53 protein-coding genes (2 of these 53 cut by a window edge) are annotated in these 57,671 nt (G+C 46.3%); 17 read left to right on the top strand and 36 right to left on the bottom strand.

Annotation, left to right across the window (positions count from 1 at the left end; all coding sequences use genetic code 11):
- The 3 genes from nfuA to cysQ form a co-directional block, all read left to right on the top strand.
- A protein-coding gene (gene nfuA / locus DPF91_RS16960) for a Fe-S biogenesis protein NfuA (RefSeq protein ID WP_117235631.1) crosses the window boundary here: on the top strand, nt 1-189 show its 3' end. It extends 399 nt beyond the left edge of the window; the window shows 189 of its 588 coding nt (coding positions 400-588); its start codon lies off the left edge, out of view; the stop codon is at nt 187-189.
- 208 nt (nt 190-397) lie between these two features.
- Nucleotides 398-958, top strand: a complete 561-nt coding sequence (gene nudE, locus DPF91_RS16955) for an ADP compounds hydrolase NudE (RefSeq protein ID WP_117235630.1) — start codon at nt 398-400, stop codon at nt 956-958.
- A gap of 82 nt (nt 959-1,040) precedes the next feature.
- Nucleotides 1,041-1,868, top strand: coding sequence for a 3'(2'),5'-bisphosphate nucleotidase CysQ (cysQ, locus tag DPF91_RS16950; RefSeq protein WP_117235629.1), 828 nt, complete (start codon nt 1,041-1,043; stop codon nt 1,866-1,868).
- 83 nt (nt 1,869-1,951) lie between these two features.
- Here cysQ and DPF91_RS16945 read toward each other — a convergent pair whose 3' ends face one another.
- The 12 genes from DPF91_RS16945 to gspC form a co-directional block, all read right to left on the bottom strand.
- A complete protein-coding gene (locus DPF91_RS16945; protein ID WP_117235628.1) occupies nt 1,952-2,728 on the bottom strand; it encodes a type II secretion system protein N in 777 nt (258 codons plus the stop codon).
- 31 nt (nt 2,729-2,759) lie between these two features.
- Nucleotides 2,760-3,263 (bottom strand): type II secretion system protein M, encoded by a 504-nt coding sequence (locus DPF91_RS16940; RefSeq protein ID WP_117235627.1) that lies wholly within the window; start codon nt 3,261-3,263, stop codon nt 2,760-2,762.
- 2 nt (nt 3,264-3,265) lie between these two features.
- Nucleotides 3,266-4,495, bottom strand: a complete 1,230-nt coding sequence (gspL, locus tag DPF91_RS16935) for a type II secretion system protein GspL (RefSeq protein ID WP_117235626.1) — start codon at nt 4,493-4,495, stop codon at nt 3,266-3,268.
- Nucleotides 4,467-5,501 carry a type II secretion system minor pseudopilin GspK gene (gene gspK / locus DPF91_RS16930; protein WP_117235625.1) on the bottom strand — a complete coding sequence of 345 codons (1,035 nt, stop codon included), beginning with the start codon at nt 5,499-5,501 and terminating at the stop codon, nt 4,467-4,469. Before gspK ends, gspL begins: the two co-directional genes overlap by 29 nt.
- Nucleotides 5,494-6,141 carry a type II secretion system minor pseudopilin GspJ gene (gspJ, locus tag DPF91_RS16925; RefSeq protein ID WP_117235624.1) on the bottom strand — a complete coding sequence of 216 codons (648 nt, stop codon included), beginning with the start codon at nt 6,139-6,141 and terminating at the stop codon, nt 5,494-5,496. Before gspJ ends, gspK begins: the two co-directional genes overlap by 8 nt.
- Entirely contained in the window at nt 6,128-6,499 is a 372-nt protein-coding gene (gspI, locus tag DPF91_RS16920; RefSeq protein ID WP_241033848.1) for a type II secretion system minor pseudopilin GspI, read from the bottom strand. The genes gspJ and gspI overlap by 14 nt, the downstream gene beginning before the upstream one ends.
- Nucleotides 6,496-7,113 (bottom strand): type II secretion system minor pseudopilin GspH, encoded by a 618-nt coding sequence (gspH, locus tag DPF91_RS16915; protein ID WP_117235623.1) that lies wholly within the window; start codon nt 7,111-7,113, stop codon nt 6,496-6,498. The genes gspI and gspH overlap by 4 nt, the downstream gene beginning before the upstream one ends.
- Before the next feature lie 23 nt (nt 7,114-7,136).
- Nucleotides 7,137-7,580 (bottom strand): type II secretion system major pseudopilin GspG, encoded by a 444-nt coding sequence (gene gspG / locus DPF91_RS16910; protein WP_117235622.1) that lies wholly within the window; start codon nt 7,578-7,580, stop codon nt 7,137-7,139.
- 160 nt (nt 7,581-7,740) lie between these two features.
- A complete protein-coding gene (gspF, locus tag DPF91_RS16905; RefSeq protein WP_117235621.1) occupies nt 7,741-8,961 on the bottom strand; it encodes a type II secretion system inner membrane protein GspF in 1,221 nt (406 codons plus the stop codon).
- Complete coding sequence (gene gspE / locus DPF91_RS16900; protein WP_277392958.1) at nt 8,961-10,445, bottom strand: type II secretion system ATPase GspE; 1,485 nt, start codon at nt 10,443-10,445, stop codon at nt 8,961-8,963. Before gspE ends, gspF begins: the two co-directional genes overlap by 1 nt.
- An 8-nt stretch (nt 10,446-10,453) precedes the next feature.
- Complete coding sequence (gene gspD, locus DPF91_RS16895) at nt 10,454-12,496, bottom strand: type II secretion system secretin GspD (RefSeq protein ID WP_117235693.1); 2,043 nt, start codon at nt 12,494-12,496, stop codon at nt 10,454-10,456.
- A 97-nt stretch (nt 12,497-12,593) separates the two neighbouring features.
- Nucleotides 12,594-13,517 carry a type II secretion system protein GspC gene (gene gspC, locus DPF91_RS16890; RefSeq protein WP_117235692.1) on the bottom strand — a complete coding sequence of 308 codons (924 nt, stop codon included), beginning with the start codon at nt 13,515-13,517 and terminating at the stop codon, nt 12,594-12,596.
- Nucleotides 13,518-13,693: 176 nt separating this feature from the next.
- Here gspC and hslR point away from each other — a divergent pair, with 176 nt between their 5' ends.
- From hslR to DPF91_RS16870, 4 genes are all read left to right on the top strand, one after another.
- Entirely contained in the window at nt 13,694-14,080 is a 387-nt protein-coding gene (hslR, locus tag DPF91_RS16885; RefSeq protein ID WP_117235619.1) for a ribosome-associated heat shock protein Hsp15, read from the top strand.
- Between the two features lie 14 nt (nt 14,081-14,094).
- Nucleotides 14,095-14,991, top strand: a complete 897-nt coding sequence (gene hslO / locus DPF91_RS16880; protein WP_117235618.1) for an Hsp33 family molecular chaperone HslO — start codon at nt 14,095-14,097, stop codon at nt 14,989-14,991.
- A gap of 333 nt (nt 14,992-15,324) precedes the next feature.
- A complete protein-coding gene (gene pckA / locus DPF91_RS16875; protein ID WP_117235617.1) occupies nt 15,325-16,953 on the top strand; it encodes a phosphoenolpyruvate carboxykinase (ATP) in 1,629 nt (542 codons plus the stop codon).
- Between the two features lie 192 nt (nt 16,954-17,145).
- The gene (locus DPF91_RS16870) at nt 17,146-19,017 is read left to right on the top strand and encodes an AsmA family protein (RefSeq protein ID WP_117235616.1); all 1,872 of its coding nucleotides are present in this window, start codon (nt 17,146-17,148) and stop codon (nt 19,015-19,017) included.
- A 337-nt stretch (nt 19,018-19,354) separates the two neighbouring features.
- Here the strand turns inward: DPF91_RS16870 and DPF91_RS16860 are convergent, their stop codons facing one another.
- The 3 genes from DPF91_RS16860 to DPF91_RS16850 all read right to left on the bottom strand — a co-directional run bounded on the left by DPF91_RS16860 (nt 19,355) and on the right by DPF91_RS16850 (nt 21,696).
- Complete coding sequence (locus tag DPF91_RS16860; protein WP_117235615.1) at nt 19,355-20,272, bottom strand: bifunctional GNAT family N-acetyltransferase/hotdog fold thioesterase; 918 nt, start codon at nt 20,270-20,272, stop codon at nt 19,355-19,357.
- Nucleotides 20,273-20,345: 73 nt separating this feature from the next.
- Nucleotides 20,346-20,780, bottom strand: coding sequence for a D-aminoacyl-tRNA deacylase (gene dtd, locus DPF91_RS16855; protein WP_117235614.1), 435 nt, complete (start codon nt 20,778-20,780; stop codon nt 20,346-20,348).
- Nucleotides 20,752-21,696, bottom strand: a complete 945-nt coding sequence (locus tag DPF91_RS16850; protein WP_206355581.1) for a virulence factor BrkB family protein — start codon at nt 21,694-21,696, stop codon at nt 20,752-20,754. The genes dtd and DPF91_RS16850 overlap by 29 nt, the downstream gene beginning before the upstream one ends.
- Nucleotides 21,697-21,803: 107 nt before the next feature.
- Here DPF91_RS16850 and DPF91_RS16845 point away from each other — a divergent pair, with 107 nt between their 5' ends.
- A complete protein-coding gene (locus DPF91_RS16845) occupies nt 21,804-22,373 on the top strand; it encodes a DUF2959 domain-containing protein (protein WP_420855614.1) in 570 nt (189 codons plus the stop codon).
- 13 nt (nt 22,374-22,386) lie between these two features.
- The gene (locus tag DPF91_RS16840) at nt 22,387-22,926 is read left to right on the top strand and encodes an AAA family ATPase (protein ID WP_117235611.1); all 540 of its coding nucleotides are present in this window, start codon (nt 22,387-22,389) and stop codon (nt 22,924-22,926) included.
- Nucleotides 22,927-23,208: 282 nt separating this feature from the next.
- On the opposite strand, the gene typA is transcribed toward DPF91_RS16840, so the two are convergent.
- On the bottom strand, nt 23,209-25,038 hold the full coding sequence (typA, locus tag DPF91_RS16835; RefSeq protein ID WP_117235610.1) for a translational GTPase TypA: 1,830 nt from the start codon (nt 25,036-25,038) through the stop codon (nt 23,209-23,211).
- A 495-nt stretch (nt 25,039-25,533) separates the two neighbouring features.
- Between typA and glnA the strand changes: the two genes are divergently transcribed.
- The 5 genes from glnA to gepA all read left to right on the top strand — a co-directional run bounded on the left by glnA (nt 25,534) and on the right by gepA (nt 33,066).
- Complete coding sequence (glnA, locus tag DPF91_RS16830) at nt 25,534-26,943, top strand: glutamate--ammonia ligase (protein ID WP_117235609.1); 1,410 nt, start codon at nt 25,534-25,536, stop codon at nt 26,941-26,943.
- Nucleotides 26,944-27,108: 165 nt separating this feature from the next.
- Nucleotides 27,109-27,651, top strand: a complete 543-nt coding sequence (locus DPF91_RS16825) for an Ig-like domain-containing protein (RefSeq protein ID WP_117235608.1) — start codon at nt 27,109-27,111, stop codon at nt 27,649-27,651.
- A 144-nt stretch (nt 27,652-27,795) separates the two neighbouring features.
- Complete coding sequence (gene glnL / locus DPF91_RS16820; RefSeq protein ID WP_420855613.1) at nt 27,796-28,830, top strand: nitrogen regulation protein NR(II); 1,035 nt, start codon at nt 27,796-27,798, stop codon at nt 28,828-28,830.
- 83 nt (nt 28,831-28,913) lie between these two features.
- A complete protein-coding gene (glnG, locus tag DPF91_RS16815; protein WP_117235606.1) occupies nt 28,914-30,317 on the top strand; it encodes a nitrogen regulation protein NR(I) in 1,404 nt (467 codons plus the stop codon).
- 214 nt (nt 30,318-30,531) lie between these two features.
- Nucleotides 30,532-33,066 (top strand): phosphodiesterase GepA, encoded by a 2,535-nt coding sequence (gene gepA, locus DPF91_RS16810; protein ID WP_117235605.1) that lies wholly within the window; start codon nt 30,532-30,534, stop codon nt 33,064-33,066.
- Between the two features lie 118 nt (nt 33,067-33,184).
- Here the strand turns inward: gepA and hemN are convergent, their stop codons facing one another.
- The 5 genes from hemN to DPF91_RS16785 form a co-directional block, all read right to left on the bottom strand.
- Complete coding sequence (gene hemN, locus DPF91_RS16805; protein WP_117235604.1) at nt 33,185-34,558, bottom strand: oxygen-independent coproporphyrinogen III oxidase; 1,374 nt, start codon at nt 34,556-34,558, stop codon at nt 33,185-33,187.
- Nucleotides 34,559-34,699: 141 nt separating this feature from the next.
- Nucleotides 34,700-35,188, bottom strand: a complete 489-nt coding sequence (locus DPF91_RS16800; RefSeq protein WP_117235603.1) for a DUF2489 domain-containing protein — start codon at nt 35,186-35,188, stop codon at nt 34,700-34,702.
- 8 nt (nt 35,189-35,196) lie between these two features.
- The gene (gene yihI, locus DPF91_RS16795) at nt 35,197-35,754 is read right to left on the bottom strand and encodes a Der GTPase-activating protein YihI (protein ID WP_117235602.1); all 558 of its coding nucleotides are present in this window, start codon (nt 35,752-35,754) and stop codon (nt 35,197-35,199) included.
- The gene (locus DPF91_RS16790; RefSeq protein WP_164684220.1) at nt 35,754-36,392 is read right to left on the bottom strand and encodes a class I SAM-dependent methyltransferase; all 639 of its coding nucleotides are present in this window, start codon (nt 36,390-36,392) and stop codon (nt 35,754-35,756) included. Before DPF91_RS16790 ends, yihI begins: the two co-directional genes overlap by 1 nt.
- 482 nt (nt 36,393-36,874) lie before the next feature.
- Entirely contained in the window at nt 36,875-37,492 is a 618-nt protein-coding gene (locus DPF91_RS16785) for a c-type cytochrome (RefSeq protein ID WP_117235600.1), read from the bottom strand.
- Nucleotides 37,493-37,641: 149 nt separating this feature from the next.
- Between DPF91_RS16785 and yihA the strand changes: the two genes are divergently transcribed.
- Nucleotides 37,642-38,301: a ribosome biogenesis GTP-binding protein YihA/YsxC gene (gene yihA / locus DPF91_RS16780; protein ID WP_117235599.1), complete on the top strand. Its 660-nt coding sequence runs from the start codon at nt 37,642-37,644 to the stop codon at nt 38,299-38,301.
- Nucleotides 38,302-38,912: 611 nt separating this feature from the next.
- On the opposite strand, the gene spfP is transcribed toward yihA, so the two are convergent.
- The 3 genes from spfP to hemB all read right to left on the bottom strand — a co-directional run bounded on the left by spfP (nt 38,913) and on the right by hemB (nt 43,695).
- Nucleotides 38,913-38,960 carry a small protein SpfP gene (spfP, locus tag DPF91_RS22445; RefSeq protein ID WP_438356636.1) on the bottom strand — a complete coding sequence of 16 codons (48 nt, stop codon included), beginning with the start codon at nt 38,958-38,960 and terminating at the stop codon, nt 38,913-38,915.
- A 193-nt stretch (nt 38,961-39,153) separates the two neighbouring features.
- Complete coding sequence (polA, locus tag DPF91_RS16775) at nt 39,154-41,964, bottom strand: DNA polymerase I (RefSeq protein WP_117235598.1); 2,811 nt, start codon at nt 41,962-41,964, stop codon at nt 39,154-39,156.
- A 684-nt stretch (nt 41,965-42,648) separates the two neighbouring features.
- Nucleotides 42,649-43,695 (bottom strand): porphobilinogen synthase, encoded by a 1,047-nt coding sequence (gene hemB / locus DPF91_RS16770; RefSeq protein ID WP_117235597.1) that lies wholly within the window; start codon nt 43,693-43,695, stop codon nt 42,649-42,651.
- Nucleotides 43,696-43,875: 180 nt separating this feature from the next.
- Here hemB and DPF91_RS16765 point away from each other — a divergent pair, with 180 nt between their 5' ends.
- Nucleotides 43,876-44,637 carry a TatD family hydrolase gene (locus DPF91_RS16765; protein ID WP_117235596.1) on the top strand — a complete coding sequence of 254 codons (762 nt, stop codon included), beginning with the start codon at nt 43,876-43,878 and terminating at the stop codon, nt 44,635-44,637.
- A gap of 89 nt (nt 44,638-44,726) precedes the next feature.
- On the opposite strand, the gene tatC is transcribed toward DPF91_RS16765, so the two are convergent.
- From tatC to rmuC, 7 genes are read right to left on the bottom strand one after another with little or no spacing between them, the layout of a single operon-like run.
- Nucleotides 44,727-45,476 carry a twin-arginine translocase subunit TatC gene (gene tatC / locus DPF91_RS16760; RefSeq protein ID WP_117235595.1) on the bottom strand — a complete coding sequence of 250 codons (750 nt, stop codon included), beginning with the start codon at nt 45,474-45,476 and terminating at the stop codon, nt 44,727-44,729.
- A 57-nt stretch (nt 45,477-45,533) separates the two neighbouring features.
- Complete coding sequence (gene tatB / locus DPF91_RS16755) at nt 45,534-45,974, bottom strand: Sec-independent protein translocase protein TatB (protein ID WP_117235594.1); 441 nt, start codon at nt 45,972-45,974, stop codon at nt 45,534-45,536.
- A 3-nt stretch (nt 45,975-45,977) separates the two neighbouring features.
- Nucleotides 45,978-46,226, bottom strand: a complete 249-nt coding sequence (tatA, locus tag DPF91_RS16750; RefSeq protein WP_117235593.1) for a Sec-independent protein translocase subunit TatA — start codon at nt 46,224-46,226, stop codon at nt 45,978-45,980.
- A gap of 53 nt (nt 46,227-46,279) precedes the next feature.
- The gene (ubiB, locus tag DPF91_RS16745; protein ID WP_117235592.1) at nt 46,280-47,914 is read right to left on the bottom strand and encodes a ubiquinone biosynthesis regulatory protein kinase UbiB; all 1,635 of its coding nucleotides are present in this window, start codon (nt 47,912-47,914) and stop codon (nt 46,280-46,282) included.
- On the bottom strand, nt 47,911-48,531 hold the full coding sequence (locus tag DPF91_RS16740) for a ubiquinone biosynthesis accessory factor UbiJ (protein ID WP_117235591.1): 621 nt from the start codon (nt 48,529-48,531) through the stop codon (nt 47,911-47,913). The genes ubiB and DPF91_RS16740 overlap by 4 nt, the downstream gene beginning before the upstream one ends.
- A gap of 29 nt (nt 48,532-48,560) precedes the next feature.
- Nucleotides 48,561-49,346 (bottom strand): bifunctional demethylmenaquinone methyltransferase/2-methoxy-6-polyprenyl-1,4-benzoquinol methylase UbiE, encoded by a 786-nt coding sequence (gene ubiE, locus DPF91_RS16735; protein ID WP_117235590.1) that lies wholly within the window; start codon nt 49,344-49,346, stop codon nt 48,561-48,563.
- 47 nt (nt 49,347-49,393) lie between these two features.
- Nucleotides 49,394-50,920, bottom strand: a complete 1,527-nt coding sequence (gene rmuC, locus DPF91_RS16730) for a DNA recombination protein RmuC (RefSeq protein ID WP_117235589.1) — start codon at nt 50,918-50,920, stop codon at nt 49,394-49,396.
- Nucleotides 50,921-51,055: 135 nt separating this feature from the next.
- Between rmuC and DPF91_RS16725 the strand changes: the two genes are divergently transcribed.
- A complete protein-coding gene (locus DPF91_RS16725; protein ID WP_117235588.1) occupies nt 51,056-51,940 on the top strand; it encodes a DMT family transporter in 885 nt (294 codons plus the stop codon).
- Between the two features lie 71 nt (nt 51,941-52,011).
- On the opposite strand, the gene DPF91_RS16720 is transcribed toward DPF91_RS16725, so the two are convergent.
- The 5 genes from DPF91_RS16720 to DPF91_RS16700 form a co-directional block, all read right to left on the bottom strand.
- Nucleotides 52,012-53,094 (bottom strand): glycerol dehydrogenase, encoded by a 1,083-nt coding sequence (locus DPF91_RS16720; RefSeq protein WP_117235587.1) that lies wholly within the window; start codon nt 53,092-53,094, stop codon nt 52,012-52,014.
- A 102-nt stretch (nt 53,095-53,196) separates the two neighbouring features.
- A complete protein-coding gene (locus DPF91_RS16715; RefSeq protein ID WP_117235586.1) occupies nt 53,197-54,819 on the bottom strand; it encodes a dihydroxyacetone kinase subunit DhaK in 1,623 nt (540 codons plus the stop codon).
- A gap of 129 nt (nt 54,820-54,948) precedes the next feature.
- On the bottom strand, nt 54,949-56,133 hold the full coding sequence (gene uxuA, locus DPF91_RS16710) for a mannonate dehydratase (protein WP_117235585.1): 1,185 nt from the start codon (nt 56,131-56,133) through the stop codon (nt 54,949-54,951).
- Between the two features lie 106 nt (nt 56,134-56,239).
- Nucleotides 56,240-56,992 carry an FCD domain-containing protein gene (locus DPF91_RS16705; protein WP_117235584.1) on the bottom strand — a complete coding sequence of 251 codons (753 nt, stop codon included), beginning with the start codon at nt 56,990-56,992 and terminating at the stop codon, nt 56,240-56,242.
- 86 nt (nt 56,993-57,078) lie between these two features.
- On the bottom strand, nt 57,079-57,671 hold the 3' end of the coding sequence (locus DPF91_RS16700) for a glycoside hydrolase family 2 protein (RefSeq protein ID WP_117235583.1). Its footprint extends 1,201 nt past the window's final position; 593 of the gene's 1,794 nt are visible here — the last part of the coding sequence; its start codon lies off the right edge, out of view; the stop codon is at nt 57,079-57,081.

The raw sequence follows: 57,671 nt of genomic DNA, 5'->3' as shown, positions 1-57,671 counted from the left end.
AACCTCGTTGAAATCACTGATGACGGCATCGCTATCGTCGCATTCGGTGGTGGTTGTAACGGTTGCTCAATGGTAGACGTAACACTGAAAGAAGGTATCGAGAAAGAACTTCTACAGCAGTTCGACGGTGAGCTAACAGCGGTACGCGATGCAACCGAGCACGACCGTGGTGAGCACTCGTACTACTAGAAACTAGAAACTAGAAACTAGAAACTAGAAACTAGAAACTAGAAACTAGAAACTAGAAACTAGAAACTAGAAACTACTAAAACAGGATTGGTGTGAGAACATCAATCCTTTTTGTTTTTTAGGCTCCATAAAAATTCGTCTCTAGGATCTGCCGGTCATTTCCCCTATATTAATAACCACGCAATCAAACGCTAAGGAGCGAGCGAACATGACGAAAAGGATTAAGCCAACCATTTTGGCTACTGAAACCGTCGCTCAATCAAGATTATTTGCTGTGGAATCGATGGACCTACGTTTTTCAAACGGAGTCGAACGTACCTACGAACGCATGAAGCCAAGCAATCGCCATGCAGTGATGATGGTGCCGGTGACGGCATCGGGTGACCTACTCTTAGTTCGTGAATACGCTGCAGGCACAGAGAGCTACGAGCTTGGATTTCCAAAAGGTCTTATCGATCCTGGAGAGAGCCCAGAACAAGCAGCTGACCGAGAACTAAAAGAAGAGATTGGTTTGGGTTGTAAGCAACTTACCCCTCTCAAGCAGGTAATTTTGGCGCCTTCCTACTTTTCCAGCAAAATGACCTTATTTCTCGCTCAAGATCTCTATGAAGAGAAACTTGAAGGCGATGAACCAGAACCGCTAGAAGTCGTACGTTGGCCGTTAGCACAAGCAGAAGAGCTGCTGTACCACCTCGATTTTAGTGAAGCACGGAGTATCACGGCTTTGATGATGGCACTTCGTCATCCAGCACTGAGCAATCAGTTATAAAGAAATCAGCTGTAAAAAGTCAGCAATAAAAAATGGCTCTACACCGGGCCAGCTCTACCGAAGAAATGAAAGGATTATCTGAATGGCTACCTCGCAAGATCTTTCGCACCTACTTCCTAATGTCATTGAAGTTGCTCGCGCTGCGGGTCAGCTCATTTTAGATATCTATGAAAACAAGCAGTACGAAGCCTTCACCAAAAGTGATGAGACACCTGTCACCAGCGCCGATCTTGCTGCGCACAAGTTTATCGTCGAGCGCTTAAGCAACTTAACACCAGATATCCCTGTACTCTCTGAGGAGGCAGCCGATATCAGTCTAGAGAAACGCGCTCAGTGGAGTCGTTACTGGTTGGTTGACCCGCTAGACGGTACGCAGGAGTTCATCGCTCGCAGCGGCGACTTCGCCACTATTATTGCTTTGGTTGAAAACAATGAGCCGATCATGGGCGTGGTTTATGGTCCTGTTTCTGGCGTGACCTACTACGCCTATAAAGGTAAAGGGGCGTGGAAGATCCCTGATATGAACGAGAGCGTGCGTATCAAGACCCACAAACATGAACATCAGAGTCAATCCATCGCCATGGCGATCAGCCGCCGCCAAGATATCAACTCTATCACCACCCGCTTAAGTTCCGCTTGGAACTATGAGCTTGTTCCACTTGGCTCTGCTGCACTCAAAGCCTGCCTTGTGGCTGAGGGTGCCGTGGATTGTTACCTACGATTAGGCCCAACGGGAGAGTGGGATACGGCCGCAACTCAATGCATCACCCAAGAGGCTGGTGGTCGCATTCTTAGCACCCAACTAGAACCCCTGTCATACAACGAACGCGAAACCCTAGAGAATCCGAACTTCATTGTACTTGGTGATGAGAATTTACCGTGGGACGAGATTTTGCAGAATAAGGGATAGAAGATCTGAGGTCGCTTCGCTACGAGAACGGACTTCGTCCTAGAGAGCTCGGATATTTCTAGTTCCTAGCATCAACCTAGGAACTAGAGCTTACCACTAAAATTAAACTCATACTGCCCATTACCATTTGGGTTACCCAACCACTTGAGCTGCGATTGCATGGCGCTTGGAAACTCTGATTTTGGTTTGAACCAGGCGCTGGTTTGGTAACTGCCATTCGGGGTTAGGCTTGCGGTAAATTCGCTTTCAGTTTGACTGTTATTCTGCCCGCCTGCTGCGCTTAGTACGCCCTCTTCACAGCGAAGATCAGCGATAACTGGACCAAATTCTAACTCACCAACAGGGGTACCCAGTTTGTTGGCGACCCATGCTAGGTTACCCTCGCCAGAAGCACACTGCATTGCTGAATCAAATTGAGCCGATTTTACTGATAGTTCGATCTGGCCTTCAATATCCAGAGGGACGGGGACAGGAAGACGTGATTCAATGTGACTCGCAGGCAAAGATAAGGTTGTATTCTGCACAGAAAGGCCTGAGAGCCCATAACCAGCGTTGCCTCGCCCTCGCAGTGCTAACTCACTGCCACGGCCAAACCTAAGAGCGTATTCCGCGTTGCCCGTAAACAATTGAGACCACTCAAAACTCCAATTGATCTCTCCAAGGTGAAGACGACCCGTTTGGCGAGAGTTCCACTCAACCGAAGAAGCCTTGCCCTGCCATACAGTCCCTTCCACGCCTGCGAGTTTCAGCTCTCTTGGCATAGGTAGCTGAGAAAGCACAAAAGACATCGGCAGGTAATAGAAAAAACCGGCAGTGAAGACCAACACAAAGCTGATGATGTATAGGCTGATTCGTTTCATGGACCAAGCTCTTTATTTTTTAACTGATTGGTTAGCGACTGAACTGAAGGCGATTAACTTCAATCACCCCTGGCTTATCTGTCTCTTCAATGTCGAGAAACGCTACGGAAATACCCTGCTTTTCTTGCAAGAAGGTTAACCAATTTATCAACTGATCAAAGCTTAATGGCTGCACCCACACCTGCAACATCTCACCACGAGGCTGTACACGAATAAGCTCAACGCGATACTGACTGGCAGTACGGCTAATCACCTGGTTTAGCGGCTGGTTGGAGGTAGCAACAGTACTGCCTGAACCACGCTGAGCCACTATACTGTCAGCCTTACCTTGTACCCAGCTCAATAATTGACGCTCTGATACCAAGCGAGCCTCTGCCTGTGCAGCTCTTGTATTCAAGGGTTGAATCAACCCCCAGTAGACTGCGACAAACGCAGTCACTACAGCTGCGGCTATCACTAAACGTTGTTCACGTTGCGAGATGGATTGCCACCAGCTTGACGCTTTCTCTTTCCATGGAGCGATGATGCTACTCATTATTATTCCTTCTCCGTTAAGACAAAGCTGCCCACGACCTGGGTGCCACTACGATTTAGTTGACCTTGTTCAACCGAGAATTGCTTAGCTAGGTTTTCTCTCGCCACTTCAAAGCTTTGGAAGTCTTTGCTCTTGCCTTGCAAGCGGACTTCACGACGATTACCGTCAAACTTAAGGCTTTGAATGGACATATCCGGAACCTTACCTAATCCCTCAGGTAGACGCTCAACCCAAGACAGGAAGGACGAGCTATTGCCAGAGCCACTCACACGCGCCTCTTCGTCATTCATCTGGCGCTTTAAATAACTCACTGTTGGAATCCGTTCTTTACCAACCATCACCGAGCGGAAGATACGTTCACTCTCGGCGCGATAAGCTGCAGCTTGGGTTTCGGCTTGCGATACTTGCACCACTTTAAGCGAAGTGATGACTGCAACAAGAAATACCGCGGCAACTGCCACTTTCTGCCACACTTTCCAATGCTTAAGCATTGATGATTTAGGCTTATAACTGCCAGTTAGAAGGTTTGCTTTTTGCCCTTCGCTTGTCATTGCGCCAAGTGAAAGCAGCACCATCGGCATCTGTGACAAGTCACTCTCCCAGTTTGATACATCTAACTCATCACCATTTGGGAGTTCAGTAAAGCTCACCACCTGCGCCTGTTCTGCAAGTATCGCTTGCCAATCTTCTGAGCTCGCGAGTAGCGATAACCAATCACTATCAACACTCAGGGTTTGATGCTCACTGCCACGAATTAACCATTGGTCACCTAACTGCAAGGCTGCCACCTTATTCTCAAGTACTGGCAGTGCCAATACGTCAGGAATAACCGCTTTAACTGAAATACCGTGTTGCTTAAATTCTTCTAACCAATCATCAAGTAATGTGCGCTCAATGCCACAAACTGTGGCCACACCTTGAGATTTACTCAAGATTGAAAAGTGCATCTTTTCAATATCTTGTGCTAGGTCATCCTCGAGCATATTTGGCAGTATCTGAGCCAAATTGCGACTACCACCAGCCGGAATCGTTACTTGGTTTAGAGTAACGTCTTGCCCATCAATCAATACCGTCACTGGACGCTGGCGAGCGTAATCGACCAGCTCATAGAGCTTGGACAATGCACTCAACTCACCGCTAGCGATGATCTCTTGTTGCTGGGTGGACCATACTAGCCAATTCACTGGCCTACTTGGATTACTACTAATTCGAACGGTCAGAAATTCGCTCACCGATTCCTCCAAAACGACGCCTTAGCACCGTTAAATTTTCTCTATCTTCACTATGAAGCAAGCTACGGATTCTCACCAACGAGTCTCCAACCTCAATCTTTGCATCAAGCTCAAAATAAGCACTGTCCACTGCTAGGTATGGCTGCGCTTGATCTCTCACTCCACTGCCTAGGGAGGCAATGCTTGCCTCTTGTAGAAATTCTTCTACGCTCTCCCAGCCGTCAAATGGACGACCAGCAATAATATCTTTGGCATTATCAACGCTCAGTTCTGGGGTAAATAATGCACTTAAAATTGGGGCTTGGTGTTCCGCCAACGTATTCACATTGATGGCTAAATCGGTAGACGGCAGCGCACATATTAAAGGTCTTAACTTGGTCATGACCTCACCCGACACCTGATAGATAGCTCTCAGCTCACTCTCATCCGCCAACATTTGGTTTGCAGTCATATACGCAGGTGAGAACGACTCATAGGTTGCATCTTCAACCCCAGTGCTGCTCTGCACCGTATTGTTTTCATCGGTAAATTCCCATAGGGAGTCAGCGATAACCTCGGCTTGAAATGGCTCGACATCCACCTCTTCAAGCATGACACGAAATAGCTCGACAACCTCGGGCCGACTGCTATTGCCTGTTGTGGTTAGGTTGCCCGACAATGCATTCAAGTTGAAGCAAGCCTGTGCATCGTCAATGCGGCCAATCGCAGTACCATAATCCAACGGATAAACCTGCTCCTCTATAGCCCACACCTGACTCATATTGATGGTATCTGCGTCTTCATAACTTTCTCTGATACCGACTTTTGCTAACGCCTCAACCCCCATTGCATACCAATAAGCCTGTTGGTAGTTCACCTGATGCGTTGCACGAGTAAACTGGCTAAACAAGCGCTCTGACATGGTGGCGGCAATCGCCGCCATGATAGCAAGCAGTAACAGTACCACTAACAAAGCGGCGCCCGTTTGCTTGCGTACATTGAGTACTCGAGAGTAAAGCCTACCCATTGTCATTTTCCGAGTCACTCGAACCTAGCGATCCCGCGGGTGTCAGGAAGATCCGCTCGATCACTTGATAATCTTCGAGATCCAATGACACTTTAACGGCTTCTGGCAGCACAAGGTCACCGTTCCACTCATTACTCCAGCTGCCATCAAGGTAAAAACTCATATCAAAGTCATTCACATCGGTTAACAACGGCATAGTCAGAGGCTCTTGCCCTACCGGTGTATCCGAATAGCGCCACCACACTCGCTCTAAAACCGTCCCTTTAAGACGATAGCCAACCTTAGTCACCTCTCCACGAGGAAAGCGCTGCTCCGGGTTGTGCCAGCCAGTGCGCGTAAACATCACGCCTTTGGCATCAGAATCAAGCAGATAGTCTTGCCACATCAAAAGCTGCTCAGAAGGCTCTTCGCCGTTATTGCGAGACGTCCTAAGGGCCATTTGACGAAAGTCGCTGTCCATAAACACAAACGCTCGTTGTAACTCCGCAATACGCTCGGTGCGCTCAGATGAGATTTCATTGGAACGCTGAACCTGATTCACCACCTGATAGGCGCCGACACTCAATGCAGCAAAGATGGCAACAGCAACGAGAACCTCTACCAGAGTAAAACCACTTTGCTGGCGATTACTTTTCGACATAACTGCGCACCGTAATCACTGGGTCTTCTCCTTTCTCCGCCGCTACGCTGACATCAAAGGCGCTCAACAAGCCATCTTGAGTTGGGATTGGTGTGACAGTCCAAAACCATTCCTGCCCAACCAGCTCTTCACTGCCAGAAGAGGCTGTCGTCGCAGAAGTAGAGCCCAACATCACCTCAGCCATTTGGTTATCTAACACCATGGCCGCAAACATCTTTTCTTCAAGGTAGCTCAGGGTATTCAGGTGCTGGCTCACCGAGCGAATAACCGCGATCGATGCCGTGGCAAAGATGGCCAAAGCAACCAGCACTTCAAGTAGGGTCATGCCATAAACTGAACGCTTTATGCTGCCCCTCATTGTTCTAGTTCCTGAGGTGATAGCAACTTCAGTTGGTGGCTCTCACTCATCTGCAAACGCCACTCTGTTTCATCGGTTGTGCTGCCTTTGGGATAAATGCCTAACTGGAATGGCGTCGCCTCTCCGCTTGAAAGCAGTAACAATTGTGGCGTTGGGTAACGTTTTTTATCTTCAAACTCAGCAAACATCTCTTCATCAAACAAAGAGCCCGGCTTAAATAGCCTATCTTCTTGCTGCCAGGCATCACCGCCAACGGCAAAACTTAACGTCAAATCGTCTGGAAGCTGAGCAGTGCTATCTGTTTCATTTCTCGCAAGGCGCGGTAATTCGAGTGGTTGCCAACCGTCACTGGTCAGCTTAAGAAACTGATAGCGAGCATTAGTATCATCGACATACAGACCAAAATCTCGGCCACTCAGTATCGCCTCTTCACCCACCAGCAAGATGCGTTGATATAGCGCCTGTGCCTGCTGTTTAGCTCGATCATCACTACCACTAGGTAAAGTGGTGATCACCGCAACAGAGCTCAATGCCAAGATGACCAAAACCAGCAAGATCTCAATCAGAGTGAAGCCTTGCTGGTGGACACGTGAGTAAAGCACTCTCGCCGTCATGGATGAGAAACGTTAAGTGCTAATTATTGAAAGTCTTGAAGGTTCCAGTTACCGATATCGGCATTTGCACCCTCACCACCCTCTTGGCCATCTGCACCAAGCGTAAAGATATCTACTGCACCGTTATCACCAGGGCTGATGTATTGGTAGTCGTTACCCCATGGGTCAACAGGTAGACGCGTAATGTAACCACCATTTCGGTAACGACGTGGCTCAGGGTTGCTTGGTTTATTCACCAAAGCATCAAGACCCTGATCCGTTGTTGGAAATACACCATTATCCAGTTTGTATTCCATCAATGCGTTCTCGATAGATGAGATATGCGACGTCGCAATCTTTTGGTCAGCACTCTCTTTACTACCAATCAGGTTGGGTACAACGACACTGGCCAACAGGCCAAGAATCACAACCACCACCATGATTTCAATGAGGGTAAAGCCTGACTGTTTCTTCATTTTGTTTTTCATTTTTCTCTCCAAAAACTTATATACAATCGTCATCTTCGAGCGCGAGTCGACGAATGCATCGGGGATCTCTTTAAGGGATCCTACTAAAATCGTGTACGCATTTAGTCGATTCCCTATCTCGTTAGCTCCTTACTGAGGGAATGACTTTTATTTCAATCCGTTATCTACTCATTAAGTTGTTCATATCCAAAATTGGCATCAGAGTCGCCATCACGATAAACAGCACCATTCCAGCCATTAGGGCAATAAGAATCGGTGTGAACAGACTTAGGGATATGTTGACCAAAGACTCGAAGCTTTTATCTTGGTTATCTGCTGCCCTTGAAAGCATCGACTCCAACTCACCGCTCTGCTCACCACTGGCAATCATATGCAGCATCATTGGTGGAAACAGCTTGGTTTGATCAAGCGCGCTTCTCAAGCTTGCACCCTCGCGAACATTCTCTGCAGCATTGGTGACCTGCTGTTTCACAAATTGATTACTCATGACATCCACTGCGACCTTCATCCCCTCTAAGATAGGGATTGCAGAGGAGGTACAGATAGATAAGGTTCGCGCGAATCGAGAGGTGTTCAAACCACGAGATATCTTGCCCACAAAAGGAAGGTGAACAACACGCCTATCCCAACTCAAGCGAGCACTAGGCTGACGCAGGATAATCTTCGCGATGTAGAACAAAGCAATCACTACCAGCGCTACTATGACACCGTAGTTCTGCACAAATTCACTCGCAGCCAACAACAACTGAGTGGATTGCGGGAGCTCTTGCCCCATCTGAATAAACTGACCGACAATCTTTGGCACAACAGCGGCCAATAGAAAGGCAACAATGCCGAGTGCGAAGACCACCAGCACAATTGGATAGATCATCGCTTGTTGGAGCTTGGAGCGCATTGCTTGGCGATTTTCTGCATAATCTGCCAGTCGCTCAAGTACCGAATCAAGGTGACCCGACTTCTCACCGGCTGCCACCATAGAGCGAAACAGGTCATCAAAAACCAATGGGTACTCTGCCAAGCTATCAGCAAGGGTATAACCCTCAATTACCTTGGCTCGAACCGAAGCGAGCATGGTGCGAATTCGCGGTTTTTCTGACTGTTCAGAGACCGCTCTCAAACACTCTTCCAATGGCATGCCCGACTGAACTAAAGTCGCTAACTGGCGAGTTAACAGCGCCAAGTCAGGGGTACTAATACCACGTTGAAAGGTCATTGTAGATGAACGCGCTTTCTTGGCCTTCACCTGGGTCTCTATCACCTCAACCGGGATCAAGTCTTGGTCTTTTAAGCGCTGTCTTGCTTGGCGTGCAGAATCGGCTTCTATCACCCCTTTCTTATTGCGACCACGCTTATCGAGCGCTTTATATTCAAACGCCGCCATTACGCTTCCCTTGTGACACGCATGACTTCTTCAAGCGAGGTAATACCATTAATCACTTTGGCCAGACCGTCACCTTGAATCGCCGGTGTCGTCGCACGAATCGCTCGCTCAATCGCTTGTTCACCAGCTTCACTGTGGATCAGCTCTTGCACCGACTCATCAACGCGCAGTAATTCATGGATCCCCGTTCGACCACGATAGCCTTTGTGATTACAACGCTCACACCCACAAGGCTTGTACAGCGTTAGAGGCTCTTCATCGGTGAGACCAAACAGTTTCTTCTGCGTCGCATCCGCTTGGTAAGGTTGCTTACAATCTTGGCATAGGGTACGCACCAATCGCTGAGCAAGCACACCTAACAAAGATGAAGAGATCAAGAAGGGCTCAACGCCCATGTCTCTCAAACGCGTAATGGCACCTACCGCGGTGTTGGTGTGCAGCGTTGAAAGCACTAAGTGACCGGTTAAAGATGCTTGTACCGCGATCGATGCGGTCTCTAGGTCACGGATTTCCCCCACCATCACTACGTCAGGGTCTTGACGCAAGATCGCACGCAAACCACGCGCAAAGGTCATATCGACCTTAGGGTTCACCTGAGTTTGCCCGATGCCATCGATATCGAATTCGATTGGGTCTTCAACCGTCAGGATATTCCGTTCGTTACTGTTGAGCTCCTGTAAGCCTGCATACAGAGTTGTCGACTTACCTGATCCCGTAGGTCCCGTTACCAAGATAATGCCGTGTGGCCGCTTGATCAGTTCACGGAAGCCATTGTGGTTGCTGTCGGTCATACCCAAGCTATGAAGGTCTAATCGCGTCGCGTTTTTATCGAGTAGACGCATTACCACCCGCTCACCGTGTGAAGATGGCATCGTTGACACACGAACATCTACGGCACGACCACCAATACGCAGTGAAATACGGCCATCTTGAGGAACACGCTTTTCTGCAATATCGAGCTTAGCCATAACCTTTACACGCGAAACCAGCAGCGGAGCCAGCTTACGGCTTGGGGCTAACACCTCACGCAATACACCGTCGACACGGAAGCGAATCGACAGCACCTTCTCAAAGGTTTCAATATGAATATCTGAGGCGGCTTCTTTGATTGCTTCACCAAGCATCGCATTGATCAGTTTGATGATCGGTGCATCATCTTCTGACTCTAACAGGTCTTCATCTTGCGGCAGTTCATCGGCAAGTGAGAAGAAGTCATCATTATCAGCACCAATGTCTTCCATCAACTGACGCGCTTCAGAAGAGTCACGCTGATAGGCCTGAGTAAGTTTAACCTCAAACTCTTGAGCCGAAATCTCTTGCGGGCGAAATGCGGTACGAGCAATACGCTTGGCTTCACCAAGCGCACTCATGTTGATAGGTGCCACGTAAAGCAGCGTTAACGCATCATCCGCAGAGTGGTGGTCGAAGACCACCTTAAAGCGGTTGGCAAAACTAAATGGGAGACGAGGAACAGTCTGCACGATATCGTCTCCTAGTTTGCTGATTGTTGAGCCTGTTGGGCATTAATCTGGTCAAGGAACACTTGGATCTCAGGTGGATGCGTGATGCCCTTACCAAACTCAGGCAATACCGGTACGTTTTCATCCGCTAGAAGTTTTAAACCTTGCTCTTGCTTATAAAGCTGCTCGGCACGGATAAAGTTGTACTTGCGCTGAGTAATACCGTCAGCCGAGAATCCATCGCGAATAATGGTTGGCTTGATGAACACCATGAGATTCTTTTTCTCAACCTGAGTACTGGTTGACTTAAATAGGTGACCAATCACTGGAATATCACCAAGCAGAGGTACCTTAGATTCACTCTCTAGTGCACGCTCATCGATCAAACCACCCAGTACAAGCATTTGGCCATCTTGCACCATCACAGAGGTATTCAACTGACGCTTGGCAAAACGTACATCCACCGCGCCATTAGCCCCTAGTACGTTCGAGACTTCTTGTTCGATCTGTAGTTGAACCGAATCACCCTCGTTGACTTGAGGCACGACTTTCAGCTTGATGCCCACCTCTTTACGATCAACGGTTTGGAATGGGTTGTCGTTGTTTGAGCCCGCCGCAGAGCCTGTGATCACCGGAACTTCTTCACCGACAATGAACGATGCTTCACCGTTATCCATTACGGTAATGCTTGGCGAAGATAGAATATTCGAGTTGGAATCGGTCGACACTGCCGTAATTAATGCCGTCCAATCACCCATAATCACACTCACTGCCGCACCGTTAACACCCGCTAGTGCAGATGCCAATGTTGAGTAGTCACCTTGCTCTGTTGTGGTTTCATTACGAAGAAAGTTTCCATCTGAATCATAAACAGCAGTAGTTGTAGAGGTGTCCTCGGCTTCTTCTAAGCCGACCATCACTTCACCAATACCAACACCGGTGTTGCCATACTGAATCACAGCACCGGTATCTAGCGAGCCCCACTGAACGCCGAGGTTGACACCATCGCCTTCAGCCATCTCCACGATCAAAGCTTCAATCAATACCTGAGCACGACGAATATCGAGCTGAGCAATAACATCTTGCAGCGCATTCATAATATCTGGCGGCGCAGTCAGTACCAATGAGTTGGTTCCTACGTGAGCCGTGATCATCACCTCGCCACGTTTGGCGCTTGAAGCACTATTGCCACTCTGCTTTTCTGCTTGTAGGTTATCTGATACGCCTTTCAGTACATCAACCAGCTCTTCTGCTTTGGCATACTTGAGGTAAACCACCTGGTTGTTACCTTTAGTTGCCATCTCAACATCCAGCTGCTCAATCAAGCGACGTAGACGCTTGCGCACCTGTAGATCACCTGAGATAAGAATCGAGTTAGTACGTTCATCCGCAACGAACTTAGGTTGTAGGAAAGCGGGTGTGTTCTTTTGGTCAGTCGTCTTATTCAACGCATCAACGATACGCACCATCTCAGAAGCAGAAGCATTTTTCAGGTCAACAACCTCGACTTCTTTATCACCCGCCTGGTCAACACGCTTGATGATATCCGCAAGACGGTTCACTACTGCTGCACGGCCAGTAATTAAGATGATGTTAGCTGGGTCGTAGTGCACAACGTTACCTGCACCCGCGTTATCATTGAGCTGACGTAATAGAGGCGAAAGCTCTCGTACTGATACGTTTTTAACCGCTACAACACGCGTAACCACCGCATCACCCGTTACGCTTCTCTCATCACCGATGACAGGTACTGATGAGGTTTTTGCATCTTTAGCCTTGATGACTTTGAGCACGCCATTGTCCATTTCAACAACTGCGAAACCGTATACCTCTAATACGTTAAGGAAGAATTGATAGTACTGCTCTTCATTGAGCACATCGTAGCTACGCACATCAATCTTGCCGCGAACCGATGGGTCGACAATGATCGTTTTCTCGAGGTTGCGTCCAACGATATTGATGAACTCTTGCATGTCAGTGCCTTTAAAGCTGGCACTGTACTCATTTGCCGTCACAACCGGTGCAGTAAATAAGCTCGCTAAAAGCAGCCATGCACTTCGGCGCAGCCAAGGCATACGACTCACTTTACTCGTCATACGCTTTCCTAAGTCAGCTTTCACGCTGTTCTCCCTTATATAATGCTTTTTCTATACGTCTAGCTATGCGCTAAACCTATAGTTCAATATAGACTTGATGCGATTGACCATCTCGTTCAACGGTCAGATTCAGTTCTGTAATGTCGGAAATGGACTGAAAGATAGCGCCCATCGCTTCAGGGTCGGATAGGTCTTGTCCATTTAACTGGGTCGCGATATCGCCACGTTTGAGCCCAACGGCATCAAACAGTTCCGCGTCTTTACCTGGATTTACACGATAGCCAATAATCTCACCGTCTCGTTTTACTTGAGACAGGCGAACGTACTGGAAAATGGTTTGAGGGTTCTCGGTGATCTCGCTACGGATGCGCTCTAGCTTCTCTTCACCAGTACGAGGGTTATTGCCGAAGCGACTGCCTCCAGCATTAGCTGTCGTTGGTTCTGGGACAGCAAGCTTCTTGTACTCGATACCTTCTAGCATCAAGGTTTCATCACGGCCGCTGTTTTCAATAATCACACGATCAATCAATACGGCCTTTAGGGTTGCACGCGTCCCTTCAATGCGCTCACCCACACCATAAGTCGATTGGGTACCGCGATTTGAGATCACCGCTAGACTGCGTTCAGAATTACTGCTCGCCACTGCCCCGACTAGAATCAGGTTTAAGCGTGTTTTTGGGGCTTCAGTTACAACAGGTTGAGCAACGGGTTTTGCATCCGCTTGATATTGACCGAACAAATTGGCTCTTTGAATCGCTTCAACGTCCAAGGTACTTTGACTGGTAGTATTAGAGCCGATTACTGAAGGCTTCCAAGCCTGAGGTGTCGTCACTGGCTGTTGTACGAGCCAGAAGATCTGCGCAAGCATCCAGGCGGATATCGCGAGTAAGATAACCGTCAGCACTATAGAAATTTTGTTTTGGTAAACGGACCAAAACTGAGAGATCGAAGAAAGCTTCAGCTGACTGATAGTTCCTTTATTAAACTCGGCCACTTTCAATGCCTTAACCTCGGTGAGAAAAGGTGTACTCAATTAGAATTCAAGCCATCAGGGTATCATGAATTCAACATTCATAGTGTTAATAATAGGGATTAACTGAGATTTGATCTTGAAAAACGACTAATCCATCACCATTGTTTAGCCGTAACGTTATTATGACAGACCGGTTAACACATATGGCAGCCAACACAGAAGCTGTTCGCCTAGACAAATGGCTCTGGGCAGCACGTTTTTATAAGACTCGCTCCATCGCTCGTAATATGGTCGATGGCGGTAAAGTCCACTACAATGGACAACGCAGCAAGCCAAGCAAAATGGTTGAGCTTGGTGCTGTAATCACCCTACGCCAGGGTCACGAAGAGAAAACCGTCAAGATCGAGCGTATCTCAGATCAAAGACGAGGCGCACCTGAAGCGCAAACCCTATACTCAGAAACGGCAGAAAGCATCACGAAACGTGAACAAAACGCTATGCAACGTAAGCTTCATGCACATAACCCTAGTCCAGATCGCCGCCCTGATAAAAAGCAGCGTCGGGACATCATCAAATTTAAACATCAATAAGCTGGATACATTCAATGTCGAACAACAATGTTTCTACAAACGGCAACGTTTTAAATCGCTACCTATTCGAAGACCTTTCGGTACGTGGTGAATTGGTACAACTGGATAAAGCGTACCAAGAAATCATCTCCAGCAAGGAATACCCAGCAGCACTTCAGAAGTTGCTTGGTGAGCTATTGGTTTCAACAACACTTCTTACTGCAACACTAAAGTTTGAAGGCTCAATCACAATGCAGCTTCAAGGTGATGGTCCAGTATCACTTGCAGTGATTAATGGTGATAACAATCAAAAGGTTAGAGGTATCGCTCGCTGGGAAGGCGACATTGCTGACGACGCTTCTCTGCACGATATGATGGGTAAAGGCTACCTAGTAATCACCATCGACCCTAAGCAGGGAGAACGTTACCAAGGCGTTGTAGGCCTTGATGGCGCTGACCTTGCAGAGGTTATCGAGGGTTACTTCGCAAACTCAGAGCAGCTGAAAACACGTATCTGGATCCGCACGGGTGAGCTAGAAGGTACGCCTAAAGCTGCGGGTATGCTACTGCAGATCATGCCTGACGGCACCGGTTCTCCAGAAGACTTTGAGCACCTAGAGCAGCTAACTGACACCATCAAAGAAGACGAGCTGTTTGGCCTAGAAGCGAATGAACTTCTATACCGTCTATACAACCAAGAAACCGTAAAACTGTTTGAACCTCAACCAGTTGAGTTCTTCTGTGGTTGTTCTCGCGAGCGTAGTGGTGCTGCTATCATCACGATTGCACGCGAAGAGATCGAAGATATTCTTGCAACGGAAGGTTCTGTAGGTCTGCACTGTGACTACTGTGGCACGACTTACTCGTTTGACTCTGCCGACGTTCAAGAGCTGTACGCAGATGCATCAAGTGGTAACGATACCATTCATTAATTTGCATAACGCAAGAAGCACGTAAAACCCCGCAAAAGCCAGCCTGATCGCTGGCTTTTTTTGTGATATAAAGCCAATAAAATCAATACTTAGCGAGCAATTCACTGTGCTTATTTTTTTTGAAATAAGAATAGTTTGTATCTAGCGCCGCCCCCACATTCGAAGATAAAATAACCATGCTGATATGTGACAGGGCGCTTAAAACCATAATATAAATGCGGATATTTTTTGAGCTATATCCCTGTTTTATCCCTGCCTCATTGCTAGCATGAATTACAGATAAAAATAAAAAATTCTTACCAAATCCCTACAAAATCCGATAAAGGAGCACCTATGACTGTTATGGAACATACAAAGGCTGCAACACTTGACCTGACCAAGCACGGTATCTTTAACGCGAAAGAAGTGGTTCGTAACCCTAGTTACGAGACGCTATTTGCCGAAGAGACCCGTGCAGATCTTGAAGGATATGAAAAAGGTGTCGTGACAGAGCTTGGCGCTGTCGCTGTAGACACTGGTATCTTTACTGGTCGTTCTCCAAAGGATAAATACATCGTTAAAGACGCTACCACACAAGAAAACATGTGGTGGACAACCGATACGGTGAAAAACGACAACAAACCTATCAACAAAGAGGTTTGGGACGATCTTAAAGAGCTCGTAACCAATCAACTTTCTGGTAAACGTTTGTTTGTTATCGATGGGTACTGTGGTGCAAACCCAGATACCCGCCTAAGTATTCGTGTTATCACAGAAGTCGCGTGGCAAGCGCACTTCGTGAAAAACATGTTCATTCGCCCAACTGAGGCTGAGCTCGTTAACTTTGAACCTGATTTCGTTGTTATGAACGGTGCGAAGTGTACAAACCAGAAATGGGAAGAGCACGGCCTGAACTCAGAAAACTTCACAGTATTCAACCTCACTGAGAAGACGCAACTTATCGGTGGTACTTGGTACGGTGGCGAAATGAAGAAGGGTATGTTCGCAATGATGAACTACTTCTTGCCACTTCAAGACATCGCATCAATGCACTGTTCTGCAAATATGGGTGCAGACGGTGATGTTGCGATCTTCTTCGGTCTATCTGGTACAGGTAAAACAACACTATCAACGGATCCAAAACGTGCACTGATCGGTGATGACGAGCATGGCTGGGATGATGACGGTGTGTTCAACTACGAAGGGGGTTGTTACGCGAAAACCATCAAGCTTTCTAAAGAAGCTGAGCCAGACATCTACAATGCAATCCGCCGTGATGCATTGCTAGAAAACGTGACGGTTCGCAATGATGGTTCTATCGACTTTGATGATGGCTCTAAGACAGAAAACACTCGTGTGTCTTACCCACTTCATCACATTGACAACATCGTTAAGCCAGTATCAAAAGGTGGTCACGCGAATAAAGTGATCTTCCTATCTGCAGATGCATTTGGTGTACTACCTCCAGTATCGAAATTGACTCCAGAACAAACGAAGTACCACTTCTTATCTGGCTTCACCGCGAAACTAGCGGGTACAGAGCGCGGTATCACCGAACCAACACCAACCTTCTCGGCATGTTTCGGTGCAGCATTCCTAACACTTCACCCAACTAAATACGCAGAAGTATTAGTGAAGCGCATGGAAGCAGCGGGCGCAGAAGCTTACCTAGTCAATACAGGCTGGAACGGCACAGGTAAACGTATCTCAATCCAAGATACTCGCGCGATCATTGACGCAATCCTAGATGGGTCAATCGAAGATGCTGAAACGGCACAAATTCCTGTGTTCAACCTAGAAGTACCTACGGCACTACCAGGTGTTGACCCAGCAATTCTGGACCCTCGTGATACTTACGTTGACCCACTACAGTGGGAAAGCAAAGCAGAAGATCTTGCTCAACGCTTTATCAACAACTTCGATAAGTATACAGACAACGCTGAAGGCAAAGCATTGGTTGCTGCAGGCCCACAACTCGATTAGTCAGCAAAGCTATGTAGATAGCTTAGAGTACTAACTCGTTAACAAGCCCCTTTTTTATTGTATAAAAAGGGGCTTAATTATTGATTCAGCAATGAAATTGTTTCAAGCTGAGGGAAGTCATCCTCGCGCACGAAATATCGGGCCCATCGGGGGAATTATCACAACCGATCGTATGAAAGGATCCGTGCGAGCATGAAGAAAACCATTAGCATCTTGTTCATTGTCATCTGTCTCACCGCAGTATGTCTTGCCTCTTTGCTTTTGGTATTGCAAACCAAACACGCCACTTGGATCGTCAATCGCACACTCGATTACTTAGAGTTACCCATCACCGTCAAACAGGCTCAATACACCTACCCAAATCATTTTGAGCTCACCGATATCTCACTCAACTATCAAGAGGGTACCTCTCTACCTATTGCCAAAGCAGAGTTATGGCTAAGTGAGTCATTACTGCACAATCAGCAGATCAATATTGATTCGATTTTGGTTCAGGGGCTGAGCTTACAAGAGGGTAAAGAGCAAACAATTGCCCTAAAAGAATGGGGGAATCAGCTCCGCTCCCAACAGCACTTTAAACTCCACCAGCTTGCTATTGCTCAGCTTGATTACTCCGATGGTGTTTATGTTGGGCGTGACATCAGCGTACAGATCAAACAGCCACATTGGGAGACAGAGGAACAAATCATTCCCTACGGTGAGATACAACTCTCAGCGGCGCAAGCTTATTGGCAACAGCAAGCCTTTGATAACTTGCTCATTAATCTCGATTACAAGCCTAAAGACAGCACCATCTATGGCTTATCTTTCAAGTGGTTAGGTGCTCAAGTTTCAGGACAAGCAGAGCAATACCCACAAGGCTGGTCACTGGTTAATTTCACCATCGAACAGCTCAATACCTCTATTGATGACTTACAAACACAAAGTGCTGACATGCTGAGTTTGATTCAGGCTCAAGTCACCCACATCAACAGCCTAGATATCATCAATAGCCAACTCACCCACCAAGACCTAACGCTTGAGAACCTCAATCTATCGGCAGAGAATCTCGACCTAACCTCTGATCTTTGGCAACAAAAAGGCTACCTTTCTCTTGCTGCTGACAACCTTCAATGGCAAGAATACCAACTCATTGAGCCCTCGTTTAAGCTCACGTTCGAGAAAGATAAGCTACTTATTGACGATTTTAACGGCGAGCTGTATCAAGGTGACGTTTACCTTAGTGGAGAGTTAACACCAAACTCTCTCCACCTCACTCAGTTATCCATTTCTGGAGTGAAAGCCACGCTCAATAGCGAGTTGGAGGCTCTCTTCACCTACCCTCAATATTTGGAACAACTCTCGATTGATCAATTATCGGTAGAGAACAGCCAGCTGATTCAGATCAACACCAAGCCATACTGGCAAGGGACTGGGGTTAACTTGGATGCCAAACAACTGGAGCTCAAGCGCAATGGCCGCTGGGGTGTATGGCAAGGTGATATTCGAGCCACTGCGAACAGCTTAAGCTTGGATAACATTATCGGTACTCAAGCGATTGTCGAAATGAGCAGTGACGATGGGTTATGGCAACTGAACCGTGCCTTTATCCCCCTAGAGTCTGGGTACATTGAAGGTGTTGGGGAAATGCAATTTGAGCGCCTCAGTAAACCGTGGAAGCTAGAAATTTCTGCCGATGGTGTGCCGATTGATATCTTGAACCACTACATTGAACAGCCCGTCGAACTGGCCGGTTTTGCCGAAATGGATATTAATCTCAATGGATTAGCCGGTGATAACCTAATGCTTGCCCATTCTTTGAGTGGTCAATTGTGGTCTGAGCTAAGAGATACGGAGTTGGTACATGACGAACAAAGCCATCGACTCGCGTTCGAAACCCTAGATTGGCAATTTATCCGCGGAATTGGCAGTCATCAGCCTATCAATGTTTACCTCAATGAACCCTCAGACGCAGCGATAGGCAGTATTGACGGCCAAATTGACCTACTTGATGAAGACAAACGCATCATTACGCTGAGCGTTGAGGTTGAAGGGGAAGTTATTTTGGTAGAGAAGAAGTTCTAGCACTTAATGCTTAGGGTCTGTTGACCTTTCGAGGTTAAATTTTGTTCGAGATAAAATCGTTTTAGGCGCGGCAAGGGGTGTGTAGCCTAGTCACTCTAAGTAAATACCCCTTAACAAAGCATAAAACGATTTTTGCGGGGACGCCTAGTTCGAACCCTTCGGGCAGCGTTTGTGCTTCATTTCTACTGCGTTATCGGCTTCTCATGTAGGCTAGCTACACATCAAAGCCTCTGCCTTGTAGAAATTTTCCACAAACTGCTGCAAAAACCAGCTCAAAAGGTCAACAGACCCTAGTAGATTGGCTTTCTAGGCACTAGAACTTCTCATCCTGGAAACTCTAACGTTCAATCACCTTCTGATAATCCGGCAGCAACATATAAGTTCCGATGAACTCGACCGCGGCTTGGTCACCACTATAAATTGTCACGTTAATCACGATACGCGCCTTACGGCCGTGCGCGAGCCTATCCAAGTCACCACTGATACCATCTAGTGAGGTTTGAGCGACTGGGCTTTGCTCGACGGGATGGCGATAACGGATGCGACTGTCTGCCAATACTATATCGCCCATCAGATTACGTTCTTTCATTAAGAGCCAGGTCATTCCCCACCCCGTTAACGTCGCCAGCGTAAACGCCGAGCCAGCAAACATGGTGTTGTGAGGATTCAGGTTAGGATTAAGCTGAGCACTACACTCAAACTGATAACCGGTGTACTGGTTAATCTTAATCCCCATCTTGTCACTGATCGGGATCTGCTGTTCCCAGCGCTGCTGTAGCTCGCCACACCATTCTGGGTGACGTAATACATCAGGCATACCTTCTAGTGGCTTAACCATCTGTTGGTGACGGACGGGGCCATATTGGTGGCTTAGTTCACCTTGACTCTCAAAACCATTGTTTTGGTAGAAAGCTATCGCATCCTCACGAGCATTACACACTAGACGCTTTGCACCTTCCTGCCGAGCTAAGGACTCCAAAGCGACCATGATCAAAGAACCCAAGCCCTTATCACGACGATTCGGTTTCACCGCCATAAAGCGGACCTGCGCCTCATCATCAGGGGTGATGTAAAGCCGGCCAATCGCCATAGGACGGCCTCGACCATCGACGATCATCCGGTGGTGGCTCATTACATCAAACTCGTCGCGCTCAGAGCCTAGAGGGAGACCCCAAGGTTCGCGCAGCATTTGCCAACGAAAGTGGTAATACTTATTGAGTTGATTGTCTGTTTTTGGAGTAATCAGCTTAAACATTAATTCATAATTCCTAGTGAACAGTCCCTAGTTCCTAGCTCTTATCTCTTGGAGCAGAGAAAAAATTAGATAATTAGACCTGAAGCCAGAATGTAACCGGGCCATCGTTGATAAGAGATACCTTCATATCCGCAGCAAAACGACCACGTTCCGTTGGCAGTACCCCTTCACACAGATCAGAGAAGTAATCATATAGACGCTCAGCATCAGCAGGATGTGCACCGCGTGAAAAGCCTGCACGGGTGCCTTTTTTGGTATCTGCTGGCAGAGTAAATTGTGATACCACCAGCACTTTACCACCGACTTGCTGAACGTTTAGGTTCATTTTTCCGTCTTGATCTTCAAATACGCGGTACGTGGTTACGCGCTCCATGAGTCGCTTAGCTTTTGCTTCATCGTCATCTTTTTCCACACCAAGCAAAACCAGTAGGCCCTTATCAATTTCACCTACCACTTCACCATCAACTTTAACGGCAGCTTCACTCACTCTTTGTATCAGCGCTATCACTCGATTGATTCCCTTGAACATTCAATTTCGATTCTGCAGTAGAGTGTATCATCTCTTCGTCATCACTCCAGTGTTCACGCTCGCCCAATGCAGCGGTGACTTCGGCTCCAAGTAATACGATAATCCACGACATATAGACCCAAACGAACAAAATCGGAATCGCCGCCAGAGCCCCATAGATCAACTGATAAGAAGGAAATTGAGTGATATAAGCTGCAAATCCTTTTTTGCTCAGTTCAAACAACAATGCTGCGACAATAGCGCCACATACAGCGTGTGAAAAACGAACCTTTTGATTTGGCACCAAGATATACAAACCAACAAAAGCAAAGAACGACAACAAAAACGGCAGCCACCCCAGCATCACGTTATAGAGGCCTGTTAAAGTCTCGCTCTCGATAAGCTTCAGTGAGGTTACGTAAGAGGTCGCCGCAATACTCGCTCCAACCAAAATAGGCCCAAGCGTCAGCACCATCCAGTACATTGAAAACGAAAATACCGCGCGGCGTTTAACCTTCACACGCCAAATGTAGTTAAGATTTTTATCGATGTTAGAGATCAGCATCATGGCAGCAACAAACAAGAACACACCACCTACTGCGCTCATTTTGCCGGTATTAGCAACAAACTCGTAAAGGGCGCCCTTTACAGCAGCACCTGCTGCAGGAACGAAGTTGGTGATCACGAAATCTTGTATCGCTTCACCGGCATTCTCAAACAACGTAAAAGAAGACAGAATCGATAGCAGCACCGTTAACATAGGTACGATAGAAAGTAGCGTAATGTACGCAAGGTAGCCGGCGTTAACATTCACTCGGTCATGCTTCATTCGGGTAAGCAAATAGCGACCAAAAGACAATATTTCTTTAGAGATTTGCTCTAATTTCAACTTGTAACTCCTTGTTAACTCAGCCATCCTAAACATTAACATTTAATGAGAAGGAAGACACCATGCGCTACATGCTGACAATGATAATAGCCCTAATTACTCTCACGGGTTGTCAGTCCGCTTACTATTCTGCGATGGAACAGGTCGGTTATCACAAAAGAGACATCATGGTTGATCGAGTTGAGGATGCAAAAAGCTCGCAGCAAGACGCTCAAGAAGAGTTTACTAGCGCACTCGAAGCACTCTCAGCATTAACTAACTTCCAAGGTGGAGAGTTGGAAGATGTTTATAATCAAATCAACGACAAGTACGAAGACAGCGAGAAAGCCGCTCAAGACGTTCGTGACCGCATTGCGGCTATCGAAGATGTCTCAGATGCTCTGTTTGATGAATGGCAGGAAGAGCTTGAGCTTTATACCAGTGCATCGCTGCGCCGCTCAAGTGAGCAAAAGCTTAAAGAGACCCAACGCTCATACAATACAATGTTGAGTGCGATGAAACGTGCAGAACAAAAGATGACACCAGTACTCAACACCCTACGAGACAACACCCTTTACCTAAAGCATAACCTCAACGCGAGTGCCATCGGCTCACTTCAAGGCGAGTTCATGTCATTGGAAGATGATATCGCCATTGCAATCCAGCAGATGAACGCGGCAATTGAAGAATCAGACGCCTTCCTTTCAAAGCTCGAGCAGAAATAACCTAAGCCACACCATGAAACCAATTATTATTACTGGCGGCCCTGGGGCTGGAAAAACAACTCTACTCGACGCTCTAGGACAGAGAAACTACGCCACCTTTGCCGAGTCATCTCGCCAGCTCATCGAGCAACAAAGCCAGATCGAAGATGGCATTCTACCCTGGGTCGACCTGCCAGCCTTTGCCAAGCTGTGCTTGGATGTTATGGCCAAACAGAAACATCAAGCTGAGGAGCACAACCTCGCATTTCTCGATCGCGCTATTCCCGATATCTGTGGCTACCTGAAGCAAGCTGAACTGGATATCGACACTTGTTATATCGAGGGCTGTAAAGGCTATCACCCAACTGTTTTTTTCTGTCGCCCAGAATCGTCCATTTATGTTCAGGATGAAGTTCGACCTTATCCATTTGAGGGCGCAATAGCGATCCACGATGCTTTGGTACAGGTATATCTAGAGCTAGGATTTGAAATCGTCGAGGTGCCGTTTATGTCGGCCGAAGAGCGAGTGGAGTTTGTGTTGGAGAAGTTAGAGGCTAGAGAGCTAGAGAGCTAGAGATAACAGCAAGAATTAGTGAAAAACTCATCACCCAGCCTAGAACAGATTCCCTATTCCGTTCGTTCCTCACTGTAGGGAATGACAATATTAACCTTATTTATTAAATACATAACACGGTCACCCTCGCTCGCGAGTCGACGAGCCCATCGGAGATCTTGCTTTCCATAAACAATAAAAAAGCGCAGGTTGAATTAACAACCTGCGCTTTCAATCTTCAGGGCGAAGCCCGATCTGTAGCGAAGCGTCCTATCATCTGTAGGACGCAGTCCGTTCTAACTCTTACTTCGCTGCGCGAGAAGCACGCTTACGATCCGATTCCGTTAGGAACTTCTTACGAATACGGATGCTTTCAGGTGTTACTTCTACTAGCTCGTCATCGTCGATGAACTCAAGCGCTTGTTCCAAAGTCATGATGATTGGCGGAGTAAGAACCTGAGCGTCATCTGTACCAGAAGCACGTACGTTCGTTAGCTGCTTACCTTTCAGTACGTTTACTGTTAGGTCGTTGTCACGGCTGTGGATACCAACAACCATGCCTTCGTAAACCTCAACACCGTGACCGATGAACATGCGACCACGCTCTTGTAGGTTGAATAGTGCGTTAGTTAGCGCTTTACCCATACCGTTAGAGATTAGAACACCGTTCACACGCTGACCGATTTCGCCGCCTTTGTGTGGACCGTAGTGATCGAATGTATGGTAAAGAAGACCAGAACCAGACGTTAGAGTCATGAACTCAGTTTGGAAGCCAATCAGACCACGAGATGGCATAACGAAGTCCATACGTACACGACCTTTACCGTCAGGTGCCATGTCAGCTAGCTCACCTTTACGTAGACCGATGTTCTCCATGATACCGCCCTGATGCTCTTCTAGAACATCAATCGTTACCGTTTCGTACGGTTCCATCAGCTGACCATCTTCTTCTTTGATGATTACTTCTGGACGAGATACCGCAAGCTCGAAGCCTTCACGACGCATGTTTTCGATCAGGATAGATAGGTGAAGCTCACCACGACCTGAAACACGGAACTTATCTGGATCATCTAGTTGCTCAACGCGCAGTGCAACGTTGTGTACTAGTTCTTTCTCTAGGCGCTCAAGGATGTTACGTGAAGTAACGAACTTACCTTCTTTACCCGCAAATGGAGACGTGTTTACTTGGAACGTCATGGTTACTGTTGGCTCATCAACAGATAGCGGTGGTAGTGCTTCAACTGCGTTTTGTGCACAGATAGTGTCAGAGATTTTCAGCTCGCCAAGACCAGTGATCGCAATGATGTCGCCCGCGTTCGCTTGTTCAACTTCATGACGCTCTAGGCCAAGGTAGCCCATTACTGTGCCCACTTTACCGTTACGAGTCTTACCGTCTGCACCCACAACTGTTACTTGTTGGTTAGGTTTAACACTACCACGTGTAACACGGCCTACACCGATAACACCTACGTAAGAGCTGTAGTCTAGTTGAGAGATCTGCATCTGAAGATCACCATCAACGTCTACGTCTGGTGCAGCAACTTCATCAACGATAGTTTGGAATAGTGGTTCCATGTTCTCGCCAGTTTCGCCTTCTTCTTGCGTTGCCCAACCGTTTAGAGCTGAAGCGTAAACAACTTGGAAGTCTAACTGCTCGTCAGTTGCACCTAGGTTGTCGAATAGGTCGAATACTTGATCCATAACCCAATCAGGACGAGCGCCCGGGCGGTCAATCTTGTTGATTACAACGATTGGCTTAAGACCGTGTGCAAATGCTTTTTGTGTTACGAAACGAGTTTGAGGCATTGGGCCATCAACGGCATCTACGATTAGAAGTACTGAGTCAACCATAGACATAATACGCTCTACTTCACCACCGAAGTCGGCGTGTCCCGGAGTATCTACGATGTTGATATGGTAGTCGTTCCAGTTGATAGCCGTGTTCTTCGCTAGGATAGTAATACCACGTTCTTTCTCGATGTCGTTCGAGTCCATGATACGTTCTTCAGTTTCACCGCGAGACTCTAGCGTGCCTGATTGTTGTAATAGTTTATCAACCAGAGTTGTTTTACCGTGGTCAACGTGCGCGATGATCGCGATATTTCTTAACTTATCAATCTGTGGAGTAGACATGGATTTTGATTCACTCAGTAAACTCGAAGCCCAGTGCTTCGATTAAAAAAACGGCCATAATGTACCAGATTCTAGTCGAAAACCCAAAAATATGTGATCTCCCACATAATTCGATTCGATAAATTATTTAGCTCAATCATTATCACCGATCAACTGAACGATATTTAATCACAAAAAGTCGATTGACATAGGCCATAAATAAGGGCTGAATGGTATCTGCTCTGTTTCATTTTGGTGCAGCAAAAGCTTAACGCACCAATTTAGTGCACCATAAAGATCATCTTGGTGCACCAAACAGATGCAACACCTAGCGTAAAACGCTAAGGTCTTGAAATTAAGGGAATAATTTTTTTGGCACGGTTCTAGCTTATTAGACTTTAGTAGACTAATAGCTGAATCAGCATCGATTAAGAACAAATTGAGAATACTTAATCAATGCTGGTTTCATAAGAATCGAGCTCATACCGCTTTAAACAACACTGGAGGTTATCCAAGATGTCAGTAGAAAATGTTCTATCGCTGATCCAAGAAAACGAAGTTAAGTTTGTTGACCTACGCTTTACCGATACAAAAGGTAAAGAGCAGCACGTATCAATCCCTGCTCACCAAGTTGATGCAGACTTCTTTGAAGAAGGTAAGATGTTCGATGGTTCATCTGTTGCAGGTTGGAAAGGCATCAACGAATCTGACATGGTAATGATGCCTGACGCATCATCTGCTGTTCTTGACCCATTCACAGAAGACGCAACGCTAAACGTACGTTGTGACATTCTTGAGCCTGCAACAATGCAAGGCTACGACCGTGACCCACGCTCTATCGCTAAACGCGCTGAAGACTACCTACGCTCTACTGGTATCGCAGATACAGTACTTGTTGGTCCAGAGCCAGAGTTCTTCCTATTTGACGATGTTAAATTCGCAACTGACATGTCTGGTTCTTTCTTCAAGATTGACGACATCGAAGCTGCTTGGAACACAGGTTCTGACATCGAAGGTGGTAACAAAGGTCACCGTCCTGGCGTTAAAGGTGGTTACTTCCCAGTAGCTCCAGTGGATTCTTCTCAAGATATCCGCTCTGCAATGTGTCTAATCCTAGAAGAGATGGGCCAAGTTGTAGAAGCACACCACCACGAAGTAGCAACAGCGGGTCAAAACGAAATCGCAACGCGTTTCAACACGCTAACGGCGAAAGCGGACGAAATCCAAGTTTACAAGTACGTAGTACACAACGTTGCTCATGCATTTGGTAAAACGGCTACATTCATGCCTAAGCCACTTGTAGGTGATAACGGTTCTGGTATGCACGTTCACCAATCTCTAGCGAAAGACGGTGTTAACCTATTCGCTGGCGACAAGTACGGCGGCCTATCTGAAATGGCGCTTTACTACATCGGTGGTATCATCAAGCACGCTAAAGCAATCAACGCATTTGCTAACGCATCAACTAACTCGTACAAGCGTCTTGTACCAGGCTTCGAAGCGCCAGTTATGCTTGCTTACTCTGCACGTAACCGTTCTGCTTCTATCCGTATCCCAGTGGTACCAAGCCCTAAAGCACGTCGTATCGAGCTTCGCTTCGGTGACCCATCTGCTAACCCATACCTATGCTTCGCAGCAATGCTAATGGCTGGTCTTGACGGTATTAAGAACAAGATCCACCCAGGTGAAGCAATGGACAAAGACCTTTACGATCTACCAGCTGAAGAAGCAGCAGAGATTCCAACAGTGGCTTACTCACTAAAAGAAGCGCTAGAGTGCCTAGACGCTGACCGTGAGTTCCTAACTTCTGGCGGTGTATTCTCTGACGACTTCATCGATTCTTACATCGATCTTAAGTCTCAAGACGTAGAGAAAGTAAACATGACAACTCACCCACTTGAGTTCGAACTTTACTACTCTGTGTAATCCAGGCTTATAACAGTCAGATCACAAGATCTCATTGGGATGCAATGTAAACCAATGACCAAATATCAGGCTCACCTCGCAGGTGAGCCTTTTTTGTCTGTAACTCTATATGTAGCGCTAATAACCTAATCCTTGTGGTTACATTACTTGCTACAAGGAGATACGATGAAGTGGCTTGGTCGGATTTTGTTGTTCTCTGCTCTTCCTATTCCCTTGCTGGCCCAAGACATCTATATTTGGCAAGACTCCTATGGCATCATCCACTTTGCCGATGCACCAAAATACAGCAACGCTAAGAAAGTTACCCTCCCCGACCTAAGTGTCAAAACACCAGAACCTAAATACCAAGTCCCAAAACCGATGGTTCATTCATCTGGTTTAAAGCACGAAGAGATAGAGCCTCAACCAAATAAACTTCCCAAGATTAAGGTTCACATCCTATCCCCTGCTGATAACAGCACGATACGCAACAATACCGGAAACATAACTATCCAGGGCCAACTAAGTCGTTCGCTTACTAATGGTGAATCTCTGCAACTCATGATGAATGGTTCACCTTATGGTGCGCCAACTAAGCAGCCTGTTTGGCAACTAAAAAATAGAGACCGAGGCACTCACACCATTTCGATTCAAATACTTAAAGGCGGCAAGCTTATTGCATCGTCAATAAGTGCAACGATTCATTTACATCGAGCGAGTAAAAAATAGCCTTTATTTGATACTTTTCAATAGCTTGCAATCACTAAATAACAGCAATCTCTTGAATTCTCGCCCGATTGAACCATACTGGGGATAGGCATTGCACCACCTTAGTGCACTAGGTGAGAGGAAGAAATGGCGATACAAGCGGATATGGCTCAGGCCATAATTGATAATCTGGTAACAGCGACTTTATTGCTTGATGAGAACCTTACTGTTCGCTGTGCAAACCCAGCCGCTGAGCAACTTTTCTCTCAGAGTGCCAAACGTATTGTCGATTTACCACTGTCTCAGCTTATCCAACACGCCTCGATGGATTTGGCACTGCTCACCCAACCCCTTCAAAGCGGTCAAAGCATTACCGATAGCGACGTTACCTTTGTCGTCGATGGACGGCCACTCATGCTAGAAGTAACGGTGAGTCCACTCTCAATGCAGGGTGAGTTGATGTTATTGGTTGAAATGAGAAAGATTGGTCAGCAACGCCGCCTAAGCCAAGAGCTCAATCAACACGCGCAACAACAAGCAGCCAAACTATTAGTTCGTGGGCTCGCTCACGAAATAAAAAACCCGCTGGGCGGGTTGCGTGGTGCAGCTCAACTATTAGAGAAAATGCTGCCGACCCAGGATTTGGCCGAATATACCCAGATCATCATTCAACAAGCGGATCGCCTTCGAGAGTTGGTCGATCGATTGCTTGGCCCTCAACGCCCAGGTAAGAAAACACAAGAAAACCTGCACGTGATCTTAGAGAAGGTTCGCCAGCTGGTTGAGTTAGAAGCAGGAAGAGACCTGGTGATTGAGCGTGACTATGACCCAAGCTTGCCAGATATCTTGATGGATACAGCACAAATTGAGCAAGCCATGCTTAATATTGTCAGCAATGGCGCGCAAATATTAGCAAAGCAAGAAATTAAGCAATTGAAGATCCGCACCAGAACAGTGCATCAAGCCAATATTCATGGCCAACGACATAAATTGGCCGCTCGCATTGAGATCATCGACAACGGTCCAGGGATACCTCAAGAGCTTCAAGACACATTATTTTATCCCATGGTCAGTGGCCGCGAAGGCGGAACTGGGCTTGGGCTTTCAATTTCTCAAAATTTAATTGATCAGCACAATGGCAAGATTGACGTTGAAAGCTGGCCGGGGCGTACCACTTTTACTATTTATTTGCCCCTTTAACCCGATCATTGGATCAAAAACAAATTTAATTTTCGCTAGCTCCGATATTTAAACGAGAGCACTATGCCGCAAGGAATCTATTAATGAGCAAAGGATATGTATGGGTTGTCGACGACGACAGTTCGATCCGATGGGTAATGGAAAAGACCCTATCGTCAGCCAACATCAAGTGTGAAACCTACGCGGATGCTGAAAGTGTGCTTATGGCCCTTGAGCGTGAAACACCGGATGTGTTGGTCTCCGATATTCGCATGCCTGGCATCGATGGCTTGGAACTACTTAGTCAAGTACAGCAAAGCAATCCCGACCTTCCTGTTATCATCATGACAGCGCACTCCGATCTCGATGCAGCGGTAAACGCCTACCAACAAGGTGCTTTTGAGTATCTTCCTAAGCCATTTGATATCGATGAAACCCTGACTCTGGTTGAGCGCGCTATTGCCCACAACCAAGAGCAAAAACGCAATCAGATTAGTGAAGAAACACCTGAAACAGAAACCCCAGAGATCATTGGTGAAGCGCCTGCAATGCAGGAAGTATTTCGTGCGATAGGTCGTCTATCTCGCTCGTCGATCTCAGTATTAATCAATGGTGAATCTGGTACCGGTAAAGAGCTGGTCGCTCACGCTCTGCACCGTCACAGTCCACGCTCTCAGAAGCCGTTTATTGCCCTCAACATGGCAGCTATACCCAAGGACCTGATCGAATCAGAACTGTTTGGTCACGAAAAAGGGGCATTTACCGGCGCAAATAGTGTTCGTCAAGGACGCTTTGAACAAGCCAATGGCGGTACCCTCTTCTTAGATGAAATCGGTGATATGCCACTCGACATTCAGACTCGTTTGCTACGCGTGTTAGCCGATGGTCAATTCTATCGCGTCGGTGGTCACTCTGCGATTAAGGTTGATGTTCGTATTGTCGCCGCTACTCACCAAAACCTTGAAAAGCTGGTTCACAAAGGCGACTTCCGTGAGGATTTATTCCACCGTCTCAACGTTATTCGAATCCAGATCCCCGCTCTGCGCGAGCGTAAGCAGGACATAGAGAAACTCACACTGCACTTCTTAAACCTCGCGGCTGAAGAGCTTGGTGTCGAGGTGAAAACCCTGCATTCAGACACCGTAGAAGTGCTTAACCGACTCGATTGGCCAGGTAACGTACGTCAGTTAGAAAATATTTGTCGTTGGTTAACTGTCATGGCAAGTGGTAGCGAAGTTCTGCCAAGCGACCTTCCGGATGAGTTGCTCGAAGAGAAGAAAGTCGAATTTGAAGGTGAAGGGAGCAGTTGGCAAGATCAGTTAGCGGTTTGGGCTAAATCAGCTCTAGCATCCGGTGAGACAGAACTGCTTTCTCACTCTTTACCAGATTTTGAACGTATCCTGCTTGAAGTCGCTCTTGAGCACACTAAAGGTCATAAACAAGACGCCGCTAAGGTACTGGGTTGGGGAAGAAATACCCTAACGAGAAAGTTAAAAGAACTTTACTAACAAATTACTCAGTTTTGTGAGTTGGACCATAAGTGTTACATAAGTAACTAACTTCGGTGAAAATAGAGGCAAGTTCAGCTAAATGGAGTTAAATTCCATGCTAACTTGCTTTTTTATTTTTTGCTGATGCGTAAAAAACACTCGATTGATAATCTTATAAACTGTAACATTACAGTACAGCATATTAAGAACTCAACGCAGTGTAATTACAACGATGTCGCCTACAACACAAATCACACTCAGGACAGCAGTCATACTCCCTTTTGTTATGATTCTTCTGGTTACTATAGGTGTGATTATTTATGTACAAGAGCATACCTACGAAGATGTTGTGGTCGATGTCAGCAATCGTCAACTAACCTCATTGACGACCAATGTCACGGAATCTCTCGGTAACTTTATTGACGGCCCTTTCCGTGCAACCGTCGCTCTAAGCGACAATATTGTCTTCAACCGACTCTTTGACGATCAAGACGACCTTCATGATATCGAAGCTCTTATCAGCAATGCCCTTAAGCAAGCTCACAAGCCGCTCGACCATATTGATGTTATTAGCTTTGGTAACCAAGCAGGTAACTATGTTGGCTTTCGTCGTGAGCAAGACGAATCCCTCACGCTACTGCTAAAAGATGAGCGTACTGATTCGAACCTTGTGATCTATCGCGGCGAAACCGATGGTGCTGATATTCGCTCTATCGTACAGAACTACGACCCTAGAGTTCGACCTTGGTATCAACCTGCTCTATCTGAGCGTATCCCAGTCTGGTCTAACCTATACAGCAATGTGGATGAGCGCCAAGAAATCACAATTTCTGCACTTGCTCCTATTATCGCAAACGGCCAAATTCATGGCGTTATTGCATCCGACATCAAGGTTCACACCTTTAATAAATTCCTGACTTCTCTAAAAGACAGCTCACTTGCAACTATCTATGTGATGGACCAAAGCTCACGCCTTGTCGCTCATTCATCTCTCGGCAGCGTGTTGTCATGGGGAACAGACAAGTCGGAAAAAGGGCTGCGTCTGCTTGCTGAAGAAAGTACCGATAATGTCATCCAACAAACCGCGCAATACATTGATGCTGCTCATCTCGATGACGGCCTCAACACCAACAACTTCGCGATCGACATCGACGGCCAGCGTTACTTCACTCAAGTTGCTCCGTTCACCGATGAGTTTGGTATTCAATGGTCAATTGTCGTCAGCATCTCTGAAACCGACCTACTTGGTAACTTCCCTAAAGCGCAACAAGAGAGCTGGGTACTTGGCCTAGTTGTGTGTCTATTTGGTATTGCAACGGGTTTGTTTGCATTCAATCAAGTAACTGCACCCATTGCTGAAACGGCCAATGCGGCAAAAGATCTCTCTGAAGGCAATTGGGAGAGTGAGCTGCCTAAAGCAGGCAAGGTGTATGAGATATCCATGCTAGTGAATGCCTTCAATGAAATGGCCAGCAATCTTCAGGCATCATTCAAGGCCCTCAGGGCTCAACTCATTCATGATTCCCTCACCATGCAATACAGCCGTGAAGGATTAATTGAAGCAAGCTTAGGCAGCCAGCACCAACCATCGGTATTGCTGCTCGCCGGTATCGACCGCTTTAGAGACATTAACGACAGTATCGGTCACATCAATGGCGACCGCCTACTGGTCGTGATCTCAGAACGCCTCAATACCATCAAGCCAGAAGGGTCGTTGATTGGCCGCATCGGTGGTGATGAGTTCGCGATTTATGTCCCGAACTACACTGAAGAAGAAGAGATCCAACTGCTCTCGATGCGCATCATGGAGTGCTTTGCTTCTCCGTTCGTCATCGATGGCGAGAGTATCGTGGTGAACATCTCTCTTGGTATTGTGCAAAGCTCTGGCTCACTCGATATGACCACACTTCTGCGTAATGGCAGCATTGCACTCAGCAACGCAAAGCAGGATGTCAGCCATATTAGCTACTACCGACCTGAGATGGCTGATGAATCAAAGCGTAAAACCAAGATCATCGCCGAAATTAAAGAAGCCATTGAGAACAAAGAGTTTGTTCCTTTTTATCAACCGATCATCAATCTTGATTCTGGCGCCATTGCAGGAGCTGAAGCGCTAGCTCGGTGGATTTCTCCGACTCGTGGTTTGGTGCCACCACTAGAATTTATTCCTATCTCAGAAGAGCATGGATTAATTGGAGATATCGGTCACCAGATCCTCTACCGAGCGTGCCTAGATACTCAAACAGCAATTGCTCAGGGTAAGTGGGATCAAGATTTCTGTGTGCACGTTAATGTGTCGGTTAACCAGATTTCAAGCCCGAACTATGTAACAGAATTGAAGAACGTTCTGCAACAGACTCGTCTACCTGCCAAGAACCTCGCGTTAGAAATCACCGAATCTAAGCTGGCAGATAACGACCCGGTTATCATCAATAACCTGAATTCGATCAAAGAGTTGGGTATCCATATTGCGATCGATGACTTTGGTACCGGCTACTCTTCCCTGGCTTACCTTCATAAGCTGCCGTTTGATAGCTTGAAGATCGACCGTTCGTTCATCAACCAACTTGAGAGTGAAAACGTCGATAGTTCAATTGTCTCTGCCATCGTAAACATCACTCGCACCTTAAAGGTGAATGTCGTTGCAGAGGGTGTAGAAACCAATCAACAAGCCGACCTTCTCAATAGCCTGGGCTGCCCACAGGCACAAGGCTTCCTTTACAGCCGTCCAGTAGCCTTTGATGAATGGCCGACTGTGAAGAGTTAGGGGTTCTAGTCTCTGAGGCTAACTTGCTCAGAAAATGCAAATATAGATCGTAAAGATACAAAAAGAGCCTAGATGCGGAAGCATTCTAGGCTCTTTCTTTATTCGTAGGAATTCACGCTCAGATAACGCGTGAAAACTGCTGCTGACGCGCTCTTGAGCGTAGGTACTTATCAAAACACATACAGATGTTACGGATCAGCAAACGACCACGTAGCGTCACACGGATGTCTTTATCATCTACTTCCACCAGCCCATCATCAATAAAGGTTTGAAGCAGCTCTAGGTCTTCTTTGAAATAGTCGTTAAATACTAAGTTAAATTCAGACTCAATCTGCGTTTTATCAAGCTGGAAGTTACAGATAAGCTGCTTAATTACTTCACGACGCAATAGATCATCACTATCAAGAGCAACACCTTTCCATAGCGCGTGACGCTCTTCGTCTACCTGTGCGTAGTACTTCTTCAACTCTTTTTGGTTTTGCGCATAGCTGTCGCCAACCATTGAGATAGCCGATACACCGAAGCCAATCAGGTCACATTCACCCTGAGTGGTGTAGCCTTGGAAGTTACGATGAAGGATGCCTTCACGCTGTGCAACCGCTAGCTCATCATCAGGTAGAGCGAAGTGGTCCATACCGATAAACTGGTAGCCAGCACCTGTCAACGTCTCGATAGACTGCTGTAGGATCGCCATTTTCACTTCGGCTTGCGGAAGATCTTCGTCTTTAATCTTGCGCTGCGCAGCGAACAGATTTGGCATGTGCGCGTAGTTAAACACAGAAAGACGACCCGGTTCCATTTCTAGAACCTTACTCAAGGTATTAGCGAAAGACTCTTGAGTTTGTTTCGGCAAACCGTAGATCAAGTCCAGGTTAGTCGAGCGGAAGCCTAGCACTTTGGCACGTTCAACCATAGCAACGATAAAATCTTCATCTTGCTCACGGTTTACCAGTTTTTGCACTTCTTTATTGAAGTCCTGAACACCGATACTCAGGCGGTTAAAGCCTTCACTGCGTAAATGATCCAGCATCGTCAGCTCAATCTCTCGTGGGTCAACCTCGATACTGATTTCAGCATCAGCTTCAAAGTTAAACTCACCACGCAAAGTCGTCATCAAACGCGTGATCTGCTTTTCTGTTAAGAATGTCGGAGTACCACCACCGAAGTGTAGCTGAGTCACCTTACGACCTTGCAGTAAGCTCGCTCGTTGACGGATCTCATGCTCAATCACATCTAAATACTCGTCAGCCTTGTGAGAATGACGTGTGATAACCTTATTACAACCACAGTAGTAACAAAGCTTGTGGCAGAAAGGGATATGAATGTACAGCGATAGCGGACGCTCAGGGTAGGCAGCGCACGCCATATCTAGCTCAGAAATTGTGTACGCTTCATGGAATTCGAGCGCAGTTGGATAAGAGGTGTATCGAGGGCCAGAATAGTTGTATTTATCTAAAATAGCCTGATCCCATACAATTTGCTGACTGGACATGGTTGTGTTTCCGTTAAATCAAAGTGGAAGTATTTTGCCACACCTCAATGATAGCAGAGGCTAATCGCAGCACTTTCCCAAAAATAATATTCAGATCTGATATCAGGATCACGAGATCGCAATCCTGATATTTAGGGTCTGTTACACCATTTGAATAGAGATTTGGTTATTCAATGGTTTCACGCTCTTTTGAAGCGTTTTTAGCTCTTCGATGATCGCTTGCTCTAGTCGAGCTTCCGCTTTATGACGAGTCAGGTTTTGCTGCATGCGCTCTTTCTTTGCTAACTCCTGGCGCTCTTCGCCACGAGCCATATCTTTAACGACATGGTATAGCTCAGAAATAGCTGGATAAGTTGCATCAAAATCCACACGCTCTTCACCCTGAACATAATCCATGATGTTGTACACACGGATGCTGATTTCAGAAAGATCACATTGCCCCTGAATGCCAGCTAGACATAAGGTATTCACGTTCTCGAAGATATTCGCATTGCGCTTCTCGATCGCGAGCTTTTGATGCTGCACCTGCAGTTCATTCTGCTTTTTAAGCTTAAGTAGAAGGTAACCAGCATAGGTCGCAACGCTAAGTAAGATTACTGCGCCTACGATGGCTAATAAGGTTACATTCATGACTGCTTTTATCCTTTAAACTCGTCAAAATCGAAATCATCAAACTCAGAAAGCAGTTCTTCATCAGACTTCTCTTTCTTATCTTCAGACTTCGTTTCAAATGCATCGAGTTCAGCATGAGCAGCTTCTTCTTCGAAGATACCTAGTTGCTTCATTAACTTCTCGATACGATCCAGCTTCTCATCAACTTGCTTCTGAAGGCCTGCACCCAGTGTCTCGCCCGCTTCAATGCGGTCAAGAAGCACCATTAGTTGTGCATCATTCTCTAGCATTTCTAGCTCTTGCGCAGCAGACATACGACGATCAGCCTTAGTCTGTTTCTTCGGAGCTTCCACGATAAGTGGAATCTTCTTCTTGCTGCCTAAACGAGGGTCTTTCTTCTGGCCTTGAGAGCCCAGCTTATTTTCTTCTGCAACAGAGTGGCGGCTACCTGATTTCAGGCCTTTGCGCTTTTTAAGACGCTTACGTAGACGACCTTCAACGTCTGATTCAGTGCGGTTACGCGTGACGATAACTTCAGGTGCACCCATAGCACCTGGCTTTCTTGATTTCTTACTACGGCTCATTACTGGGCTTTCCTCAGTAAAATTACATCATTTCCAATAAATTCTAGTTCGAGCGAGTCGCGCTCAGCAAGGTACTCAAAGGTTTTACGGCTATAAAAGCAGACGTGAGTAATATCATTTTTGTAGTGCCATGTTTTAAAGGCTTCTACATCTATGACCATCTTCGTCATTAAACCTAACCAGCCACCTGGCTTCACTAAATTTAACCATTGTTGCCACACCTGATTCGGGTGATAGAGATGCTCAATCACCTCAGTCGATGTGACGAAGTCATACTCTTCATCTAGCACCTCAGTATCTGGGTAATAGTAGATGTCGTACAACTTCATGTTATGGCCCGCTTCTTCCAACATTAGAGACAATGTTGGACCCGGTCCACAACCAAAATCTAATCCATAAGATTGGGGAGATACCCTGTCCAATATGGGCTGCGCCATTCTTGAAAGAAAGTGGCGATAGCCTTGGTCATTTGGGTCGTTCTGGTGCATGTCATACTGCGCCTTCTCAGCCACGGTATCAATACGTTGATCTGGGTGCACAAACACTAAATCACAACGCTGACACTGCAAATACTCTCGACGTTTATCTTCGTGAAAGTGCTGAATATGTGTGGTTTCACACAAAGGGCAAGCTGGCATACGCGGTTCCTCAAATGGGGATGCGAAACATACCAGAAACTGAGGCTAGAGTGGAGTAAAAATGAACAATTTATCAACAATACTGATAAAAAAAGCGATAGGCAGGGCCCATCGCTTCTTAAGTCGCCGTAATGTGGCGAAATTGTGTGTCACTCATTAAGTGCACAATTCCATCGATTATTTGTGCTTCCAATGCCAAATTGTCGTTTTTCATCATCCTGATGAGTTTTGGCTTTCCGTTTCAAACACCTTGTTGCAGGGCTATTCCTTAGCCTGATCCATTACGCTGCCATCACCTTGATGGCGAGACGACCATCCATATCCAAAGAGCTCCTAGCCCTTTTTGGTTAACGGAAATAAGTATACCGAGTGCTGTTTTTGTGTGCTGTGAGCGAGGTAACAAAATCGCTCCCTTTCCCCAGAAACAACAAACCCCAGCATTTCAGCCAGGGTTTGAAAATTCTTACTCGAGAACTCTGCGATTAATGCAGACCACCAACGTATTTCGATAGCGTATCGATATCTTCATCGGTTAGCTTCTTCGCAACATCACGCATCATTTCGTTCATGTCGTTAGCACGAGAGCCATCACGAAACTTCTCAAGCTGCAGCTTGATGTAATCCGCGTGCTGACCCGAAATCTTAGGGAAACCAGACAGTTCAGTACCATTACCACGAGGACCATGACAAGCAATACATGCTGTTAGGCCACGCTCTGCGTCGCCTGCGGTGTAAAGAACCTTACCTGCTTCAACCACATTCTCTGGTGTACTGTTCGAAGAAATTGGTAGAGACGCATAGTATGCCGCTAGGTCTGCCATGTCTTCTTCAGATAGAGGCATCGCCATTGCACCCATTACTGGTTCGTTACGACCCTGCTTACCACCTGTTTCCATCGCTAACTTAAGCTCTTTAAGTTGCTTCTCAAGATACTTTGCATGCTGACCAGCTAGCTTAGGGTAATTTGTAAGTAAACTGTTGCCGTCCGCACCGTGACACGCAACACATGTTTGAGATTTTGCTTTACCAGCTTCAACATTACCTTGTGCCCATACTGAGCAGCTGGCTAACAGACTCAAGATTAGCGCTAATTTTTTCATGACATTCCATTTATAATTATCAAGCTTCCAGTACCACGTTATTTTTTTACTCGTGATACAATAGGCGACCTTATGCCGAGCACGGTTATTTTACACAATTTCACAAAAAAGTAATCAATCGACTACACAAAGTCGAGATGGAGTTAACAGTGAGCGTAAAAATTCATTATCAAAACACGCATTTCATCACCAGCGCACCAGATATTCGTCATCTGCCTGAAGATGAAGGCATTGAAGTTGCGTTCGCCGGACGTTCCAACGCGGGCAAATCTAGCTCTCTCAATCGCTTAACCAACCAGCGTAGTCTAGCGAAAACCAGTAAGACGCCAGGTCGTACTCAACTGATCAACTTGTTCAAAGTGACCGACGGTTGTCATATCGTCGATCTTCCAGGGTATGGTTTTGCTCAGGTTCCACTGGAACTGAAAAATAAGTGGCAAAAGTCTCTGGGTGAGTACCTACAGAAGCGTGAATGCTTGAAAGGCCTTGTGGTACTGATGGATATCCGCCACCCAATGAAAGATCTCGACCAGCAGATGATCTTCTGGGCAATCGACAGCCGTATCCCAGTACAGGTTCTGCTAACAAAAGCAGATAAACTGAAGAGCGGTGCGCGCAAAGCTCAGCTACTTAAGATCCGTAAAGAAGCAGAAACCTTTGGCGGTGATGTGAAAGTAGACGCTTTCTCTTCACTAAAAGGCATTGGTGTTGACCAACTGCGCGCGCGTCTAGACGAATGGTTTGCGCCAGCTTTTGCTGACGCACTGATCGATGAGATAGCTGAAGACGAGCAGCACGACGAAGAGTAAACCCAAGCTTAACTCTTCGTCTTATATAGAAGATGCCTCGCTATTTTGCGGGGCATTTTTGTATCTATAAGGCAAAAGGACGCTTCGCTAAAGAACAAAGATCCCCGATGGGCTCGTAACCTCGCGCTAAGTGATGAAGGTTAGAAATACGTGAGATTATAGAAACAGAAATAAAAATCCCCGCTCATGGCGGGGAAACGGGAGAGATATCTTATTCGTTATTATTATGATGACGCTAGCGTCGTGCATTTCATCAATTAGATCAATAGCCTAAACACGCACTCATTGCTTCAATTTCTATTTACCACCCTCACACAAACCACTAAATAATTGTTTTATAAAGACAATACAAAAAAACCAAACCGAATAAGACCGTTATTTTGGAGTAAAAAACAATAAAAAGTGTGATGACAAAATATTACAAATTTCTAATTTAATACCAGAAAAGATCAAGCTCACAGAATGAATGCAAAAGCCTGTTAGATAAACAAAGGATAAGACAAGGGAGAAGTGGTTTGGTGTAGGGTATTTAACAAAATACTGATACAAAAGAAAATTTTCTTTCGCCCAATAAAAAACGCCCCAGTCAAAAACTGACTGGGGCGGCTGAATCAGCCTAATCCAATAACGTGAAACAAAAGGTCTGAAAGATAGAACATCTTACCTCTGTACCCTACGAGAGTTAATGTACAACAATCGCTCAGAAATGCAAAGCCTATTTGTAATTTTTTTTCATTACGCTTTTATTATTCCCACATAAACCCATATTGAGACTAGGCTTATTTATAGGCAAAAAAAAGCCAGCTTTGTGGGCTGGCTCATGCTAAATGTTAATTTTCGAATAAAAAATGTCTAGTGTGCTTGATCCCAGTTATCACCATGGCCTGCTTCCGCAACCAGAGGGACATCCAGCGTTGCTGCAGATTCCATCAAATTCTGTACTTTACTTTCAATTTCGGACAAAGCTGACTCTTCAACCTCAAAAACCAATTCATCGTGTACTTGCATCAGTAGCTTCACACGACCATCGCCTTCAGCCTGAATCCACTCATCCACAAGCAACATCGCTTTCTTGATGATATCTGCAGCTGTACCCTGCATTGGTGCGTTGATTGCAGCACGCTCTGCTGCCTTACGACGCATACCATTACGAGACTTGATTTCAGGGAGGTGTAGGCGGCGACCATAGATAGTCTCGACATAGCCTTGTTCTGACGCAGAAGAACGCGTGTCTTCCATGTACTGCATCACTCCAGGGTAACGCTCAAAATAGGTATCCATATATTGCTGTGCTTCACCACGAGGAATGCCTAATTGCTTCGCTAGACCAAATGCACTCATGCCGTAAATAAGACCGAAGTTCACCGCCTTAGCGCGACGACGTTGCTCGCTCGATACCTGTTCAATTTCGACACCCAAGATCTCAGCTGCGGTTGCTGCATGGATATCTTTCCCTTCACGGAAGGCATCCACCAGTGCTTTATCACCAGAAAGGTGGGCCATGATGCGTAGCTCGATTTGAGAGTAATCGACAGCGAGGATTTTCCAACCATGAGGCGCAACAAACGCTTGGCGAATACGTCGACCCTCTTCATTACGGATAGGGATGTTTTGCAGGTTCGGATCGGTTGATGATAAACGACCGGTTGCCGTTACCGCTTGATGGTAAGAAGTGTGCACACGACCCGTCTCAGGATTAATCATCTTAGGTAGCTTATCGGTGTACGTCGATTTCAGCTTAGCAAGGCCACGGTACTCAAGGATTAACTTAGGCAGTGGGTAGTCAAGCGCCAACTCTTGAAGTACTTCTTCGTTGGTCGATGCTGCTCCAGATGGAGTTTTCTTAATAACTGGCAGGCCCATTTTCTCAAATAGGATTGCTTGCAGCTGTTTTGGCGAGTTCATGTTGAACTCTTGCTCTGCGATTTCGTAGGCCTTCTGCTCTAGCTCATCAAGGCGTGCAGCTATCTCTTGAGACTGAGCTCCCAGCTGCATGTCGTCAACAAGAACACCGGTACGCTCAATACGAGAGATTGCAGGTACCAACGGCATCTCAATCTCCTCATAAACCGACTTTAACTGCTCATCTTTTTCTAGATGAGCGAAAATACGGTTATGTAGGCGAAGCGTCACATCTGCATCTTCTGCTGCATATGGTGCCGCCTGATCCAGTTCGATTTGATTGAAGGTCAGTTGCTTTTTGCCCTTACCTGCAATTTGTTCGAACGAGATGCAGCTATGCTGTAGAAAGCGCAGTGCCAAGCTGTCCATATCGTGCTTGCCGCCCACGCTGTTAAACACGTAAGAAGCCAACATAGTGTCATGCTTGATGCCTTTCATATCGATGCCATAGCGAGCAAGTACGGATGCATCATATTTAAGGTTTTGACCGACTTTCGCTTGAGACTCATCTTCTAAGATAGGTTTGAGTTGCTCAAGAACCCAAGCGCGATCCAGCTGCTCTGGTGCACCAATATAGTCATGTGCTACTGGTACATAGGCTGCAACCCCCTCCTCTACCGCGAAAGATAGGCCGACAAGGTTTGCAACCATGTAATCGAGGCTGTCGGTCTCAGTATCAAACGCAAAAACTTCTGCGGCTTTAAGCTTCTCTAGCCATGCGGCAAAAGTTTCTTTATCAAGAATTGTTTCATACTGGCTGCGATCGATCGTTACCGCAGAGGTATCCATCTCTTGCTGATCGCCCGACTTCGCTGCAGCGCGCACAGCACCAACGCCCGTTGCGGCAGACTTCTCATCGGCTTCAACCACACCCGTACCGCCATCGAGCAGTTCATTAAGCCAAGACTTGAATACCAACTTGCCATACAGCTGAATGAGCTCATCGGTATTTGGATCACACTTGGTCAGTGATTCCGGTGTTTCTTCTAGCTCAACATCTAGCTTAATGGTAGCTAGCTCATAAGAAAGTAACGCGTTGTCTTTATTATCAGTGAGCTTCTTCGCCATGGTCTTAGAACCACGGAAGCCAAGCGGTGCAATATCGTCTAGGTTGTCGTAAATCTTTTCTAAGCTACCAATGCCTTGCAATAACGCCGTTGCCGTTTTATCACCCACACCTGGAACACCAGGGATGTTATCGACCTTATCCCCCATTAGTGCGAGGTAATCGATGATCAGCTCTGGTGGAATACCGAACTTCTCAACCACGCCTTCACGATCCATCACAACATTGGTCATGGTATTGATAAGGGTGACATTTTCATCCACCAACTGAGCCATATCTTTATCACCGGTGCTGATCAGCACTGGCATACCTTGCTGGGATGCTTGATAGGCGAGCGTACCAATCACATCATCGGCTTCAACACCAGAAATAGAGATCAGCGGTAAACCCATTGCACGGATAACATTGTGTAGTGGCTCAATCTGCTCTCTCAATGTGTCTGGCATCGATGGACGGTTTGCTTTGTACTCTGGGTACATCTCGTCACGGAAGGTTTTTCCTTTCGCATCAAAGATCACGGCAATACGATCTGATGCGAACTGTCGCATCATGCTGCGTAGCATATTCACCACACCATAAATGGCGTTTGTTTGAATTTCGCCATTGCTCATCGATTCTGGGTAAGCGTGAAACGCTCGGTAAAGATACGAAGAGCCATCAATTAGAATAAGAGGATTTTCTGGGATTTGAGCCATAATGATTATTATCCATGGTAGTTTCCTGAGTCTTGCTCAGGCGCAATGGGTACTAGGATGCCATGACTCACCCAAGGATTCCAAAACATTCCCCACAAAGCACCCGTACACTTATTCACCGCAAGAGCACCTCCTGTGGATAACTCTGTTGGTATTTTTACTCACAGGCAGAACAAGCTGGTGACATGATCGATAAAAAATAGCGGAAGCATTGATAAACAAAGGTTGATCCGAGTGTATAACTATGGATCCAGAGGCAAGCGTTATCCACGTACTGTGGAAAACATATTTTGAGCAGAAATCAAGGCGAAAAAAAAGCGACGTTTATGTTAAATAACATGAATCGTCGCTTAGCTGTAAAAAGCGATACTCTGTCTCTCGAGAGAATATGGCTAAAAGCTTTAAATTACACTGGAAGCAATGTGAGCAATGTCGTGTCAAAAAGAACTGAGAGGTTCTTGAGAAATCCAGCGCTTGATACAGCTAAGCGATGTGACATCCTTGTGAACGTTTCCTCATCCCCTAAGACAAGTTAATAATAACCATTCTCATTTAAATGTAAACACCTAAATGACATTAAATATCATTTAACTGTCGACGTCTCATCTGTAAGACAAAAGATGATATGGAAAGAAGAAAGGCTAGCCGAAGCTAGCCCTTTAATTGAAAAGATTCACAGGACGATCAGTCTTCTGATGCCAAGTGCTGCGCCGCTTGTGCATTATCTTCAGCCAGCCACTCTGCCACATCTTTAGCAAAGTAAGTCAGGATGCCATCCGCGCCAGCGCGCTTAAAGCAAAGCAGAGATTCCAGCACGGTTTCACGCTCTTTCAGCCAACCATTTTGGATTGCTGCTTTGTGCATCGCATACTCACCAGACACCTGATAAGCAAAGGTTGGTGCTTGCAGTTCATGCTTCACACGACGAACGATATCTAGGTAAGGCATGCCTGGCTTAACCATGACCATGTCTGCCCCTTCGTTTAGGTCCATTGCGACTTCGTGAATTGCTTCATCGCTATTGGCAGGATCCATTTGGTAGTTCTTCTTATCGCCACCTTTGAGATTTGCCGCAGAGCCGACTGCATCACGGAACGGGCCATAGTAGCAAGACGCATACTTCGCTGAGTACGCCATGATTTGAGTATGGATATGACCAGCTTCTTCTAGCGCTTCACGGATCTTGCCAATACGGCCATCCATCATATCGGAAGGAGCAACCACATCAGCACCCGCTTCAGCGTGAGATAGTGCTTGTTTGATCAGTACTTCGGTCGTCTCATCATTTTGAACGTAGCCTGTTTCGTCGATAATGCCGTCTTGGCCGTGAGTCGTGAATGGATCGAGTGCCACATCGGTGATCACACCCATCTCTGGTACATGCTCTTTAAGTGAACGAACCGCGCGTTGAACCAAACCTTCTGGATTAAAGGCCTCTGCTGCACATAGGCTTTTCGCATCTTGGTTTACAACAGGGAATAGAGCGATAGCTGGCACGCCTAACTTCGCAAGGTAGGCTGCTTCTTCCAGCATCAAGTCGATAGATAGGCGCTCAATACCTGGCATTGACTCAACCGTTTCGCGGCGATCTTTACCCATCAGAATAAACATTGGGTAAATCAGGTCGTTAACCGACAATTGGTTTTCAGCCATCAGGCGACGGCTAAAATCGTGTTTACGCATACGACGCATACGACGCTGCGGGAATTGCCCTTGAATAGAAACAGTCACTCTATTCTCCTTGTCTAATTCGAAATATAAGAACTCTATGTAAAATCATATCACTCTCTGCCTCTTACAGTGATCTTCTAATCAACGCTTTAGGGCGAAAAATTGAAAAATGACCCTAAGCTCACAGTCCTTTATACTTAACGCAAAGCTACTTATTACAGCCATAATATCGAGACAACCATGATTGATACCCACGCTCATATATACGCGAGTGAATTTGACCAAGATCGAGAAGAGGTAGTGAAACGCGCCCTTTCCCAAGGCATTGACCGCATCCTGCTGCCAAACATTGACCTAGAGTCTATTGAGCCTATGTTGGCGACCGAGAAGCAGTTCCCTGAGGTATGCCGTTCAATGATGGGACTTCACCCTTGTTATGTGGATGCAAATGTTGAGCAAACTCTAGCGACGATCAAATCTTGGTTTGATAAGCACAACTTTATCGCGGTCGGTGAGATTGGTATCGACCTGTACTGGGATAAGACCTTCCGTGCAGAGCAAGAAAAAGCATTTGTCACTCAGTTAAACTGGGCAAAAGAGATGAACCTGCCCGTGGTGATCCATACTCGCGATTCAATTGAAGAGACCTTAACATTACTGCGCCAAGAGCAAGATGGCTCTTTACGCGGGGTGTTCCACTGCTTTGGTGGTTCATTAGAAGAAGCGCAAGCGATTAATAAGCTCGGCTTCCACCTTGGTCTGGGTGGCGTTTCTACCTTTAAAAATGGTGGTATGGACAAGGTCATCCCACATCTAGATATGGACTATGTCATCCTAGAAACAGACTGCCCTTACCTAGCACCTGTTCCTCATCGCGGTAAACGCAACGAGCCATCTTATACTGAGTTAGTGGCTCAACGTATTGCCGACTTGAGAGGGTTAGCTCTAGAAGAAGTGGATGCGATCACGACGAACAATGCAGAGAAGCTTTTCAGCTTATAACTCCCCATTACCGCAAAAATTAAAAAGGGAGAGGCATCATCTGCCTCTCCCTTATAGAAATCAAAGCTCTAGGATCAGTTTACGAATCCTTACTCCTCTACTTCATCCTCCGGTTTGTCTTTGCGCGTGTAGAAACGCGCGAAGAACAGGCCGACCTCAAATAGTAGACACATCGGAATCGCTAACAGCGTCTGAGAAATCATGTCTGGTGGTGTCAGCATCATCCCGATGACAAAGGCTGCTACTACAATGTATGGACGCTTCTCAGAAAGGCTTTGTGGCGTTGTCGCTCCAGTCCAACATAACAAAATGATGGCGACAGGTACTTCAAAGGCAATACCAAAAGCTAAGAATAGCGCAAGTACAAAGTCCAGATAGCTTGAGATATCCGTTGCAAACTCTACCCCACCCAATGAGATAGCAGTGAAGAAACCAAAAACTAACGGGAAGACCACGAAGTAAGCGAATGCTACACCAGCGTAGAACAGCAAGGAGCTTGAAAACATCAACGGCATGATCAGGCGCTTTTCATGCTTGTATAAGCCAGGGGCAACGAACGCCCATACCTGATACAAGATGTAAGGCACACAGATAAAGATTGATGCAATCAACGTCAGCTTCAGCGGTGTAAAGAACGGCGAGGCTACATCAGTAGCGATCATGGTCGCCCCTTCAGGTAGACGCTCTACCAAGGGTGCAGATACAAACTCGTAAATATAGTTAGCGAAGTAGATCAGACCAACAAATACCACGATAACCGCAACAATGGCACGTAGTAGGCGATTGCGCAGCTCAAGTAAATGGGTGATCAAAGGTTGCGTCTGCTCAGCAGAAGACATAACAAACCTCTAAATAATAAGGACAAAAAGGAGGAGCTGAACTCCTCCTAACTGGTATTAACGCGCTGTATTGTCAGAAGACTTTTCTGATTCCAGCGGTTGAGAAATATTTAAACTCTCAACACTCTCTGGCTGTTCACGTTTTTCTTCTGAGCTAGCTTGCTCAGTTGACTGAGCTGTTGCTGTGCTCTCATCTGCATCAGGCTTTGCATACGGACGCTGAACTTCTTGCGCCGCTTGCTTTAACTCTTCTACCGAAGCCTTAAGATCAGGAGATAAGTCTTCCATACCCATCTGTTCTGCTTTCTTAAGGTTTTCTTGTAGCTCAGCAATTTTTAGCTCATGATTAAGCTCATCTTTTACGTTGTTCGCCATATTTTTGGCCGAACCAATGAACTTCGCTACGCTACGAATTGCTTTCGGGAGTCTTTCTGGTCCTAATACAACTAAACCAACAACAGAGATTAATACCAGTTCCCAAAAACCGATATCAAACACGGATTACGCCTGCTCTTTGTCTTTTTTAGTTTCAGAAGTTGCTTCAGTCTTTTGCTGATCAATGCTCTTCTGTTCGAAGTCCGCATCTTTCTTTTCGTCAGGCTTACCTGACTCGTCATCAGCCATTGCTTTCTTGAAGCCTTTTACGGCACCACCTAGGTCACCACCGATACCACGTAGCTTCTTCGTACCGAAAAGAAGGACCACGATTACAGCGATAATTAGAAGTTGCCAGATACTGATTCCACCCATTTTGTTTTACCTCGGGTCTGATAATTAAATTAATAAGGTCAAGAGTTTAACGCCTATCGACGGTAAGCTCGCCAACTCATCAACCAAAATGTGACCCCGACAACGCCGCTGGTTAATGCGTACGAATGTAGAGGCCCCGAAACTAATATGGCAGAGCATACGACTAAAGTTGCTCCAACACCAAATAAAAACTTTCCTGTTGCTTGCTGACGCTTAGTTTCACGATAGCCATGGTAAAGCTGGTCCACTCTTTGGTTCATCATTTTACCTTGGCGTAAGCTGTCATAAAGCAGCTCAGGTAACTCCGGCAGCTTTTCAGCCCAGAATGGCGCTTTCTCTTTGACGGCGTTAATCACCGCCTGAGGGCCAACCTGATTCATCATCCATTTCTCAAGAAACGGCTTTGCCGTCTCCCATAAGTCTAGCTGAGGGTATAACTGACGACCTAACCCCTCAACGTAGAGTAACGTCTTCTGCAACAATACCAGCTGAGGCTGAACTTCCATATTAAAGCGACGCGCAGTGTTAAAGAGATTAAGCAGCACGTGACCAAATGAAATTTCACACAGCGGTTTAGCAAAAATAGGCTCACATACAATGCGAATCGCAAACTCAAACTCGTCGACATTGGTATCGTGTGGCACCCAACCTGAATCAACGTGTAGTTCAGCCACTTTACGGTAATCTCGGTGAAAGAACGCCAGCAGGTTTTCAGCTAGGTAACGCTTATCTTCACTGCCTAATGTGCCCACAATGCCACAATCTAGACCAATCCACTGAGGGTTCTCAGGATGGTCTGGATTAACAAACACATTGCCCGGGTGCATGTCGGCATGGAAGAAGCTATCTCGGAATACCTGGGTAAAGAACACACTCACGCCACGCTCAGCCAACAACTTCATGTTGGTGCCGTTGGCTTTAAGGGATTCAATATCCGAAACTTGAATTCCGTAGATGCGCTCCGATACCATCAGTGATTCACTGCTCAATTCAGGAATGACTTCTGGAACGTAAAGCTCTTCACTATCTTCAAAATTACGACGCAGTTGAATCGCATTGGCTGCTTCACGACGCAGGTCGAGCTCATCTATCAGCGTCTTTTCGTACTCACGTACTACTTCTACCGGTTTTAAACGACGTGCTTCAGGAAGCGCTTTGGCGACTATACGCGCCATGCGGTACATCAGTTTTAGATCTGCATCAATGACCGGGCGAATATCTGGACGGATCACCTTTAAAACGATCTCACGCCCCGACTCTTTTAGCTTTGCCGTATGTACTTGTGCAATCGAGGCCGATGCCAATGGCTCAATGTCGAAATCAGTGAACCAGTACTCTAGCGGTCCGCCAAGCGCCAACTCCATCTGATCTTTCGCTAGTTGCCCATCAAAGGCTTCGACTTGATCTTGTAGCAGAGCGAGCTGGTCAGCGATATGAGGAGGGAACAGGTCACGACGCGTTGACATCATCTGGCCGAACTTAATCCATACCGGACCAAGCTCTTGCAACGCCAAACGCAGGCGCTCACCTAATGGCTTTTCTGGATGCTGGTTCTTTACCCAAAACAGTGAGCGGCGCGCCAGTAGTGGTGCCTTAGTCAGCTGATGCTCAGGCAGGAGTTCGTCCAGCCCATATTCGAGCTGAACCTTTATGATTTGATAGAGACGACGGAGCTCATTGAGTGTCATGCAGACTCCGTCTCTAGGCTGGCTAGCAATGCGTTTAAGCGAGCTTCAACACGTGCAGCTTGGCTTTTCACTTCATCCACTTGGTCACAGAAGTGTGCAACCTCAAGCGGTGGTGGCGCAATTTTCCACTCTTCAGTGAGTACCTGAGCGACATGATTTTGATGCTTCATCGCCTGCACGCCGACAAATGAACCAACGCCTTTCACTCCCTGAACTAGGGTGTGAGCCACTACATCACCTGTCACTCGCGATAACCATTCTTCAACATCTGGCTTGCAGTCATCCATCAATTGCGAAAATTTCTGTGCGAGTTGGATATCACCCTCTAGCACGAGCTTATCTTGCTTAATCAGTTGAGTGATGTTGGCCTGCTCTTTCAGCTCAGGTAACACGCTCAGGTGCAGGGAAAGATAACAATCCGGTTCACCTTCGTAGTTTGCTAGCACATCAATTTGCTGGCTAAAAACAAAGGTAAGCGTCTTATCTAGCTCTTTAATATGAACTTGAATCACCTGACCCTTTAGACGCGACAAACGGCGTACAAGGTCGGGGTTGTCATTAATCAGTGTGTTTAATGACGTCTCGATAACAGCAGTAACAAGCGGCTCAAAAGGCATAATATTTCCTGTCTAATGTTATCGTTAGCTTAGAACTTGTAACCACGGTGCAAGGCAACGATGCCGCCCGTTAGGTTGTAGTAATTGGTGTTCTCGAAGCCGGCTTCATCCATCATGCCTTTCAGTGTTTCTTGATCTGGGTGCATACGGATTGACTCAGCAAGGTAACGGTAGCTATCTGCATCGTTTGCGATAATTTCACCCATTTTTGGCAATAGGTGGAATGAGTACGCATCGTATACCTTTGAAAGCGGATCAAGGATTGGTTTTGAGAACTCTAGCACCAACAGACGGCCGCCCGGCTTCAGTACACGGTACATTGAGCGCAGCGCTTTATCTTTATCTGTTACGTTACGTAGACAGAAGCTGATGGTGATTGCATCAAAGTAGTCATCTGGGAATGGCAGCTCTTCAGCATTTGCTTGTACGTAATGTACGTTGCCCACAATGCCATTATCACGCAGCTTATCACGGCCCACATTCAGCATAGAGTTGTTGATATCAGCGAGGATAACGTGACCCTTTTCACCCACGATACGAGAGAACTTTGCGGTCAAATCACCAGTACCGCCACCAAGGTCAAGGATGCGTTGACCAGGGCGCACACCACTACAGTCGATAGTGAAGCGTTTCCAAATACGGTGGATACCACCAGACATCAAGTCGTTCATGATGTCGTATTTTGCTGCTACTGAGTGGAATACTTCCGCAACCTTAGCGACTTTTTCTTCCTTCGCGACAGTCTCAAAGCCAAAGTGAGTAGTGTCATTACCTGCGCTAAGCGCTTGGTTTGATTGCGCACTGCTATCCGTCATACTGCTGATTTCCTAATGCTTCTAGGTTCGGTGTTTATATAAGAGCCTTAGTCTACTTTATCCTCTAATTCTTCTAAAGCATCATTTTGAGATAGCTCTAGCACATTCGAAGAGATGGGCCTTTTTACCTCAACACCCAGTTGCTTAAAGCTCTCAGCCTGTCGGATCACGTTTCCACGACCAGTCGCAAGCTTGTTCATTGCCCCTTGATAGCTTTGGTTAGCCTTATCAAGCGATGCTCCTAGGCCTTCCATATCATCAACAAACAGACGCACCTTGTCATAAAGCTTGCTCGCCTTATCTGCAATCACCTTGGCATTCTGGTTTTGACGCTCATTACGCCATAGATTGTCGATAGTTCTCAGAGCCACCAACAAGGTCGTTGGACTCACCAAGATGATGTTTTGCTCCATCGCATCCTTAACTAAACTTGGGTCCGTTTGAACCGCAACTTGGAATGCAGGTTCGACCGGAACGAACATCAGTACATAATCAAGGCTCTGAATACCTTTTAGCTGATGGTAGTCTTTTTGGCTCAGCCCCTTAATATGTGCACGCAGCGCAAGTAAGTGGTCACTTAATGCCTGCTCCCGTTGATGATCATTCTCCGCATGGAAGTAACGTTCGTACGCCACCAGTGCCATTTTAGAATCTATCACCACCTGCTTTTCTTGAGGTAAGTGGACTATCACATCCGGCTGATAACGCTTGCCCGCTTCATTTTGTAAGCTCACCTGTGTTTGGTACTCATGTCCTTCACGCAAGCCAGATTCCGCCAGCACACGAGCCAATACCACCTCACCCCAATTACCTTGCTGCTTGTTGTCGCCCTTTAACGCCTGAGTAAGGTTGACCGCTTCTTGAGTCATTTGCTCATTAAGACGCTGAAGGTTCTTTAACTCGTGCACAAGTGTATGACGCTCTTTGGCCTCTTGACCAAAACTATCATTCACCTGCTTTTTGAAGCCTTCCAGTTGATCTCTCAGTGGGTTCAACAAACCTTCTAAGCTCTGTTTATTCTGCTCATCGACCTTGGCTGTTTTAACTTCAAATAGTTGATTCGCCAACTGTTCGAACTGCTGCTTGAGCCGCTCTTCGGCTTGTTCGAGTAACGTTAGTTTTTCTTGGTTTGCTTTATCAGCTTGTTGATAACGGGCAATCTGCTCACGAAGTTCTGTTTCTAGCTGAGCATTCTGGCGTTTATTGTCATTCAAATCATGAGCATATTGATCACGCTCTTGCTTGATCGCATCGAAGTAGCGCAGCTTTTCCATCGCCGCCATCACCTTACCGTGCAGCTGCTTTTGCTCGAATGCCGCTTTATCACGCTCATCGTCTAATTCATCCAGCTCTTGCTGTGCCGCTGCCAGTTCTTGTTTGAGCTTGATTTCAATATCTAGCTTTTGTTGATACTTGCTCTCCATCACTTGCAGTTCGGCTTGCTGCTCTTGCAGAGCCAACTCCAGAGAAAACCGATGTTTTTGTTTGAGCCAAGCACTCGTGACACCAACACCCAATGCTAAAGAGCCAAAAGCGATGATAAGTAGGGATTGTTGTTCAATAAGCCATTGCATGGGTTCAACTATTCCAAAAAATTAGCGATGATTTAATGGTATTTTTATACTGGATAAATGTCCAGTTTGGTGGTTAAAGAATTAGCCTTTAGACTAGGTGAACTTTGCCTTCCAAATACAAATTAAAGGGATGATATGAACGAGCGTAAAGCGATAGGCTATGGCCTATCGGCAGTCTTACTATGGTCGACCGTTGCCACTGCGTTTAAGCTGACTTTGGCAGAGTTTACGCCCATTCAGATGCTCACCATTGCGAGTATTGTCTCTGCGATTGCTCTTTTTGCTATTTGCGCTTTTCAAGGTAAGTTGAATGACATTAGCAGCACATTCACCTCAAATCCGTTCTACTATTTGCTACTGGGTTTGATCAACCCTCTCGCTTACTACTTAATACTTTTCAAAGCCTATGAATTATTGCCGGCTTCTCAAGCACAAGCCATCAACTACAGTTGGGCCATCACGCTGACCCTTATGGCAGCCGTCTTCCTTGGACAAAAAATCCGCAAACAAGATTGGATCGCGTGTGGCTTTAGTTACTTGGGCGTTATTGTGATTGCCACCAAGGGCGACATCCTAGGCTTACAGTTCGATAGTCCAATGGGTGTGGGCCTTGCACTCCTATCGACTCTACTCTGGGCTGGTTACTGGATTCTTAACACTAAAAATAAGGCTGACCCTATCATCGGGGTGCTTCTTGGCTTTTTAGTCGCCATTCCGTTTGCTATCGGTTTAAGTGTTTACGAAGGCGCAAGTTGGTCACAGATTACGATCAAAGGCTGGGCTGCAGTGACCTATGTGGGTTTGTTTGAGATGGGTGTGACGTTCGTACTTTGGTTGAGCGCATTGAAGCTGACTGAAAATACCGCGCGAATCAGTAACCTGATTTTTGCCTCTCCGTTTATCTCTTTGATGCTCCTTGCAACCATCATAGGTGAAGAGATCCATCCAACCACCTTGATTGGCTTAGTGTTAATTATCACCGGATTGGTGATTCAGCAGATGAAAAAAAAGGCAGCTTAATACTCTGTTAAGCCTAAATAGCAAAAGAGAGCCGATTGGCTCTCTTTTCGTTTACAACCTAAAGCGAGGGCTTATTGACCCATAGTATGCGCTGTTAGAATTGCTGCATACACAGACTTCGCCGTCACTGGGAAAGGCATGTTATGAATCGTCTCACCTTCAGCACAAGAAGCTTCTGCCACTTCCATTAGCTTGTCATGGTTTAGCTCTTTCACGCCCATGTCGTGTAGGTTTGTTGGTAGGCCAACAGCGCGACAGAAGTTAAGCACTTCTTCAATCTCTTCTTTCGGTGCATTCTCAAGCACAAGCTGTGTTAGCGTACCAAATGCTACCTTCTCACCGTGTAGTAGGTGGTGGCACTCTTCAAGCTTAGTTAGACCATTGTGGATTGCGTGTGCCGCTGCTAGACCTGAGCTTTCAAAGCCAATACCTGATAGATATGTGTTTGCTTCGATGATGTTTTCAACCGCTTTAGTTGAAACCTTGTTTTCTACTGCTGACTTCGCTTTTTCACCGTCAGCAATCAGCGTTTCATAACATAGCTTCGCTAGTGCTTGAGCTGAACGAGTTGGTGCGCCCCCCGCCATTGTCGCTTTGCCTGATAGACCATTTGCGCGCGCTTCAAAATAAGTAGACAGTGCATCACCCATACCCGCAACCAATGTACGAACAGGTGCTGCAGCGATGATACCTGTATCCATGATGACCATATTCGGGTTAGCAGGGAATAGTAGGTACTCACTGAACTCACCTTCTGGCGTGTAGATAACAGCCAGAGCTGAAGTTGGTGCGTCTGTAGAAGCGATTGTAGGAACAATCACAACAGGCAACTTAGTGTAGAATGCGATAGCTTTTGCTGTATCTAGCGTTTTACCACCACCGATACCGATGATTACATCATTTTGAGCCGCATTACATACTTCGATTAGACGTTCGATCTCTGGGCGAGAACACTCACCAGCGAACTTATCAAAATTTACTTCTAGACCTTCACCAACAATGCTTGTTTCAACGCGGTCACGAACCAAGCCCATCACGAAGTCATCTGCAATCGCCAGTGGTTTCTTACCAAAAACAGATACGTATTTGCCGATGTTGTCGATTGCGCCTTCACCTTGGATGTATTTGCTTGGTGAGATGATGATGTTATCCATGTTCTTTTCCTATAATTCTTTTGTTTCGTTCTTTATTGTTATTTTGATTGCGGTCTTTTGCTGTTTACTGAAGCGAAAGACCGCTTATTCGTTGCTAATTACTTAGAATTGGCTGAATACAGTTTCTACCGCGAATGCGCCTGGATCTTTAGTGCCAGATAGGCTGTCGCTATTTAGGTATGAAGAACGACCCGCGTTTGCGTTGGTCATCTCTACCGTAGATTCTGCACCTGCTTTCGCTGCGGCAATCGCTGCAACAAAACCTTCAGCAGCCCATGCTTCTAGCGCAGGGTGAAGCGCATCAATCATCGTGCGGTCGCCCGGCTTAGCACCGCCGTAAGCCATCATCTGACCTAGACCTGCTTGAAGCGCTTGAGCAAGAGAACCGTTTTGTTCGTAATCACGACCAGCTGCGGTGAACATGATTGAAAGTAGAACGCCAGAAGAACCGCCCATTACTGAGGTTAGGCAGTCTGCAACCGTCGTCAGCAGTTTCGCTTTATCTTGTAGAGGAAGCGCATTTGCATCCAGTTGAGCAAGTACCTTACGAGCACCCGCAGCGAAGGTAGAACCGGTATCACCATCACCCACAATAGAATCAAGGTGGTTTAGTTCACCTTCGATGTCGATGATTGCACTACAAACCTTGCGTAAAACCAGCGCCGTTTCTTCGTCATGAGATGGCTCAAACTCTTTCTTCGCAATGTGGTTTTCACACTTGGTTACTGGGATTTCACGACGAGCTACCGCTCCTGGCCATGCTTCTGTTTCAACTTCAGAAGTAAGAGCCTTCGTGATTTCATCCGTTAACTGGATTGCAGAAATCGAGAAGCCTTTCATATCAATCGCAGTCATCAAAGCACCGCTTACGATGAACTTAGCTTGTTTGCCAAGATCTGATTCCATCACTTCTTTAGCTACGATGTTCATCTCAATTGGAGATAGCCCACCTAGGTTGTTGAGCAAAATTGCATTGTCTGTCGTTGGTTTCGCTTCCAACAGCTTACTTACCATTGTGGTAACCAACTCTTTCGCTTGTGGAAGATCGATGGTTTCAATACCCGCTTCACCATGAATACCAAGACCGAGCTCCGCTTTACCTTGAGCGATACGATCATTGCTTTCACCCGGTAGAGAACAGCTTGTAAGCGCAACACCAATGGATGCCGTCTTGTCACTTGCTTCAACCGCAGCTTGTTTCACTTCTTCTAGAGAACCTCCGTTCTCAGCAACGTAGCCCGCTACTTTCTGAACAAACAAAGTACCTGCGATACCACGAGGTTGTGGGTTACCTGGAATCGAAATGTCATCACCAACCACAATCAGGTCAACCTTACGGCCCATCTCTTTTGCCTTTTCAACAGCAAGACCAAAGTTTAGGCGGTCACCCGTGTAGTTTTTGATAATAACCAGACAGCCTGCATCACCCGTCACATGAAGGATTGCGTTTAGAACAGCATCAACACTTGGTGCAGCGAATAGGTCGCCACAAACTGCTGCAGTCAGCATGCCTTTACCAACAAAACCTGCGTGCGCTGGCTCGTGACCAGAGCCACCACCACAAATAAGCGCCACTTTATCTTTGTTCCAGTCGTTACGAGCAACCACTTTAATATCGTTTTCAAAGTCTAGAAGCGTTAGGTTTTCACGTTGAGCGCTGTAAAGCGTGCCTTGGATAGAGTCGATTACGAAAGACTCTTTATTATTTAAAATAAGATCAGACATTTTATTTCCAGATTTTCTTTAGGCGTAAGGGAACAGAGACTGATTAATATTATTAACAGTCTTATTTATATTTTATTTTTGAGATAAAAATGGCGAGACAACGGTGTTATCTCGCCAATATTTTAGAGATTACTTGTTATAAAAAGTTCTTGATAGCGCGAGTTCAACACCGCGAATTTCAGCAAGACCTTTTAGACGACCAATACAAGAGTAACCAGGGTTGGTTTGCTTCTTCAGGTCATCAATCATTTGGTGACCATGGTCTGGACGCATTGGGATAAGGCGAGTTTCACCTTCATCTTTACGGCGGTTCTCTTCTTTAAGCAGCGCGTTGATCACGTTGTACATGTCAACATCACCCTCTAGGTGAGCCGCTTCATGGAAGCTCATTGGGTTCTCTTCACGCTGAGTAGAACGTAGGTGAGTAAAGTAGATACGATCGCCGTACGTTTCAATCATGTTCACAAGGTCGTTATCACCACGAACACCGTAAGAGCCAGTACACATAGTGATACCGTTCATCTTGCTTGGTACTGCCGTTGTTAGTGCCTCGATATCTTCAATCGTTGATACGATACGTGGCAAACCAAGGATAGGACGCGGTGGATCGTCCGGGTGAACAGCAAGCTTAAGACCGTACTGGTCACACACTGGCATCAACTCTTCTAGGAACAGTACCATGTGCTCACGCAGCTTCGCTTTATCAATACCCTTGTAGGTGTCTAGGCGAGCTTGGAATTCTTCTAGCGTATAGCCTTCCTCTGCACCTGGCAGACCAGCAATGATGTTTGCTGTTAGCTTGTCGATCTCTGCCTGAGTCATTGACTCAAAACGGTCACGCGCTTCTTCTTGCTCTTTCTCTGTGTACTCAGCCTTCGCACCAGGGCGCTTCAGGATGTACAGTTCAAATGCAGCGAACTCGATCTGGTCAAAGCGTAGCGCTTTTGAACCATCTTCTAATTCATATTCAAGATCAGTACGAGTCCAATCAAGTACCGGCATGAAGTTATAACAAACCGTATCCACACCGCACTCTGCTAGGTTGATCAGAGACTGTTTGTAGTTCTCGATCCACTGAGCATAGTTACCAGAGCGAGTTTTAATTTCTTCGTGTACAGGAACACTCTCAACTACTGACCAAACAAACCCTTTCGCTTCGATGATATCTTTGCGCTTTTGGATCTCTTCTTTTGTCCAAACTTCACCGTTTGGAATATGGTGAAGGGCATTAACAATACCCGTTGCGCCTGCTTGTTTAATATCGTCTAGAGATACTGGGTCATTTGGACCGTACCAACGCCAAGTCTGTTCCATATTTATTTACCTATTGTTAGACACGACTGGTCTGTAGCGAACAATTTCTTATTCACTAGTTTCAATCTTTAATTAAGTGTTCTTATTATTTAAATGCTATTTAATATTATCGGAATAAGAATCCATCAAATTGAGGATCATCCACATCAGACAAATCAAATAATGTTTGTTTTACATTTTCAAGATGCTGCCACATCGCTTTACGTGCACCTTCTGGGTCACGGCGTTGTAGTGCTCTTAATATAACCTCATGGTCTTCCAACCAAGCTGTTCGATAATTGAGATCCGTAATACGAGCATGCAATTGACGCCACATTGAGCTTTCGTCTCGGCGAGCCCAAAGGTCTTGAACAATATCACTGAGTACACTGTTCTGTGAGGCTTCTGCAATGGTCAGATGGAACATCTCATCACCGTCGTAATCACCATGACCGGTTTCTAATTGTTGACGCTCTGTATCCAAAGCATCACGCAGTCTAGAGATATCATTCTTGGTGACATTTAGTGCAGCAAAGCTAGCAATCTGGCTTTCTAGAACTTGGCGAGCTTGCAACAATTCAAAAGGGCCAATGTCTGAAGAGTTGCGACTATTGTTCGCTTCGGGGCCAACAGGCGCATTTGCCACTGTCTCGTTGCGCACATAAACACCGGAGCCTTTACGCACTTCAACCAAGCCTTGAAGCTCAAGCATAATGATGGCTTCACGAACCACTGAGCGGCTGACATTCATCTCTTCTGCGATATCACGCTCTGGTGGCAAGCGATCTCCCACCTTAAACTCACCCGACCTAATTCGTTCATGCAGCGCAAGACCGATTTCTTGGTAGAGGCGTTTTGGTGTTGAGATTGCAATATTCATGAGTACATCTTCGTTTAGGTTTGAGTTTATCTTAACAGCGAATCTTAATTGGTCAACCAATTGGTTGACCAATTGTGAGGTAGGTCTTATCGCTCTTGCATTAACTTTTTATAGAAGTCCGCCAATAGGTAAAAAGAGGTCTTCTTAGTGAACTTATCATTGGAAATAAGGCCTTTACGATTCCAGCCAAGTTGGAACATGTTTTGGCGTCGCTCGACACGGAATTCGTACATAATCCACGGCGATATCCCTTTTATATAGTCCAGTCGCTGTAGGTATTCAATCTGCTTTTGGTAGACCTCTGTCATGTAAGCTTCGCTAAAGAAGCCCGTTTTCGGAGCGCCTTCGCCAATAAAGCCATCGGCTCCTGTTTCTGAGATCACCACTGGTTTACCAGGATTTGAGTTCTCACCAATCTCAATCAGCTCATCAAACACCTCTTCATACCAACCGTAATACTCGTTGATACCAATAACATCAAGGTGTTCTGCAAGACGATCTTCAATTTTATTCTTGGCGTGGTTGACCAAACAAGCGGCGGAAACTAAACGACAAGGGTCGTTCTCACGTGCCACGTTAACCAAATTCGACATGAAGTTAAGGCGAGCATCTGTGTCAGCATTTTCGTTACCTACCGACCACATAATAATACTTGCTCGGTTTCTGTCACGCTTAATCA

Source organism: Vibrio maerlii (genome assembly GCF_003415655.1).
Classification (GTDB): Bacteria; Pseudomonadota; Gammaproteobacteria; order Enterobacterales; family Vibrionaceae; genus Vibrio; species Vibrio maerlii.
The sequence above is the reverse complement of the archived record's forward strand: the minus strand, read 5'-3'. Positions and strand labels throughout refer to the sequence as shown.

What these genes read in the sequence shown, in the direction of transcription:
- nudE (WP_117235630.1), top strand. Translation starts at nt 398, where the DNA reads ATGACGAAAAGGATTAAGCCAACCATTTTGGCTACTGAAACCGTCGCT.
- cysQ (WP_117235629.1), top strand. Translation starts at nt 1,041, where the DNA reads ATGGCTACCTCGCAAGATCTTTCGCACCTACTTCCTAATGTCATTGAA.
- DPF91_RS16945 (WP_117235628.1), bottom strand. Translation starts at nt 2,728, where the DNA reads ATGAAACGAATCAGCCTATACATCATCAGCTTTGTGTTGGTCTTCACT.
- DPF91_RS16940 (WP_117235627.1), bottom strand. Translation starts at nt 3,263, where the DNA reads ATGAGTAGCATCATCGCTCCATGGAAAGAGAAAGCGTCAAGCTGGTGG.
- gspK (WP_117235625.1), bottom strand. Translation starts at nt 5,501, where the DNA reads ATGGGTAGGCTTTACTCTCGAGTACTCAATGTACGCAAGCAAACGGGC.
- gspJ (WP_117235624.1), bottom strand. Translation starts at nt 6,141, where the DNA reads ATGTCGAAAAGTAATCGCCAGCAAAGTGGTTTTACTCTGGTAGAGGTT.
- gspI (WP_241033848.1), bottom strand. Translation starts at nt 6,499, where the DNA reads ATGAGGGGCAGCATAAAGCGTTCAGTTTATGGCATGACCCTACTTGAA.
- gspH (WP_117235623.1), bottom strand. Translation starts at nt 7,113, where the DNA reads ATGACGGCGAGAGTGCTTTACTCACGTGTCCACCAGCAAGGCTTCACT.
- gspG (WP_117235622.1), bottom strand. Translation starts at nt 7,580, where the DNA reads ATGAAAAACAAAATGAAGAAACAGTCAGGCTTTACCCTCATTGAAATC.
- gspF (WP_117235621.1), bottom strand. Translation starts at nt 8,961, where the DNA reads ATGGCGGCGTTTGAATATAAAGCGCTCGATAAGCGTGGTCGCAATAAG.
- gspD (WP_117235693.1), bottom strand. Translation starts at nt 12,496, where the DNA reads ATGCCTTGGCTGCGCCGAAGTGCATGGCTGCTTTTAGCGAGCTTATTT.
- hslR (WP_117235619.1), top strand. Translation starts at nt 13,694, where the DNA reads ATGGCAGCCAACACAGAAGCTGTTCGCCTAGACAAATGGCTCTGGGCA.
- hslO (WP_117235618.1), top strand. Translation starts at nt 14,095, where the DNA reads ATGTCGAACAACAATGTTTCTACAAACGGCAACGTTTTAAATCGCTAC.
- pckA (WP_117235617.1), top strand. Translation starts at nt 15,325, where the DNA reads ATGACTGTTATGGAACATACAAAGGCTGCAACACTTGACCTGACCAAG.
- DPF91_RS16870 (WP_117235616.1), top strand. Translation starts at nt 17,146, where the DNA reads ATGAAGAAAACCATTAGCATCTTGTTCATTGTCATCTGTCTCACCGCA.
- DPF91_RS16860 (WP_117235615.1), bottom strand. Translation starts at nt 20,272, where the DNA reads ATGTTTAAGCTGATTACTCCAAAAACAGACAATCAACTCAATAAGTAT.
- DPF91_RS16850 (WP_206355581.1), bottom strand. Translation starts at nt 21,696, where the DNA reads ATGGCTGAGTTAACAAGGAGTTACAAGTTGAAATTAGAGCAAATCTCT.
- DPF91_RS16845 (WP_420855614.1), top strand. Translation starts at nt 21,804, where the DNA reads ATGGAACAGGTCGGTTATCACAAAAGAGACATCATGGTTGATCGAGTT.
- DPF91_RS16840 (WP_117235611.1), top strand. Translation starts at nt 22,387, where the DNA reads ATGAAACCAATTATTATTACTGGCGGCCCTGGGGCTGGAAAAACAACT.
- typA (WP_117235610.1), bottom strand. Translation starts at nt 25,038, where the DNA reads ATGTCTACTCCACAGATTGATAAGTTAAGAAATATCGCGATCATCGCG.
- glnA (WP_117235609.1), top strand. Translation starts at nt 25,534, where the DNA reads ATGTCAGTAGAAAATGTTCTATCGCTGATCCAAGAAAACGAAGTTAAG.
- DPF91_RS16825 (WP_117235608.1), top strand. Translation starts at nt 27,109, where the DNA reads ATGAAGTGGCTTGGTCGGATTTTGTTGTTCTCTGCTCTTCCTATTCCC.
- glnL (WP_420855613.1), top strand. Translation starts at nt 27,796, where the DNA reads ATGGCTCAGGCCATAATTGATAATCTGGTAACAGCGACTTTATTGCTT.
- glnG (WP_117235606.1), top strand. Translation starts at nt 28,914, where the DNA reads ATGAGCAAAGGATATGTATGGGTTGTCGACGACGACAGTTCGATCCGA.
- gepA (WP_117235605.1), top strand. Translation starts at nt 30,532, where the DNA reads ATGTCGCCTACAACACAAATCACACTCAGGACAGCAGTCATACTCCCT.
- hemN (WP_117235604.1), bottom strand. Translation starts at nt 34,558, where the DNA reads ATGTCCAGTCAGCAAATTGTATGGGATCAGGCTATTTTAGATAAATAC.
- DPF91_RS16800 (WP_117235603.1), bottom strand. Translation starts at nt 35,188, where the DNA reads ATGAATGTAACCTTATTAGCCATCGTAGGCGCAGTAATCTTACTTAGC.
- yihI (WP_117235602.1), bottom strand. Translation starts at nt 35,754, where the DNA reads ATGAGCCGTAGTAAGAAATCAAGAAAGCCAGGTGCTATGGGTGCACCT.
- DPF91_RS16790 (WP_164684220.1), bottom strand. Translation starts at nt 36,392, where the DNA reads ATGCCAGCTTGCCCTTTGTGTGAAACCACACATATTCAGCACTTTCAC.
- DPF91_RS16785 (WP_117235600.1), bottom strand. Translation starts at nt 37,492, where the DNA reads ATGAAAAAATTAGCGCTAATCTTGAGTCTGTTAGCCAGCTGCTCAGTA.
- polA (WP_117235598.1), bottom strand. Translation starts at nt 41,964, where the DNA reads ATGGCTCAAATCCCAGAAAATCCTCTTATTCTAATTGATGGCTCTTCG.
- DPF91_RS16765 (WP_117235596.1), top strand. Translation starts at nt 43,876, where the DNA reads ATGATTGATACCCACGCTCATATATACGCGAGTGAATTTGACCAAGAT.
- tatC (WP_117235595.1), bottom strand. Translation starts at nt 45,476, where the DNA reads ATGTCTTCTGCTGAGCAGACGCAACCTTTGATCACCCATTTACTTGAG.
- tatA (WP_117235593.1), bottom strand. Translation starts at nt 46,226, where the DNA reads ATGGGTGGAATCAGTATCTGGCAACTTCTAATTATCGCTGTAATCGTG.
- ubiB (WP_117235592.1), bottom strand. Translation starts at nt 47,914, where the DNA reads ATGACACTCAATGAGCTCCGTCGTCTCTATCAAATCATAAAGGTTCAG.
- DPF91_RS16740 (WP_117235591.1), bottom strand. Translation starts at nt 48,531, where the DNA reads ATGCCTTTTGAGCCGCTTGTTACTGCTGTTATCGAGACGTCATTAAAC.
- ubiE (WP_117235590.1), bottom strand. Translation starts at nt 49,346, where the DNA reads ATGACGGATAGCAGTGCGCAATCAAACCAAGCGCTTAGCGCAGGTAAT.
- rmuC (WP_117235589.1), bottom strand. Translation starts at nt 50,920, where the DNA reads ATGCAATGGCTTATTGAACAACAATCCCTACTTATCATCGCTTTTGGC.
- DPF91_RS16725 (WP_117235588.1), top strand. Translation starts at nt 51,056, where the DNA reads ATGAACGAGCGTAAAGCGATAGGCTATGGCCTATCGGCAGTCTTACTA.
- DPF91_RS16720 (WP_117235587.1), bottom strand. Translation starts at nt 53,094, where the DNA reads ATGGATAACATCATCATCTCACCAAGCAAATACATCCAAGGTGAAGGC.
- DPF91_RS16715 (WP_117235586.1), bottom strand. Translation starts at nt 54,819, where the DNA reads ATGTCTGATCTTATTTTAAATAATAAAGAGTCTTTCGTAATCGACTCT.
- uxuA (WP_117235585.1), bottom strand. Translation starts at nt 56,133, where the DNA reads ATGGAACAGACTTGGCGTTGGTACGGTCCAAATGACCCAGTATCTCTA.
- DPF91_RS16705 (WP_117235584.1), bottom strand. Translation starts at nt 56,992, where the DNA reads ATGAATATTGCAATCTCAACACCAAAACGCCTCTACCAAGAAATCGGT.